General features: G+C 69.9%; 45 protein-coding genes (1 of these 45 cut by a window edge). 21 read left to right on the top strand and 24 right to left on the bottom strand.

Features of this window, described 5'->3' with window-relative positions; translation table 11 throughout:
* The 5 genes from IFU11_RS20775 to IFU11_RS11190 all read right to left on the bottom strand — a co-directional run.
* On the bottom strand, nt 1-4,327 hold a 4,327-nt coding region (locus IFU11_RS20775; protein ID WP_371742766.1), incomplete at its 3' end, for an Ig-like domain-containing protein.
* A gap of 203 nt (nt 4,328-4,530) precedes the next feature.
* A complete protein-coding gene (locus IFU11_RS11205; RefSeq protein WP_137242735.1) occupies nt 4,531-6,498 on the bottom strand; it encodes a glycoside hydrolase family 127 protein in 1,968 nt (655 codons plus the stop codon).
* Between the two features lie 2 nt (nt 6,499-6,500).
* Entirely contained in the window at nt 6,501-7,424 is a 924-nt protein-coding gene (locus IFU11_RS11200) for a carbohydrate ABC transporter permease (RefSeq protein ID WP_307783524.1), read from the bottom strand.
* 2 nt (nt 7,425-7,426) lie between these two features.
* The gene (locus IFU11_RS11195; protein WP_137242736.1) at nt 7,427-8,344 is read right to left on the bottom strand and encodes a carbohydrate ABC transporter permease; all 918 of its coding nucleotides are present in this window, start codon (nt 8,342-8,344) and stop codon (nt 7,427-7,429) included.
* Nucleotides 8,345-8,421: 77 nt separating this feature from the next.
* Nucleotides 8,422-9,717, bottom strand: a complete 1,296-nt coding sequence (locus tag IFU11_RS11190; RefSeq protein ID WP_137242737.1) for an ABC transporter substrate-binding protein — start codon at nt 9,715-9,717, stop codon at nt 8,422-8,424.
* 166 nt (nt 9,718-9,883) lie between these two features.
* Between IFU11_RS11190 and IFU11_RS11185 the strand changes: the two genes are divergently transcribed.
* Nucleotides 9,884-10,930, top strand: coding sequence for a LacI family DNA-binding transcriptional regulator (locus IFU11_RS11185; RefSeq protein WP_137242738.1), 1,047 nt, complete (start codon nt 9,884-9,886; stop codon nt 10,928-10,930).
* Nucleotides 10,931-11,000: 70 nt separating this feature from the next.
* A complete protein-coding gene (locus IFU11_RS11180) occupies nt 11,001-11,252 on the top strand; it encodes a hypothetical protein (RefSeq protein ID WP_161578577.1) in 252 nt (83 codons plus the stop codon).
* Between the two features lie 26 nt (nt 11,253-11,278).
* On the opposite strand, the gene IFU11_RS11175 is transcribed toward IFU11_RS11180, so the two are convergent.
* Nucleotides 11,279-11,896, bottom strand: coding sequence for a hypothetical protein (locus tag IFU11_RS11175; RefSeq protein ID WP_137242739.1), 618 nt, complete (start codon nt 11,894-11,896; stop codon nt 11,279-11,281).
* Nucleotides 11,897-11,969: 73 nt separating this feature from the next.
* On the opposite strand from IFU11_RS11175, the gene IFU11_RS11170 reads away from it, so the two are divergent.
* Complete coding sequence (locus IFU11_RS11170; protein WP_137242740.1) at nt 11,970-12,284, top strand: hypothetical protein; 315 nt, start codon at nt 11,970-11,972, stop codon at nt 12,282-12,284.
* Here IFU11_RS11170 and IFU11_RS11165 read toward each other — a convergent pair.
* Nucleotides 12,281-12,847: a TetR family transcriptional regulator gene (locus IFU11_RS11165; RefSeq protein WP_191940088.1), complete on the bottom strand. Its 567-nt coding sequence runs from the start codon at nt 12,845-12,847 to the stop codon at nt 12,281-12,283. The genes IFU11_RS11170 and IFU11_RS11165 overlap by 4 nt on opposite strands.
* 100 nt (nt 12,848-12,947) lie before the next feature.
* Between IFU11_RS11165 and IFU11_RS11160 the strand changes: the two genes are divergently transcribed.
* Nucleotides 12,948-14,063, top strand: coding sequence for a zinc-binding alcohol dehydrogenase family protein (locus IFU11_RS11160; RefSeq protein WP_192018994.1), 1,116 nt, complete (start codon nt 12,948-12,950; stop codon nt 14,061-14,063).
* 114 nt (nt 14,064-14,177) lie between these two features.
* Here IFU11_RS11160 and IFU11_RS11155 read toward each other — a convergent pair whose 3' ends face one another.
* Nucleotides 14,178-14,762, bottom strand: coding sequence for an NADPH-dependent FMN reductase (locus IFU11_RS11155; protein ID WP_192018993.1), 585 nt, complete (start codon nt 14,760-14,762; stop codon nt 14,178-14,180).
* A 174-nt stretch (nt 14,763-14,936) separates the two neighbouring features.
* Here IFU11_RS11155 and IFU11_RS11150 point away from each other — a divergent pair, with 174 nt between their 5' ends.
* The 3 genes from IFU11_RS11150 (at nt 14,937) to IFU11_RS20770 (ending at nt 16,769) form a co-directional block, all read left to right on the top strand.
* Nucleotides 14,937-15,284 (top strand): type II toxin-antitoxin system RelE/ParE family toxin, encoded by a 348-nt coding sequence (locus IFU11_RS11150; protein ID WP_371742765.1) that lies wholly within the window; start codon nt 14,937-14,939, stop codon nt 15,282-15,284.
* Nucleotides 15,285-15,289: 5 nt separating this feature from the next.
* Entirely contained in the window at nt 15,290-15,595 is a 306-nt protein-coding gene (locus IFU11_RS11145) for a helix-turn-helix domain-containing protein (RefSeq protein WP_071261530.1), read from the top strand.
* Nucleotides 15,596-15,680: 85 nt separating this feature from the next.
* On the top strand, nt 15,681-16,769 hold the full coding sequence (locus IFU11_RS20770; RefSeq protein ID WP_342672560.1) for a GrpB family protein: 1,089 nt from the start codon (nt 15,681-15,683) through the stop codon (nt 16,767-16,769).
* Between the two features lie 51 nt (nt 16,770-16,820).
* On the opposite strand, the gene IFU11_RS11135 is transcribed toward IFU11_RS20770, so the two are convergent.
* Both IFU11_RS11135 and IFU11_RS11130 read right to left on the bottom strand, forming a co-directional pair.
* Nucleotides 16,821-18,095, bottom strand: coding sequence for a threonine/serine ThrE exporter family protein (locus tag IFU11_RS11135; RefSeq protein WP_192018991.1), 1,275 nt, complete (start codon nt 18,093-18,095; stop codon nt 16,821-16,823).
* Between the two features lie 50 nt (nt 18,096-18,145).
* Nucleotides 18,146-18,352, bottom strand: coding sequence for a hypothetical protein (locus IFU11_RS11130; protein WP_192018990.1), 207 nt, complete (start codon nt 18,350-18,352; stop codon nt 18,146-18,148).
* A gap of 143 nt (nt 18,353-18,495) precedes the next feature.
* Here IFU11_RS11130 and IFU11_RS11125 point away from each other — a divergent pair, with 143 nt between their 5' ends.
* Complete coding sequence (locus IFU11_RS11125; RefSeq protein WP_064295385.1) at nt 18,496-18,708, top strand: DUF2945 domain-containing protein; 213 nt, start codon at nt 18,496-18,498, stop codon at nt 18,706-18,708.
* Between the two features lie 69 nt (nt 18,709-18,777).
* Nucleotides 18,778-19,686 (top strand): cation diffusion facilitator family transporter, encoded by a 909-nt coding sequence (locus IFU11_RS11120; RefSeq protein WP_137242748.1) that lies wholly within the window; start codon nt 18,778-18,780, stop codon nt 19,684-19,686.
* A gap of 69 nt (nt 19,687-19,755) precedes the next feature.
* Here IFU11_RS11120 and IFU11_RS11115 read toward each other — a convergent pair whose 3' ends face one another.
* Nucleotides 19,756-19,959, bottom strand: a complete 204-nt coding sequence (locus IFU11_RS11115) for a hypothetical protein (protein WP_124768057.1) — start codon at nt 19,957-19,959, stop codon at nt 19,756-19,758.
* Between the two features lie 160 nt (nt 19,960-20,119).
* Nucleotides 20,120-20,674, bottom strand: a complete 555-nt coding sequence (locus IFU11_RS11110; protein WP_192018989.1) for a GNAT family N-acetyltransferase — start codon at nt 20,672-20,674, stop codon at nt 20,120-20,122.
* Between the two features lie 53 nt (nt 20,675-20,727).
* Between IFU11_RS11110 and IFU11_RS11105 the strand changes: the two genes are divergently transcribed.
* From IFU11_RS11105 to IFU11_RS11065, 9 genes are all read left to right on the top strand, one after another.
* A complete protein-coding gene (locus IFU11_RS11105) occupies nt 20,728-21,015 on the top strand; it encodes a hypothetical protein (protein WP_192018988.1) in 288 nt (95 codons plus the stop codon).
* 62 nt (nt 21,016-21,077) lie between these two features.
* Nucleotides 21,078-21,806 carry an alpha/beta hydrolase gene (locus tag IFU11_RS11100; RefSeq protein ID WP_192018987.1) on the top strand — a complete coding sequence of 243 codons (729 nt, stop codon included), beginning with the start codon at nt 21,078-21,080 and terminating at the stop codon, nt 21,804-21,806.
* 354 nt (nt 21,807-22,160) lie between these two features.
* A complete protein-coding gene (locus IFU11_RS11095; RefSeq protein WP_192018986.1) occupies nt 22,161-23,513 on the top strand; it encodes a purine-cytosine permease family protein in 1,353 nt (450 codons plus the stop codon).
* Nucleotides 23,514-23,594: 81 nt separating this feature from the next.
* Entirely contained in the window at nt 23,595-25,148 is a 1,554-nt protein-coding gene (locus tag IFU11_RS11090; RefSeq protein ID WP_086472672.1) for a hydantoinase/oxoprolinase N-terminal domain-containing protein, read from the top strand.
* On the top strand, nt 25,145-26,248 hold the full coding sequence (locus IFU11_RS11085) for a DUF917 domain-containing protein (protein ID WP_192018985.1): 1,104 nt from the start codon (nt 25,145-25,147) through the stop codon (nt 26,246-26,248). The genes IFU11_RS11090 and IFU11_RS11085 overlap by 4 nt, the downstream gene beginning before the upstream one ends.
* The gene (locus tag IFU11_RS11080; RefSeq protein WP_192018984.1) at nt 26,245-27,405 is read left to right on the top strand and encodes a DUF917 domain-containing protein; all 1,161 of its coding nucleotides are present in this window, start codon (nt 26,245-26,247) and stop codon (nt 27,403-27,405) included. Before IFU11_RS11085 ends, IFU11_RS11080 begins: the two co-directional genes overlap by 4 nt.
* 17 nt (nt 27,406-27,422) lie before the next feature.
* Nucleotides 27,423-27,677, top strand: coding sequence for a DUF1016 N-terminal domain-containing protein (locus IFU11_RS11075; RefSeq protein WP_191941209.1), 255 nt, complete (start codon nt 27,423-27,425; stop codon nt 27,675-27,677).
* Between the two features lie 9 nt (nt 27,678-27,686).
* Nucleotides 27,687-28,742 (top strand): DUF917 domain-containing protein, encoded by a 1,056-nt coding sequence (locus IFU11_RS11070; protein ID WP_192018983.1) that lies wholly within the window; start codon nt 27,687-27,689, stop codon nt 28,740-28,742.
* Nucleotides 28,739-30,247, top strand: a complete 1,509-nt coding sequence (locus tag IFU11_RS11065; protein ID WP_192018982.1) for a PucR family transcriptional regulator — start codon at nt 28,739-28,741, stop codon at nt 30,245-30,247. The genes IFU11_RS11070 and IFU11_RS11065 overlap by 4 nt, the downstream gene beginning before the upstream one ends.
* A gap of 461 nt (nt 30,248-30,708) precedes the next feature.
* Here the strand turns inward: IFU11_RS11065 and pdxY are convergent, their stop codons facing one another.
* Nucleotides 30,709-31,557, bottom strand: a complete 849-nt coding sequence (pdxY, locus tag IFU11_RS11060) for a pyridoxal kinase PdxY (RefSeq protein WP_079704522.1) — start codon at nt 31,555-31,557, stop codon at nt 30,709-30,711.
* Between the two features lie 170 nt (nt 31,558-31,727).
* Here pdxY and IFU11_RS11055 point away from each other — a divergent pair, with 170 nt between their 5' ends.
* Nucleotides 31,728-32,738: a diacylglycerol/lipid kinase family protein gene (locus tag IFU11_RS11055; protein WP_192018981.1), complete on the top strand. Its 1,011-nt coding sequence runs from the start codon at nt 31,728-31,730 to the stop codon at nt 32,736-32,738.
* 11 nt (nt 32,739-32,749) lie between these two features.
* Here the strand turns inward: IFU11_RS11055 and IFU11_RS11050 are convergent, their stop codons facing one another.
* Nucleotides 32,750-34,078, bottom strand: a complete 1,329-nt coding sequence (locus IFU11_RS11050; protein ID WP_192018980.1) for an MFS transporter — start codon at nt 34,076-34,078, stop codon at nt 32,750-32,752.
* 10 nt (nt 34,079-34,088) lie between these two features.
* Nucleotides 34,089-34,367 carry a hypothetical protein gene (locus IFU11_RS11045; protein WP_138945899.1) on the bottom strand — a complete coding sequence of 93 codons (279 nt, stop codon included), beginning with the start codon at nt 34,365-34,367 and terminating at the stop codon, nt 34,089-34,091.
* Nucleotides 34,368-34,586: 219 nt separating this feature from the next.
* On the opposite strand from IFU11_RS11045, the gene IFU11_RS11040 reads away from it, so the two are divergent.
* Nucleotides 34,587-35,102 carry a GNAT family N-acetyltransferase gene (locus IFU11_RS11040; protein WP_192018979.1) on the top strand — a complete coding sequence of 172 codons (516 nt, stop codon included), beginning with the start codon at nt 34,587-34,589 and terminating at the stop codon, nt 35,100-35,102.
* 241 nt (nt 35,103-35,343) lie between these two features.
* Here the strand turns inward: IFU11_RS11040 and IFU11_RS11035 are convergent, their stop codons facing one another.
* The 8 genes from IFU11_RS11035 to IFU11_RS11000 form a co-directional block, all read right to left on the bottom strand.
* Entirely contained in the window at nt 35,344-37,281 is a 1,938-nt protein-coding gene (locus IFU11_RS11035; protein WP_192018978.1) for a hypothetical protein, read from the bottom strand.
* A gap of 10 nt (nt 37,282-37,291) precedes the next feature.
* Complete coding sequence (locus IFU11_RS11030) at nt 37,292-38,044, bottom strand: SDR family NAD(P)-dependent oxidoreductase (RefSeq protein ID WP_064295403.1); 753 nt, start codon at nt 38,042-38,044, stop codon at nt 37,292-37,294.
* 221 nt (nt 38,045-38,265) lie between these two features.
* Nucleotides 38,266-39,138 carry a phosphogluconate dehydrogenase C-terminal domain-containing protein gene (locus IFU11_RS11025; protein ID WP_079704514.1) on the bottom strand — a complete coding sequence of 291 codons (873 nt, stop codon included), beginning with the start codon at nt 39,136-39,138 and terminating at the stop codon, nt 38,266-38,268.
* Nucleotides 39,135-39,932 (bottom strand): sugar phosphate isomerase/epimerase family protein, encoded by a 798-nt coding sequence (locus tag IFU11_RS11020; RefSeq protein ID WP_192018977.1) that lies wholly within the window; start codon nt 39,930-39,932, stop codon nt 39,135-39,137. The genes IFU11_RS11025 and IFU11_RS11020 overlap by 4 nt, the downstream gene beginning before the upstream one ends.
* Nucleotides 39,929-40,714: a triose-phosphate isomerase family protein gene (locus tag IFU11_RS11015; protein ID WP_192018976.1), complete on the bottom strand. Its 786-nt coding sequence runs from the start codon at nt 40,712-40,714 to the stop codon at nt 39,929-39,931. The genes IFU11_RS11020 and IFU11_RS11015 overlap by 4 nt, the downstream gene beginning before the upstream one ends.
* Nucleotides 40,714-41,184, bottom strand: a complete 471-nt coding sequence (locus IFU11_RS11010; protein WP_064295405.1) for a ribose-5-phosphate isomerase — start codon at nt 41,182-41,184, stop codon at nt 40,714-40,716. Before IFU11_RS11010 ends, IFU11_RS11015 begins: the two co-directional genes overlap by 1 nt.
* A complete protein-coding gene (locus tag IFU11_RS11005) occupies nt 41,181-42,965 on the bottom strand; it encodes a dihydroxyacetone kinase family protein (protein WP_192018975.1) in 1,785 nt (594 codons plus the stop codon). The genes IFU11_RS11010 and IFU11_RS11005 overlap by 4 nt, the downstream gene beginning before the upstream one ends.
* The gene (locus IFU11_RS11000; RefSeq protein WP_229940051.1) at nt 42,962-44,341 is read right to left on the bottom strand and encodes an MFS transporter; all 1,380 of its coding nucleotides are present in this window, start codon (nt 44,339-44,341) and stop codon (nt 42,962-42,964) included. Before IFU11_RS11000 ends, IFU11_RS11005 begins: the two co-directional genes overlap by 4 nt.
* Before the next feature lie 227 nt (nt 44,342-44,568).
* Between IFU11_RS11000 and IFU11_RS10995 the strand changes: the two genes are divergently transcribed.
* A complete protein-coding gene (locus IFU11_RS10995; protein WP_064295407.1) occupies nt 44,569-45,306 on the top strand; it encodes a FadR/GntR family transcriptional regulator in 738 nt (245 codons plus the stop codon).
* Between the two features lie 266 nt (nt 45,307-45,572).
* Here the strand turns inward: IFU11_RS10995 and IFU11_RS10990 are convergent, their stop codons facing one another.
* Nucleotides 45,573-46,162: the 3' portion of an NAD(P)H-dependent oxidoreductase gene (locus tag IFU11_RS10990; RefSeq protein WP_192018974.1), read on the bottom strand. 10 nt of this gene lie beyond the right edge of the window; the window shows 590 of its 600 coding nt (coding positions 11-600); its start codon lies off the right edge, out of view; its stop codon occupies nt 45,573-45,575.

Raw genomic sequence — 46,162 nt, 5'->3', positions numbered from 1 at the left:
CGTCGGTCGCGGTGACCGAGACGGTCGCCGCTCCCGTGTACCAGCCCGATGCCGGGGCCGCCGGATCGACGGTGAGGGCGACCACCGGAGCGGTGTCGTCCTCCTCGCCGCCACCGGCGCCGACCGTCACGGTGGCGGTCGCCGTCTTCGCTCCCGGGAGGGCCGATTCGACCGTCCCCGTGACCTCGAAGACACCTTCGGCCGCATAGGACGCGGGATCGACGGTGGCCCACGTCACCGGCAGGTCCTCGCGGGACCCGTCGTTGTAGAGGACGCCGAGCGAGGCCGGCAGTGCGGGTGCGACCCCGGCTGCGGTGGTGACCGCGACCGGGTCGACGGCGTTGATCTGCCCGGGGGCGGTCGCCCGCACCCAGACGGTCGCCTTCGCCGGCACCGCGGAGCCGGTCACGAGACCGACGACGGAGAAGCTGCCCTCACCCGCGACCTGCTCGGGTGTGATCGACGCCCACGAGACCGGGAGGTCGGCGTGGCTGCCGTCCGCGAACGTCGCGTCGACCGTCGACGGCAGTGTCGGCACGACACCCGTGGTGGTGCGGACGTCGATGGGTTCGATCCCCGTCGGCGCGACCGCGAACACCTCCCACTCGCTGACCGCGACACCGGCGTACGGGTCGGCTCCGGTGCCGGGACCGGCCGCGCTCAGCACGAGGCGGAGCTTGGTGGTGGTCACGGCGTCGAAGTCGACGGCGTTCGGTGCGTCGCGCTCGACGCCGTAGGCGGAAGCGCCCGTGACGTCGGCCCAGGCGTCGCCGGTCCAGTACTGCGCCTTCCAGGACTTCGGCACGTTCACACCGGCGCCGGAGGAGGGGTCCGTCTGGTCGCCCCAGAACGACACCGTCGCGGCGTCGACCCGGACCGGAGTCGCCCAGTCGTACTGCAGCCAGCGGGTGGCCGGACGGCTCCCCGACCAGGTGCCCCAGACGTCGGCCTGAGATCCGCCGCTGTGGAGGACCGTGCCGTCGTTCACCGCGTTGACGCTGTTCCATCCCGCCGTGAACTCGCCAGTCGGCGTCGCCTCGCGGGCGACGTTCTGACCGCCCGCCGACGCCGCACCCTGGACCACGAGGTCCTTCGTGCTCGTGAGCTCGCCGTCGCTCGCCGTGAGGCGCAGCGTGTACGAACCCTCGGCGGTGAAGCTCGCCGTCGTGGACGCCGCGGTGGCGTCACCGAAGATGACGAGGCCGTCGTCCGGGGCGTCGACCACGGACCACGCCGAGGTCACGTCGCCGAGCGGCAGCCCGTCGTCCTTGACCTCGCCGACGAGCGCGAGCGTGCCGCCGGCCGAGTTCGCCTGGTCGACCCAGGCGTTCACCGACGGAGCCTGGTTGGTGGAGGCGGGTGCCGCAACGCCGGTCGCGAAGAGTTGGAGCTCCTTGACCCCCGTCTTGAACCCGGCGGCGTGGTTGACCGTCAGCCGCACGGCGTCGCCGGTGACCTCGGGGAACTGCACATGGTTGTAGTTGGCTCGGGGGTAGACCGGGCCACGCGCCTGGGCCGGGATCGCCGTCCAGGTGTCGCCGTTCCGGACCTCGAGCGAGTACGTCGCCGGCTCCGAGTACCCCTGCACGGTGGCGGTGGACGAGGAGTTGTAGAAGTACACCCTGGCGTCGTCGAAGGTCTTGGTGCCTCCGAGTTCGACCACGAGCGAGTCCTTCGCGTTGGGTGACCCCGCGGTTCCCCAGAAGGGCTCGTTGGCGGTCGTGCCGTCCACCGCCGCGGTGGCGGGACGGCTCGGCGCGGAGAAGCTCGCGCTGACCTCGGCACCCTCGGCGGCGTTCGCGGATCCGGCACTGGCCGGATCCACGTCGGCGCCCGCCTTGGCGAAGAGGTCCACGACCCGGTCGCCGGCGGCGAAGGAGACGTCCTGCGGCGCCTGCAGCGAGGCGGTCGTCGAGGACAGGACGGTGACGTCGTCCGCCACCTCGACCGTGCCCGTCGCGGGGTCGTAGACGACCTTGCTCAGGGAGTCGATGGTGAAGGCGAGCTTGCCGTCGAGGAACACCGAGTAGCCCTCCGGGATGCTGTCGCCGTAGTGGCGCTCACCGCCCGGAGCATCCCAGGTGATGGTGAGGTCCTGGTCGCGGAAGGCGATGTTGTTCGCCGTGAAGTGGTCCCAGTCGATGTCGATCGGGTCCAACTCGATCTTCGCGTCGCTCCGCGGACGGAGCCCCATGGTGTCCTCGATCATCGTGAAGTTCGTCGCGCCGAGGATCGTGTGGTGGATCCAGGAGCGGTAGCCGATGTCCTGCGGGTCGGCGTCGCCGTCGGACCAGAACTCGTTCTGGTCGGGCAGGCGGTTGTCGCCGCCGTTCTGGTAGTGCGACCACGCGTTCCAATACAGGAGCTTCTTGTACCACTCGGCGTCGATCGCCTTCGTCGGGTAGTCGCGGAGCACCTTCGCCAGCATGCGGAACGTCACGGTGGAGTTGATCACCGAGAAGTTGTTGCTGCCCGGTCCGCCGTAGTCCGCCTGGTCGGCCTGGTTCGCCGTGTAGAAGGGGAAGATCGGGTACTGGGCGTCGTCCGCGAAGAGGTCGAGCGCCTTGACGTAGTCGTCGGCGTAGTCCGCATCGCCCGGCTTCGGCATGAGACCGACGGTGAAGGGGTAGAAGTTGTTGATCTCCTTCCACTTCGCCAGCTTGCCGTCGGACGTGAACCGGTGCTTCAGGACCTTCGCGTCGGCGTCCCAGAGGAGCTCGACGACCTTGTCCTTGATGCCCTGCGCGAACTCGTCCATCTCGACGGCCTTCGCCTCGTTGCCGGCGGTCCGGTAGGCGGCGGCCGAGGCGAGCGCGTTGGAGTACAGGTACGCGTTCTCGGTGCGGTCCATGTACGCGTTCGGGCGCTCGTGGAACGACACCGCGTCGGCGTCGTTGCCCGTCATGGCACCCCAGTTGTAGTCGATGAGGCCGCTGTCGTCGGTGTCGTACGCGTCGAGCAGGCCCTTCACGTCGTCCTCGGCGTACTCCGCCAGGTTCTCGGCGATCGCCGTCGGTCCGCCGTGCAGCTGGTAGGAGCGCCACGCCGCCTCGGAGATGTACTGCGTGTAGCTGTTCGACCAGTTCGCCGGGTCACCGGGGTTGTCGACGAACTTGTAGCTCTTCGAGGTCTCCCCCGCCGACACCCAGGGGCCGTAGGAGTAGATCGGGTTGCGGAAGTACTTGAGGTCGTCGATGAACATGCCCGTGGTGAGCACGATGGCGTTGTTGTAGCCGAGCACGCCCTCCATCGAGGTGGGGAACTGGTAGTCGTTGCCGGGGATGTCGGCGTCGAGGAAGTTGAAGCGCATGAGCCACCAGCGGTAGTACAGCGTCTTGTCGATGTTGTCCTCGGGCGTGTCCAGGTAGGGCACGTTGTCGGCCCACCACTGGTTGTACGCGGTGACCTGCGCCGTGTACGAGGCGTCGGGCGCGAGTCCGCGGACGGCGTCGTACTGGGTGCGCGACTCCGCGATCTCGTCGGTGACGAACCCGAGCTGCACCTTGGTGGACACGGTGCCGCCGGCCGGGACGGCGAGGCTGGCCGTGATGCCGCCGCCGTCCGGCGTGAAGCCGTCGCCGGAGAGCCGCGGGAAGATCGTCGTGAGCTTGTTGGCCGCGGACACGACGCCGGTGAGCTCATCGCCCTCGACGGTCGTCGTGTAGGCCGAGCTGGCCGTGAGCTGCACGGTGTGCGCGCCGTTGGTACTGCGGACCTGCAGCCCGGTGACCGCGACGTTCCCGTCGGTGATGTACTTCGTCTGGACGACCTCGATCCCCGAGGCCGCGTGGCGGTGCACGCTGCGCCAGTAGCTCGGCGTCTGCACCCGGCTCGCCGTGTCCTCCGTGAGCGTCACGTCGGAGCCGTCGATCTTCGCCGCGACCGTGTACGCGGCCTTGCCGTCGATGGCCTCCCAGTAGGCGACCTGGCCGCCGAACCCGAGCTTCGACGGGTCGTGCTCCTTCATGAACACCGCACGGCCGCGGCTGAAGAGCCACTGGTTGTCGTCGCCGAAGCTGCCGGTCGTGCCGGTGCGCTGGAGCATCCGGTCCATCCAGAAGTCGGGCCCGCCGAGGGCTCCGGCTCCAGCGGCCACGTCCGCGTCGAAGATCGCCTGCAGCTGGTTGCCGGCCGTGTAGCCGGTGCCGGTGGCGGGGACCGGGGTGTCGCTGCCCGAGAACGTCGGGTAGCCGATGTCGGCGTTCGCGGCCTGCGCCGGCGCCGTGAGGAAGGTCGTGCCGATGACGGCGAGAGCGGCTGTCGCCGCGATCCCGCCACGCCATCCACGCGACCCCCGCTTGGGGGTGGATTGCTGTGTTCTGACCACGCTGTCTGATTCCCTCTCGTCAGTGAGTAGGACACTCCCGGGGAGGTTATCGGGAGATTCGCAGGATTCGCAAGGCTTTTCGGAAGTTTCGGCACACCGGGCGGAAATCGGATGACAGCACGACGAAAGCGCCCGACACCATACCGAAAGTCCAGCTGTTCCGGTGCGGTGTCGGGCGTTCAACGGCGCTCCGCGGGCGTCGGTCAGCTCCGCGTCGTGGGGATCCAGACGCGCATCGTCGACGGACCGCGCTCCGCCCAGGAGTGGTACGGGGCGATGCTCGCGGTGAACGGATCGGCGTCACCCGGGGCGTCGAACCCGTCCGCGTACGGCCAGGCGGCGTCCACGACCGGGCGGGTCCGGAGCACGACCGTCAGGCGCCCGTCGGACGCCTCCTCGATGTCCGCGTGCTCGTCGATCTCGACGCGGGCGAGCGACTCGTCGCCACCCGGAAGGTCGACCGACTCGACGCAGTAGACCTCGGGGCCGCGCTCGATCGCGACGGTGCCACGGATCGCGTCCACGCGCGGGTCGGGGTGCGTCACCCGAGGCCGGATGCTGAAGGACAGCTCGACGACGTCGCCGGCGGAGAACGCGCGGGTGACGTCCGCGTACCCGGTCGGGACCTCATGCTCGTCGCGGGAGCCCGAGGCCGTCTGCACCACGAGCCGGGCGTCGTCCGCCCAGGACGGGACGCGCAGCGACACCGTGAGTGCCTGGGTGGGAGCCTCGACGATCCGAAGCGAGACCACCCCGGTGCGCGGGTACTCCGTCACCAGCTCGGCCCGGAACCGGCCGCCGTGCTCACCGCCGACGACGGTGTCGATCGTGGCGGAGGCGAACTGATGGATCTGCACGCCGTGGTCGTCGGTCGTCGCGATGAAGGCCGCGAGGCTCGCGAGCGTGCGGGCGACGTTCGGCGGGCAGCAGGAGACGTCGAACCAGGGCGCGCGCTCCGACGACGACGCCCGGGGCGACACCTCGTCGTCCGGGCTCGACTCCCCGGGCGTCCGCTGGTGCAGCGTGTTGGCGTAGAAGAACGCGGTGCCGGCGGCTGACGGCGACGTCGCCACGACGTTGTACAGCACTCGCTCGATGTGGTCCGCGTACCGGACGTCGCGGTCCTCAAGGAGGAGCCGCCAGCTGAACATGATGGAGGCGATGCCGGCGCAGGTCTCGGAGTACGCGCGATCGGACGGCAACTCGAAGTCCTCACCGAAGGCCTCGTCCTGGTGGTGCGACCCCTGGCCACCGGTCAGGTAGGTGCGCCGGGCGATCGTGCGGTCCCACTGGCCGCGGAGCGCGTCGAGCAGCCCGGTGTCCCCGTGTTCGACCGCGATGTCGGTCGCACCGGCGGCGAGGTAGTTCGCCCGGACAGCGTGTCCCCGCAGCGCCTCGGCGTCGCGGATCGGGAGGTCGTCCTGGAAATAGGCGCGCCCCCACTCGATGTCCTGGAGGACCCCGTGGCCACGACGTTCCACGAACAGCGACGCGAGGTCGAGGTACCGCGACTCCCCCGTCACGCGGGAGAGCTCGGCCAGACCGACCTCGACCTCGGCGTGCCCGCACACGGACTGGATGCCGTCTGCGCCGAACACCTCGCAGATGAGGTCGGCGGCACGCGTCGCGATGCCGAGCAGGCCGTCGTCGGCACCGGGACTCGTGCGCGCTCGCGCCACCGCCGCCTGGAACAGGTGACCGAGGCAGTAGAGCTCGTGGCCCCACTCGAGGTCCGACCAGCGCGCGCCCTGGCCGGGCCGGCCGAAGCGGGTGTTGAGGTACCCGTCGGACTCCTGTGCGGCGGCGACGCGGTCCACGACGCTGCGGAACCGGGATTCGAGCGCGTCGTCACCGCCCCGTCGCCCGATCTCCCAGGCCACGGCCTCGAGGTACTTGTAGACCTCGGAGTCGGCGAACTCGCGACCCCGGCGACCCTCCGGCAGGGTGCCGGCGGCGGCCAGGTCGAAGTTGCGGATCCAGCCCTCCCGCTCCAGCCAGTGCTCGACGTGCGCGAGGGTCGCGGTGCCGTTCACGCGCTGGCGGTCCGCCCAGAACCCCTCGGTGATGCCGACCTCGTCGAGCCCGAGCGGGGTGAGCGCACCGGTGGTGGGGACGACCGGGGCCATGCTGGTCCCAGTGCCCGTTGCTGTGGTCCTGATGGTGGTGCTCATGGTTACCCCTTGAATGCGCCGGACATGAAGCCGCGCACGTAGTGACGTTGGAGGATGAGGAAGAGGAGGATGCACGGCAACGCGAGGACGACGACGCCGGCCTCGGTCGCGCCGTAGTCCACGACGCCCTGGACCTGGCCGCGCAGGTTGGAGACGGCGAGCGGCAGGGTCATCTTCGCGGAGTCGTTGATGAGGATCAGCGGCGCCATGAAGTCGTTCCAGGCGGCGAGGAACGCGAACAGTCCCACGGTGATGAGGCCGGGCTTGACCGCCGGGACGAGCACCTTCCAGAGCACGGTCCAGGAGTTGCAGCCGTCGACCATCGCCGCCTCGTCGAGCTCCTTCGGGATCGACTCGAAGGCGATCCGCATCATGAAGGTCGAGAACGGCAGCTGGAACATGGTGAGCACGAGCGCCACCCCGACGAGCGAGTTGGAGAGACCGACCAGGTTGAGGAGCACGTAGAGCGGGATGAGCAGCGTCGCGTACGGGACCATGAGGATCGCGATGGTGGCGAGGAACAGGGCGTTCTTGCCGCGGAACTGGAACCTCGCGAAGGCGTACCCGCCGAAGAGCGAGATGACGAGCGTGAGGATCACGGTCAGCAGCGAGACGAACACCGAGTTGCCGATGTATTGCAGGATGCCGTCCTGGTACCCGGCGAGGGTGATGTAGTTGCCGAGCCCCCACCCCTCGGTCTGGTTCGTACCGGCAAGCGGAGACACCGAGCGGACGGCGGTCCAGACGAGCGGGTAGAGGAAGATCACGGCGAGCGCCGCGGTGAAGATCCAGAACGGCATCCGGATGGCGATACCGAAGAAGTTCGTCGGCTTCCCGTCCCGTCCGCGGCCGCGAGTGCGTCCGTGACCACGGACGTCGGGCATCGTCGAGGTGACGGTGGCCGGTTCCTTTCGGGTGATGGTCATGCTCAGTCCTCGACCTTCTTGCTGAACGCGCGGATCTGCACGATGTTGATGACGATGAGCGCGGCGAGCACGATGACCGACAGCGCGCCGGCGACGCCGAGGTTGTTCGGGCCCTGGAACGCCACGTTGTAGATGAGCTGGACGATGGTGATGGTGCTGTTGTCGGGACCGCCCTTGGTGAGGATGTAGAACTGCTCGAACGCGAGGAGCGAGCCGGTGACGCACATCACCGTGGTGAGGGCGAGGGTCGGCTTCAGCAGCGGGACGGTGATGTCGCGGAAGGTCTGCCAACGCGACGCGCCGTCGATGCGGGCGGCCTCGTAGACCTCCTCCGGGATGCCCTGCAGCCCGACGAGCATGAGCAGCATGTAGAAGCCGGCGAAACGCCAGACGATGAGGAAGACCGTCGACCAGAGCGCCGCGTCCGGGGTCCCGAGGAAGGTGAAGCCCATCGCCTTGGTGAGGTCCGCGAACGGGCCGGCGATCGGCGAGTACAGCACGTAGAACAGGAGCGACGCCGAGGCGAGGCCGAGCGCGCTCGGGATGAGGAAGGCGGTGCGGAGGAAGCCCTTCCATCGGCTGGACTCCTGGACGAGGAGCGCGAGGCCGAGCCCCAGGCCGATGAGGAGGACCGTCGCGATGACGGTGTACTTCAGCGTGAAGACGACCGAGTCGAGGAAGAAGCGGTTGTCGATCGCCTTCGGGAAGTTCTCGGGGAAGTTCACACCCTGGTTGCCGCCGAGGAGCGGCCAGTCGGACCCCGCCATCTGGAAGACGAGCCCGAGCGGGACGAGGAAGAGGAGGATGACGAAGACGGCGGTCGGGAGCGCGAACAGCCAGCCGGTACGGGCCTGCGCGGCGCGGCGCTTCCTGGCACCGACCGAGTCCGTCGGGCCTCGTCTGGCGAGGGTGGTACTCATGGGTGGGACCTTTCGAACGGGTGGGTGCCGATGCGCCGTCGCGATGGGGGGATCACGGCGGCGCACCGGCGGTCGGACTACTGCGAGAGCACGTCCGTGATGGCGTCGTTGTCGGCGTCGACGGAGTCGGTGCCCTCGAGTACCGCGTTGCGCACGAGCGTCAGCCAGGGGCTGGTCGGCGAGTTGAAGGCCTCCTGGAAGTTCAACGAGTACGGGGTGTCACCCTTCGATGCGACCTCGTTGATCGTGACCAGGCGCGGGTCCTTGCTCGAGTACTCGTTCTCCGCGAGGTCGGAGCGGGAGACCACGTCGTTGTCCTTTGCGAGAACACCGACCTGGGCGTCCTCGGACATCAGCCAGCTGAGGAAGTTCCACGACTGCGCGGCCTTCTTGCTGTCCTTGGAGACACCGATGCCGTCGCCACCGACGAAGGTCGAGTCGCCGCCCTTCGGCCCCGGGATGCCGGACACGCCGACGTCGAACGGGGTCGAGGAGAGGAGCGTCGCCGGGTAGGGCATGACGCCGACCTTGCCCTCGGTGAAGCCGGCGGTCCAGGTGGGTCCGGCCTCGTCCTTCGAGGAGGGGAGCACGGCGCCCGACTTCCACAGATCGGCCCACGTGCTGTAGACCTCCTTCGCGCCGTCCTCGGCGAGGAGCGACTCGGTGCCGTCCTCGTTCATGACCTGCTCACCGTCGGCCCACACACTGGGGAACCAGGTGAAGACGAGGCAGCCGCCGCAGTTGAGGCCCGTGGCGGTGCCGTAGGTGTCCGGCTTGTTGAGCGCCTGCACGGCTTTGGCGTCCTCGGCGAACTCGGCGAGGGTCGTCGGACCCTGCTCGGGGTCGAGGCCCGCCTCCTTGTAGAGTTCCTTGTTCCAGAAGAGCATCGAGAGGTCGAGGACGAAGGGGAGGACGTGTTCCTTACCGTCCGCGGTGCCGGCGGCGAGGTGGCCCTGGTTGATCTCGTCCTTGAAGTCGAGCCCGTCGATGTTCGCGGTGAGGTCCTGGAAGAGGCCCTGTTCGACCCAGTTCGGGACGTACACGATGTCGGCGGCGAACAGGTCGGGGAGGCTGTCGGAGCCGGCCGCCGCACCGACCTTCGCGACGTAGTCGTCGTTCGGGACGACGGTGAGCTTCACCTGGTTCTCGTGCGAGGCGTTGTAGGCCTCCACGAGGAGCTTCGCCTGCTTCTCGAGTGGGGCGCGGGTCCAGAGCGTGAGCTCCGAGCCGTCGTCGACGCCCTCGGGTCCGGCGCTGGCGAGCGGGGCGCTCCCACCGCCGCTGGACGAACAGGCGGCGAGGCCGAGGAGCAGGGCGCTGGCCGCCAACACCCCTCCGACCCGCTGCTTGCGTGTGATGTGCGTGCTGCGCATGTGTGACTCCTCTGACTCTTCGTTGAGCGGACCGGTCGGGTCCGGCGGTGCTTCGGGAGAGGTTTCGAAACTGTCGAAAGCCCTTTCGGTAAAGCTAGCCTGGGATCAGAGTAGCGTCAAGAGGAATATCCGGTAACGTTTCCGAAAGATGAAGAGGGGGCGTTTCATGCCAGACAACGATGTTTCGGCGACGACCGGGATCGCTGCCGGTCGGGCGGCGACCCTCGGTGACGTCGCGCGCATCGCGGGCGTCTCGATCGCCACGGCGTCGAAGGCGATCAACGGGCGGAGCGAGGTCGCGCCGAAGACCCGACAGCGCGTGCTCGATGCCGCGAAGTCCGTCTCGTTCACCCCGAACGAACTCGCCCGGAGCCTCATCAACGGCCGGACGGGCACCGTCGGCCTCCTCACGAGCGACCTCGAAGGCCGGTTCGTGATCCCCATCCTCATGGGCGCCGAGGACGCGTTCGGCGCAGGCCAGGTGAACGTGTTCCTCTGCGACGCCCGCGGCGACGCGATCCGCGAGCAGCACCACCTCAACGCGCTGCTCACCCGGCGCGTCGACGGCATCATCGTCGTGGGTCGCAGCACCGACCCACGGCCCTCGCTCGGCCACAAGCTGCCCGTCCCCGTCGTCTACGCGTACGCACCGTCCGACGATCCGACGGACGTGTCCATCACCCCCGACAACCGCGACGGCGGGCGCCTCGCCGTCGAGCACCTGATCGCCTGCGGGCGCTCCCGCATCGCGATGATCACGGGTGAGCCGCAGTACGCGGCTGCCAGGGACCGCGTGACGGGCGTGCAGAACGCCCTCGCGGCGGCGGGACTGGAGCTCGTCGGCTCGCCGATGTTCTCGGAGTGGACCGAGCACTGGGGTCGCGATGCGGCGGCGATGCTGCTCGCACAGCACCCGGAGATCGACGGCATCGTCGCCGGTTCCGACCAGATCGCCCGCGGCGTGCTCGACACCGTCCGCGACCTCGGGCGCGACGTCCCGAGCGACGTCGCGGTCGTCAGCTTCGACAATTGGGAGATCCTGGCCACCAACTCGCGCCCGGAGCTGTCGTCGATCGACGCCAACCTGCAACAGCTCGGCCGGCTCGCCGCCACCCGCATCTTCGAGGCGATCGAGGGCACGGAGGTCGCGCAGGGGGTCGAATACCTGCCGGGCCGCCTCGTCCTCCGCGGTTCCACGATCCCGAGGCGCTGAAGTCCGGTCGGACGCCGATACTCGCCGCGCGGGTAATGCGACAGCCGTCGGACATCGCTACGGTCGAGCCATGGACAGCTCAACCGTCATCATGATCGTGGTCCTCGCCGCCGTCGCGGTCATCGTCTTCACGATCACCGTGCAGGCCAGACGACGTAGCGGCGGGTCGAAGCATCGCGGTGGTACGACCTCGGACTCCGGCATGCCGTTCATCGTCGATGGCGACGGTCACCATGGAGGCGGCCACCACGGCGGAAGCGACTCCGGCGGTTGGGACGGTGGCGGCGGCGGAGACGGGGGCGGTGGGGGCGGCGGCGACTGACCGGTCCGCCCGGGCCGCGTGAGCCGTCAGCGACGTCGCTGCTGCTTCGGGCGACGCTTCGGTTTCGGACGCGGCTTCCGCTTCGGTGGCGGGACCACCGCGCCAGAGCCGACCGAGTCGCCTTCTCTACCCCTCAAGCGCCTGCGCGAGACGTCGATTCCCCCGGCCGGCCCGCCGATCCACATCGGGACATCGCCCTGCCAGCCGGCGACGAAGAACAACACCCCACCGACGACCAGTCCGCCCACCCCGCTTGCCTGCCAGATCGCCTCGTCATAGATCACGGGTCCCACAGCCTGACCGTCGAAGAGCAGATGGAACCCGTTGTTCACGACGACGACGAGCAGCGTCAGCCACCCGACACCGAACACCGTGCCGGCCACCCACCCCCATGAGGCGATCGCCAACCCGCCCAAGACGGCGGCCGCAGCGACGGGTACGCCGAACGCCACGAACAGGACGATCGCGACCCAGGACTCGGCACTGTCGCCGCCGATGGCGGCCAAGACGATCGCGACGACGACGAGCAGCACCACGGAGGCGATGAGCGCGCCAGTCCACGTCGTGATGCGCCGTCGACTCATCCGGTACGGGTTGGTGGTGGGATCGCGGTGCTCCTGCGAGCCCGACTGCTGCTTCGACATGCCCTCATCCTCGACCATCGGACGCCGCTCCATCGATCGACCTCGTGGCACGGCGTCGCGATAGCCTCGCTGCATGGGGGAATCGCGAGGCACACGAGCGCGCCCGGGCGCGACCCAGGCCCGAGGCTGGCTGACCCTGTCCTGGTGCGCATCAGTCTTGGCCGCGGCGTTCCTGGGGGCAGGCGTCGTGAGCATCTCGACCTACGCGTCGTTCCTCGACTTCCCGCAGGACGATCCCGGCTGGATCAGCCACCACGACTGGCTCGCCTCCACCGGCACGGCTGCACTGATCATCGGCGCCGCGCTCGCGGTCTGCAGCGCGGTGGCGTTCATCCTGTGGCAGGTCGGGCTCCCCGAGCAGCAGACGCGGAGCCGGGATCGGCCCTAGCGACCCGCGAGGTCGCCGAGTCGGGCGCGCATCGCGCGGAGCACGTCGACGAGGAGCACGTCGTCCGGTCCGGCGAGCCACTGCTCGAGGGAGGCGTCGAAGAGTGCCGAACCGATGGACGCTGCGAGCGCCGCGTCGGCTGACGTGACACCACTCTCCATGAGGGCATCGCGCATCGCGTCGGTGAGGACCGCCGACTTCAACCGTTCCCGCTCGCGCAGCTGCGGTTCCGACCGGATGACAGCGCGGCGGGCGGCGATGTCGTCCCGCCAGCACTGCAGCTCACCGGCGGCCACGGTCTCGAGGCCGGACATCACCAGGGCGAGCGGGTCGAGCCCTGCTGGCGCCGCGGCGACCAGCCGTCCCACCACCGTCGGGAGCTCGCGCTCGCGGAGGAAGAGCACGTCGCGCTTGTCGGCGAAGTGACGGAAGAACGTGCGGGTGGTGAGCCCGGCGGCTTCGGCGATCTCCGGGACCGTCGTCGCCGCGAAGCCCCGGTCGGCGAACAGCGCCATCGCAGCGCTCTCCAGTCGGAGAGCGGCGTCGGGTGCCCAGCGTGCCATACGATCAGGATAACCGATGACACGTCGTGTCGTCAGGTGTACAGTGATGACACACCGTGTCATCATCGCCACGCCAATCCGCAACACCCTTGGAGACCTCATGCCGACGAACACCGCAGCCTGGCTGCCAGCACCCCGAGCGGACTTCGTCGTCGGTCCGGCCGCGATGCACGAACCCGGCCCTGGCGAACTCCTCATCCGGAACCGAGCGGTCGCGGTGAACCCGCTCGACGACGTCAAGCAACAGACCGGGAACCTCATGTACCGGTGGCTGCCTGTGCCCGCCGTGCTCGGGGAGGACGTCGCGGGCGAGGTCGTGGCCGTCGGGCCGGACGTCCGTCGCTTCGCCGTGGGCGACCGCGTCGTGGCCTACGCGGTCGGCATGGAGCGCGGGCGGCGCCATGTCGCCGAGGGCGGGTTCCAGCAGTTCACCGTCGTGCGGGCAGACCTCGCTGCACCGATCCCAGACGGTCTGCGAGACGAGGACGCCGTCGTCCTGCCGCTCGGGATCTCCACGGCCGCGACCGCCCTCTTCCAGCGAGACCACCTTGCACTCCCCCACCCCTCGGCGCACCCCACCCCCACCGGGACGACCGTCGTCGTCTGGGGCGGCGCCACGAGCGTCGGCAGCAACGCCATCCAGCTCGCGGTCGCCTCCGGCCACCGGGTCGCGACCACCGCCTCGCCGCACAACCACGACCGGATGCGCGAGCTCGGTGCCGACATCGTGCTCGACTACCGCAGCCCGACCGTCGTGGCGGATCTGGTCAACGCCCTCCGTGGTTCCTCGGTCGTCGGCGTCCTCGCCGTCGGGACCGGCTCCGCAGAACCAGCCGTCGCCGTCGCCGCCGCCACCGGGGCACGCCGCGTCGCACTCGCGAGCCCGTCGGTGTCGTTCGGGTCACTGCCGCGTCGGGCCGGCCCGAGTCTGACGTTCGTCCGCACCATGACCCGGCTCATGGCGGCCAACGTCGCGCTCCAGATCCGTGCCCGTCGGGCGGGGATCTCGGCGCGGTACGTGTGGGGCAGCTCCCTCATGACCAACGAGGTCGGGCCGATGCTGTGGGAGGACTACCTGCCGGGCGCGCTCGCAGGCGGACGACACGTCTGCGCGCCAGCCCCCGAGGTGGTCGGCGAAGGCCTCGAAGCGATCCAGCCGGCCCTCGACCGACTCCACGGCGGCGTCTCAGCCCGCAAGCTCGTCGTGCGGTTGTGAGGCGCGGGACCGTGGCGCTCAGCCCTCACACCTCCCAGACCGAGCGGTAGCTCCGCTCGGCGAGGAGCCCCGACAGCTCCGCGTGCACGCTCATCGTCTTGGCGAGACCGCGTCTCACACCTCCCAGACCGAGCGGTAGCTCCGCTCGGCGAGGAGCGCCGACAGCTCCGCATGCACGCTCATCGTCTTCGCGAGACGTTCGGCGCGGTCCGCCTTCAGCGCCTCGGGACGCTCCCAGTCCCGCTCCGACAGGTAGGCCGTGTACGGGTTGATGACGCACTTGAAGTCCAGCATGAGCGACTGCCCGAGCGTGGCGGTGGCCATGTAGCTGTGCGGCAGGCCGGCGGCGCAGACGAAGGTCACGACCTTGTCGAACCAGGCGGCGACCCTGCCGTCCTCACCGGTTGCGCCGGTCGCCTCGATGAGCGACTTCACCGTTGCGGCCGGTGCCCAGTTGTAGACCGGGAAGGCGAGGACGACGCCGTCCGCAGCAGTGATCAACGCATGCAGCCGACGGAACGCAGGGCTCTCGAAGACCCGGTCGTTGTCGAACGGCGGCAGTTCCATCTCGGCCAGATCGATGACGGAGGAGTCATGACCTTGCTCGCGCAGCAGCTCGCTGCTCGCCGAAGCGAGGGTCCGGCTCCGACTCGCCGGATCAAGGCTGCAGGAGATCACGGGCAGGTTCAAGGCGGCCATCCCTCTACGCTAACCCGCCTGCCCATGCTCCGACCGCGGCGGGTGTGCGAGGGTGGAGCAGGCTCTCGCCGCAGTCACTCAGTGAAGCCGACCGCCGTCTGGTCCGTCACGCCGCCAGGCGCGGCATGCATTGCACGCAGACCTCGCAGGGTCTAGACTCAACCCTTGTGGAGCGTGGACCTCGAACCGATCCAACGTTGGTTGACGTCTCTCGACTCGGATTCCTACGAGCAGGTCATCGCCGCGATCGAGCTACTTGAGGAGCGCGGCCCGCAACTGGGTCGTCCGATCGTAGACACGGTGAAGGCCTCCAGACACAAGAACATGAAAGAGCTGCGGCCAGGCTCGTCAGGGCGATCCGAACTGAGGATACTGTTCGCCTTCGATCCCAGTCGGCAGGCGATTCTGCTCGTGGCCGGCGACAAAGCCGGCAACTGGAAGACCTGGTACACGAAGAACATTCCTGTCGCAGACGACTTGTTCGACGCCCACGTACAACGAATGAAGTCCCAAGGAGAGTGAGCATCATGGCTCTGACACGTGAGCAGCTTCTCGCGGAGCGCCCTGTCGACCGCGAACGCGTGGATGCCCACAAAACCCGGATGCTTGGTGAAATCCGAGCGCATCAGCTGCGGGAGCTGCGTGAAGCAATGGGTCTGACGCAGATTCAGCTTGCCGAGCGCATCGGTGTCGGACAGCGCCAGGTCTCCAAGATCGAGCATGGAGACCTCGACAACGCGAAGATCGGCACGATCCGGAAGTACCTCGAGGCCGTCGGCGGCGGCTTGGTCATCGAGTACGTCTCTGGCGACCAGCGCGTCCAGGTCGCCTAACGGAGGAGGCCCCAGCGCTTCGCCTCCCAATCGCCGTAACCGGCGACACCCCACGGTGGGCCCGGCGGGTCTGCAAGGGTGGAGCATGCTCTCGACGCAGTCCCTCAGTGAAGCCGACCGCCGTCTCGTCGCCTCGTGGGCCGCCAATTGCGCCGAACGGGTACTGCCGCTGTTCGAAGCCGAGGCCCCGGACGACGATCGTCCACGCGACGCGATCGCCCGTGCGCGGGCGTTCGCAGCCGGTGACCTCGACACCGCCGGGGAGATCCGCCGACGCTTCGTCGCCAACCGAGCGTCGCAGGTGGTGTCCTCACCCGCAGCCAAAGCCGCCGCGTGGTCGGCCGGGCAGGCAGCAGGTGTCGCGCACATGGGAGCCCACGCGCTCGGCGCCGCCGCCTACGCGGCGAAAGCCGCCGAGCTGCATCAGGCCGGAGCCGGCGCGGCCGAGATCGCCTGGCAGCTCGACCACCTGAGCGACGCGGTCCGGTCGGCACTCCGCCTCCTGCCGGCACTCGGCACCGATCCGTCAGGGCCGCTCGGCAGCGGACTGCTGGCATCGGGAGCGCTCGGCGACAACATCCGCGCCATCCAGAGCGGTTTGCGCCGGCGCCCCCGCCGCCCGGACGTCACGACGCTCGAGCTGGTCGGAGGCCCCGAGCCGGTCCGGATCGAGCTGCACGACGCCGACCCGGAGTGGCCCGAACGGTACCGGGAGCACCGGCAGCGGATCATCGACGCCCTCGGAACGAGCGCGGGCGGGTCCAGTGCCGTCGCGATCGAGCACATCGGCTCGACCTCGGTGCCCGGACTCGCGGCGAAGCCGATCGTCGACATCGTGGTCGCCGTGGAGGACATCACGGCGGAGGAGGACTACCTCGACCCCCTGCTCACCGCCGGCTACGTGCTGCGCGTCCGTGAGCCCCGCCATCGGATGGTGCGGACGCCGGAGCGCGACGTCCACGTGCACCTCTACGAGCAGGGCGCACCGGAGATCGACGAGTACCTCCTCCTCCGCGACCACCTGCGTTCCGACGCCGACGACCGCGCGCTGTACGAGCGCACCAAGCGGGAGCTGCTCGGGAGGTCCTGGGACGACATGAACGACTACGCCGACGCGAAGACCGAGGTTATCCTCGCGATCAAGGCGCGGGCGCGGGCAGCACTGAACCGCTGAGTCGCCTGAATCTGCACGAATTCGGCGCGGTTTCGGACCATTCCGGGCGACTCAGGGACGGGCGGTCGCACGCACCGGCGGGATGACGACCCCCGTCAGGACCGCCGCCGTCTTGACGCCGACGCAGAGGCTGATGAAGACCGTCAGCGCCGCCGTGACCGCTGAGCCTTCGAGCGTCGCGAGCGACACCAGTCCCACGGTGCCCGGCACGAGCATGAGCAAGGCCGGCTGGAACGTGACATTGGACGGCACCGCCGCCGAGTACCGCTCGACGATGCGAGCGACGACGAACACGAGCCCGGCGGTGAGCCCAGTCGCGACCGCGTTCCCCACGAGTGGGGCGAACAGGACGATGCCCGCGTAGGTCAGCGCCATCACACAGATGGTCAGCAGCGTCAGGGAGCGGCCCGAGCCGAACGCGATCCCGATCCCGGCCGCGAGCATCACGACGCCGATCCACGTGAACCACAGCGGCGGGACCGACTCCCACCCGACGAGGTCCGAGCTCCCGCGGACCACCTGACCGACGAGCGCCGTCGAGTCGGGGTCGATCGACAGGCCGGTGAGCAGCGCCCCGGCCGAGATCCCGGCCGCCATGAAGGCGAGCACGATGAGCCCGTACATCAGGCGCGCCGAGCCCGTCACGATGTCCGTCGCCGTCAACTCCAGCAGGGCGTTGGTGATGAGCGCGCCGGGCACGAGGATCGCGATCGGCGCGCAGACGGCGAACAGCGGCACGGGACCGAGATCCATCGCCGATGCGAGCGTCCCGACGAGCGTCGTCGAGACGAACGCCGTCACGAACGGGGCGATCGCGACCGCTCCCCGCCACCGCGCCAGCAGGGTGATGACGAGGCCGACGAAGGCACCGACGAGCATGGATGCGACGATCGCCCACCATGGGCAGCGGAACAGCAGTGCGAGCCCTCCCGCGAGCAGCAGGTTCCCGACCACCCAGTGCATCGACGCATGCGGGCGCGGCGTCTCCCGGATCGACTGGATACGGGCCGGCAGATCACCGACCGGCCAGTGTCCGAGCTCGAGTTCGCGCATGAGCCGGTTCGCCCGCGCCGCGCCCCGGAACGACAGCTCGCCGTGCGTGTTGCCGGCCGCGAGCACCGCGCCGGTGCGCACGTCGTTCACGATGATGAGCTGCGGCAGCACCGAGAAGGCCAGGCCCTCGTCGCCCGATGCGACCGTGGCGCGCTCCAGGGAGTCGCGGACGTCGGTGACGGAGGTGCCGGCATCGAGGAGCAGGCAGCCGAGCGCACTGTAGGCGTGCGCAGCGGTTCTGCGGTGCTCCTCGGTCGCGGTGTCGTCACTCATCCCGCCAACGGTACGCGAGATTCCGGGGGCGCCTGCGGCCGCCGCGGGCCTCAGCGGCGGTTGCGGAGCCCGACGGCTCCGGCCACACCGAAGTACAGGCCGGCGAGGATCGGGACGATGACGATCCACCAGAAATGGAAGCCGAAGTCGCCGTGGGCGTTCGCGATGGCGACCGGGATGAGCGCCACCCCGAGTACGACTCCCACGATGCCGATGCCGAGCGCGAGTCGGGGTCTTCCCGGAGTGAACGAGGCCATGAGGACACGCTATGCCCGCGGAGCCCCTGGGCCTCGGGGGATATCCCCTGCGCTCGCGCGGCGCAAGCGCTTGTCCGGCCGCCGACACGCTGGCATCGTCGCTGTCACGTCGCGCGCGCGGCGTTGAGCGCCGAGGAGGCAGCATGGCAGACGTACGAGTGGGTGACCGCGTGTCGTGGGGCACCTCGCAGGGGCGGACGCAGGGGAAGGTCGTCGAGCGGAAGACCGCGGACTTCCAGTTCGACGGCCAGCACTTCACGGCGTCGAAGGACGAGCCCGCGTTCATCGTGGAGTCCGAGAAGACCGGCGCGAAGGCCGCACATAAGGGCTCCGCGCTACGCGTCCTGAAATCCTGACGCCCTGACCGCGGTCGTCCGGATGTCCGGGCGTACGCGGCGCACTCCGGCTGGGCGTAGCGTTGGCGCATGACCGTCGTGATCGCCTTCCTGGCCAACGTCATCGTCGCCATCGCCAAGTCCATCGTCGCCGCGCTCACCGGGTCGGCGTCGATGCTGGCTGAGGCCGCGCACTCGTGGGCCGACGCGGGGAACGAGATCTTCCTCCTCATCGCCGACAAACGGGCCGACAAGCAACGCGACGCCGCACATCCGCTCGGCTATGGCCGTGACGCGTACATCTTCTCGCTGTTCGCCGCCTTCGGGATCTTCACCGTCGGTGCGGTCGTCTCGATCCAGCACGGTATCCAGAGCCTCACCGCACCGGAGGCAATGGAGAACTACGCCCTCAGCTACCTCGTGTTGGGCGTCGCCTTCCTCCTGGAGGGGTTCTCCTTCACCCAGTCGATCCTCGAGGGTCGGCGCACGGCGAAGAAGTACGGCCGCGGCTTCTTCGACTACATCGTGAACGGCTCCAACACGACGCTCCGCTCGGTGTTCTTCGAGGACTCCGCAGCACTGCTCGGCCTCATCATCGCCGGGGCCGGCATCGGCCTCCACCAGGTGACCGGCGACCCGGTGTGGGATGCGATCGGCTCGATCGCGATCGGCGTCCTGCTCGGCGGGGTCGCGCTGCTGCTCATCAACCGCAACCGGCGCTATCTCCTCGGGGCCTCGCCGAGCCCCGCCTACCGCGCGCAGACGATCACCGCGCTCCTGACGCACCCGGAGATCGAGCGGGTCACGGCGCTGTACCTCGAGTTCAGCGGGCCGGAACGCCTCTTCCTCGTCGCGTCGGTCGACCTCGTCGGCGACGACCGCGAGAACGACGTCGCGCGTCAGCTCCGCCGACTCGAAGGCGACCTCGAGCAGGACGACCTCATCGGCAAGGCCGTGCTCACGCTCTCGGTGAGCGACGAGCCGTCGATCACCGTCTGACCCTTGACTTGCCCAAAACTGCTCGAAATTCTTGGATTTCCGTGCAGTGTCGGGCGACTCAGTGCCGGCTCACGCCATGCAGGGTGCCCACTCCTGGTTGGACAGTTCCCGCTGCTCGTTCTCGGTCTGCAGGAGCCAACCGGTCTTCGTCGCGCCTCGGTACTGTCCGCTCACGAGGTCGGCACACCAGGAGCGACCGTCGAAGGCCCACCGGACGAAACTCGCCTCGCTCCCCTTGCGCAGGAGCGGGCGTTCGCGTTCTACCTGACTCATGTGTTCCATCTCGACCGTGGCTGACATATCTTCCAACCGTATCGAGGAACGTCTCCGGTGAACAGACTGCTTGCGTTTCGCGGCCGGTTGACCGAAAATACCCGGTCGCGCCCGGAAGCGGCGTCCTTCGAGACGCTCGGAGATCGGGTGCAGCGGTGGTTCAGCCCACGAACACGCGGAGCGCCTCGTCGCTGAGCGCCCGGTCGGCGAACACGAGGCGCACGGCATCGGGATCCGGGTTGCCCGCGTCGGGGCCACGCCAGACGACCTCCAACCCCGCGCGTTCGGCAGCCCGTCGTGATCCCTCGTTGTGCTCCAGGAGGAACGCCACCACGGGCAGATCCGGTGCCGACGCCGATGCGGCGGCTCGCGCGGCCGCGATGAGCTCCTGCGCGTATCCGCGCCCCCACGCCGCGGGCGCCAGGCGGTAGTAGAGGTTCCAGGCGACCCCGCCACGCAGGCTCGGGCCACCGATGCCGACCAACGCACCCGTCGAGGTGTCGCGCGCCACCCACACGTCGAGACGGTTCGCCTCCCAGCCGGCCTGGTACCGCTCGATGAGCTCACGGGTCTCGGCGAGCGCCGTGTGTCGGGCGGACGGCAGGTGCGTCCAGACCGCGGGGTCGGCATGGAGCTCGTGGAGCTCCGGCAGATCGCGCTCGGTGGGACGCGTGAGCGTCAGTCGTTCCGTCAGGGTCGGCGGCGCGTCGGTCATGCCTTCCATTCTGCTCTCTGGTCGGCGGCTGCCCCACTCGATACCCTGAGCCCATGGCTGCGAAGAACGAACCGATCTCGGCGCGCGCGTGCGCGATCCTCAGTATCGCCATCGCCGCGTTCTCCATCTACCTCGTCGCCGCGACGTCGAGAGACGGCGGGTCATGGACGTTCTCGGTGCTCGCCTGCTTCGTGCCGCTGCTGTTCGCCGCCCAGGGCATCAGGATGAGTCGCCAACCCGGCGCCCGCTGGCCCACCTTCAGCCTCATCGGGTCGATCGTCGGCGCAGCACTCGGACTCGTGTCGTTCGCCGCGTTCGCCTGGTTGCTCGTGCGCTCCTGAGTGCAGCGACGCAGCGCGGCCTCGCCGCGTAGAGTCGTCCCCAGCACCGACGGAGGAGGGCCATGCGACTGCACGTCGAGGAACGCGGGCACGGCCCGATCCGAATCGCCCTCATCCACGGGTTCCTGGCCGACGGAGCCGCCTGGACCGACGTCGTCGCAGCGTCCGACCCGGAGCGGTACACGTTCCTGCTCGTCGACCTGCGCGGTCACGGCTCCAGCCCACGCGCCGATCGGACCCGGGGCGAGCGCTACGACATCGCCTCACTCGCGGCCGACCTCGTCGACACGCTGCCGACCGGCCTCGACGCGATCGTGGGCCACTCCCTCGGCGGGCGGCTCCTCATCGACATCGTGGGGCCGCTCCACCCGGCGCACGCGATCTACCTCGATCCCGGGTTCGGGCTGAAACTCCCCGGTCGCGGTCTCGGAGCCCGCCTGTTCTGGGCGATCCCAGGACTGCCGCGGCTCTTGGCCTGGCTGTACGACCGCACGGACCCCGCGACGGGGCCCGCGAACGTCGCGCTCGCCGAGGCCGCGCATGCCGCGTGGGACCGGTCGATGATCGCGGAGGTGCTGCAGGACGTCGCAGCGAACCCGGTCACGCCGTCGGCACCGATCGTCCCCTCGACGCTGGTGCTGTCGGACGACGCGAAGCTCGTCCTTCCGAGAGCCGACGTCGAGCGCTACGAACGGTTCGGCTGGACCGTCACGCGGTTCCCGGGGATCCGCCACGACATGGCGGCGCTCGACGGGGCACGGACCTTCGAGGTGATCCAGGCCTCGCTCTGAGCCGGCCCAGGGACCGAAACCAACCAAGCCGCCTTCCTCGGAAACTGAGCCGCCTTCCTCGGTCACTGAGCTTGTCGAAGTGCACACGGAGGACACCCCCTTCGACAGGCTCAGGGACCGGGTGGGTCGCTCAGGGACCGGGTGGGTCGCTCAGGGACCGGGTGGGTCGCTCAGGGACCGGGTGGGTCACTCAGCGACCGGGTGGGTCACTCAGCGACCTGGTGAGACGGGGTGCCTGTGCAGAGTGCTGATATCGCGCGCGGATTCCTGCATCATGCACATTCTGCTGCGGGCGGGCCGTCAGTAACGTTGCCGCCACCCGCACCGCTCCCTCCCCCACTTCTGGAGACCAGCATGGCTCGCATGGCACACGCAGACGACTTCGCCCTGTCCCGCGTCCGTCCCGACGCACAGAAGCCCTGGTTCGGCATCGCCGTCCAACGCTTCGGACAGGTGTCGGCCCTGTCCCAGTTCCTCCTCGGCGCCACCCTCGGCTACAGCATGACCTTCGGCGAGGCGTTCCTCGCCCTGCTCCTCGGCTCGATCATCCTCGAGGTGATCATGTGCATCGTCGGCATCATCGGCCAGAAGGAGGGCCTCAACACCGCGCTCCTCGCCCGCTGGACCGGCTTCGGCGAGATCGGCGCGTCCCTGGTCGGACTCGCGATCGGCATCAGCCTCATCGGCTGGTTCGGCATCCAGAGCGCGATCTCCGCCGAGTCGCTCGACGCCCTCCTGCCCGGCTTCATGCCGGTGTGGGCCTGGAGCCTCATCTTCGGCCTCGCCGTCACCGCCATCGTCGCCTACGGGTTCAAGGGCATGCAGTGGCTCGCGAACATCACCGTCCCGCTGTTCCTCATCCTCGTCGGCTGGTCGATCATCAGCGAGCTCACCCAGCACGACTTCATGGAACTCGTCACCGGCCCGGCACCCGGCCCCACCATGAGCGTCTGGGCCGGCACCGGCATCGTCGCGGGCGGCCTCATCGTCGGCGCCATCATCACCGCCGACATGACCCGCTTCAACCGGTCCCGCGCCGACGTCATCAAGCAGACCGTCGTCGGCGTCTCGCTCGGTGAGTTCGTCATCGGCCTCTCCGGGGTCCTGCTCGCCCACGCCGCAGCCTCGGGCAACGTCGTCGCGATCGTCACGTCGTCGGGCGGCCTCATCGGCCTCATCATCGTCATCACCGGGACGCTCAAGATCAACGACTGGAACCTGTACTCGTCGACGCTCGGGCTGGTCAACTTCATCTCGACCGCGTTCGGCAAGAACCTCAACCGCGTGACCACCACCATCGTGCTCGGCGTGGTCGGCTCCATCCTCGCGGCGGTCGGCATCCTCGGGCAGTTCTCCGGCTTCCTCATCATCCTCGGCGTCGCCTTCCCGCCCATCGCCGGCATCATGGTCGCCGAGTACTTCATCGTGAAGCGCTGGCGCGGCGAGCTCGACGAGACCCGCGCCTCGGGCCGCCTGCCCACGACCGCCCCGCGCATCGTCCCAGCGACCATCATCATCTGGGCCGTGTCCGCGATCACCGGCTACTTCGTCACCTGGGGCATCCCCGCCGTCCTGTCGCTCATCCTCTCGATGGTGCTGTACATCGCCGCCGGCAAGCTCGGCCTGGTCCGCGGTGTCGGCGTCGCCCACACCTCGCAGATCGAGGCGGACGTGACGACGGACAGCCCCGCCACCGCCTCGAGCTGACCCGCGGGACGCCCGTTCCATCCCGTCAGACCGTTCCATCGCACACCGCTCCACCGCACCAACAGAAAGCGAACCCCTCATATGCACATCGGTATCGATGTCGGCGGCACCAACACCGACGCCGTGCTCATGGACGGCACCACCACCCTGGCGGCCGTCAAGCACGCGACCACCCCGGACGTGACCGACGGGATCGTCCAGGCGATCGGCGAACTGCGGAGCGGACACCACTTCGACGGTGAGCAGATCACCGCGGTGATGATCGGCACGACGCACTTCATCAACGCCCTCGTGCAGGCCAAGCGGCTCGCACCCACCGCGGCGCTGCGGCTCGGGCTCCCGGCGACCCGCGCACTGCCGCCGCTCGTCGACTGGCCGGCGGAGCTCGTCGAGGCGATCAGCGCACGCAGCTACCTCGCGCACGGCGGCTACGAGTTCGACGGACGCCCCATCTCGCCGATCGACCCCGACGAGCTGCGGGCACACGCCGAGGACATGCGCGCGAACGGCATCCGCTCGGTCGCGATCTCCTCCGTCTTCAGCCCCGTCAACCACGACCTCGAGGTCGAGGCGGCGCGGATCGTCGGCGAGGTCCTCGGCCCGGACGTCGCCATCTCGCTCTCGCACGAGATCGGGCGCATCGGCCTTCTGGAGCGCGAGAACGCGACGATCATCAACGCAGCCCTGCGCGAGCTCGCGTCGGAGATCGTCGACGGCCTGACCGCCGCCGTCCGGAAGCAGGGCATCGAGGCGCCCATCTTCCTCAGCCAGAACGACGGCACGCTCATGGACGAGGACTACGTGCGCCTCTACCCCGTCGCGACGTTCGCGTCCGGCCCCACCAACTCGATGCGCGGGGCGGCACTCACGAGCGGACTCGCGACGTGCGCGGTCGTCGACATCGGCGGCACCACGGCGGACATCGGCCTGCTCATCAACGGCTTCCCCCGCGAGACGGCGAACGAGGTCAAGGTCGCCGGCATCCGTACCAACTTCCGCATGCCCGACGTCCTGTCGATCGGCATCGGCGGCGGCAGCATCGTCGACGAGGAGACCGCCGAGGTCGGCCCGGCATCCGTCGGGTACAAGCTCATGACCGAGGCCCTCGTCTTCGGCGGCAGCACCCTCACGGCGACGGACATCGCCGTGGCCGCCGGTCGCGCGTCGATCGGTGACGCCTCGAAGGTCGCCCACCTCGACCCGGTCTTCGTGGAGCGCGTCCTCGAGCGGATCGGCGAACGCATCGCCGAGGCCGTCGACCGCATGCGCACCTCTCCAGAGCCGATCCCCGTGGTGGCGGTCGGCGGCGGGTCGATCCTGCTCTCAGACGAACTCCCCATCTTCGGCGCCGTCCACCGGCCCGACAACTACGCCGTGGCGAACGCCATCGGTGCTTCCATCGCGCAGGTCGGGGGCGAGATCGACAAGGTCTACGCCATCGAACCCGGCCGACGTGAGGAGGCGATCGCCGAGGTCCGTGCCGAGGCGATCGACAAGGCGATCGCGGCCGGCGCCTCCCCCGCGTCGGTCGCGATCGTCGATTTCGACGAGGTCCCGATCCCCTATCTCCCCGGGAACGCCACGCGCATCCGGGTGAAGGCCGTCGGCGACCTCGACATGGGAGGCCTCCGATGAGCTGGACCATCTCGGCCGAGCTCATTCCCGGCCTCGCCCGCGGTGCGGCCGTCCTCGGGACCGGCGGCGGCGGCGACCCGTACATCGGCGCGCTCCTCGCCGCGCAGGCACTCCGCGAGCACGGCGACGTCACCGTCGTCACCCTCGACGAGGTCCCCGACGACGCGCTCGTCCTCACCGTCGCGATGATGGGCGCCCCGACCGTCATGGTTGAGAAGCTGCCGAGCCTCACCGAGGTCGTCGCACCGGTCCACGCCCTCAGTGCTTCTCTCGGTCGCCCGGTCACGCACATCGCGTGCGCCGAGGTCGGCGGTGTGAACTCGACCATCCCGATCGCCGCAGCCGCAGCGCTTGGACTCCCCCTCATCGACGCCGACGGGATGGGGCGGGCCTTCCCCGAGCTGCAGATGGTGCTCCCGACCCTGTACGGCATCGACGCCTCCCCGCTCGCGTTCAGCGACGAGAAGGGCAACACCGGCGTCCTCACGACCGTCGACAACAGCTGGACCGAACGCATCGCCCGCGTGGCCTGTGTCGAGATGGGCTGCTCGGTCATGATCTCCGGCTTCCCGATGTCCGGCGCGCAGGCCCGCGAGGCGCTCGTCGCCGACTCGCTGTCGCTGTGCCGCGAGATCGGCGACGGCATCGAGGCGGCCCGAGCCGAGAAGGCCGACCCCGTGGAGCGGACCGTGCAGCTGCTCGGCGGTCGCGAACTGTTCTCCGGTAAGGTCGTCGACGTCGAGCGCGCGACCACCACCGGGTTCGCCCGCGGTCGCGCCCGGATCGACGGCGTCGACGCGAGCCTCGAGCTGTCGTTCCAGAACGAGCACCTCATGGCCGCGCTCGACGGCGTCACCCTCGTGACCACGCCCGACCTCATCATGGTGCTCGAGCACGACTCCGGCGAGCCCATCACCACCGAGGGGCTCCGCTACGGACAGCGTGTCCGCGTGATCTCGGCACCGAGCGACGACCGCTGGCACAGTCCTGAGGCGCTGGCGATGGTCGGGCCGGGGTACTTCGGGTACGAGGTGCACTCGCACCGCTTCGACGGCACGGCCGAGACGCCTGCGCCGGACGGGCCGGAGGTCGCCGCATGAGCTGGACGCTGACCGCGGACGACCTGCCCGACCTCGCTCGAGGCGCCACCCTCCTCGGGACCGGCGGCGGAGGTGACCCGTACATCGGCATGATGCTCGTGAAGCAGGTGCTCGGCGACCGCTCCATCACGATCCTCGACCCCGACGACCTCGCCGACGACCTCTTCGTCATCCCCACCGCGCAGATGGGCGCTCCAACGGTCATGGTCGAGAAGATCCCGGCCGGGTTCGAACCGACACTCGCCCTGCGGACACTGGAGGAGCACCTCGGGCGCACCGCCGACGCGACCATGCCGATCGAGTGCGGTGGCATCAACTCGATGATCCCGCTCATCGTGGCCGCCGAGACCGGGCTGCCGGTCGTCGACGCCGACGGCATGGGCCGGGCCTTCCCGGAGCTCTCCATGGAGACCTTCGCGGTGTACGGCGTGCACGGTTCGCCGCTCGCCATCGCCGGGGAACGCGGCGAGCGCGTGATCATCGACACCGGCGACGACGACCGACAGATGGAGTGGTTGGCGCGCGGCATCGCGATCCGCCTCGGCGGCGTCGCGCACATCGCCGAGTACGCGATGAGCGGGGCGGACGTGCATCGCACCGCGGTGCCGCGGACGATCTCGATGGCGCTGGCCCTCGGCCGGGCGATCCGGGTCGCGCGCGAGGAGCACCGTTCACCGTTCGCCGCCATCACCGACACGCTCTCCACGACGCTTTACTCCCACGTGCGGGAGCTGTTCGTCGGGAAGGTGGCCGACGTGGAGCGTCGCACCACCGAGGGCTTCGCCAAGGGCACGGCCGTCATCTGGTCGGCCGACCCGTCGAGCTCCGAACGCCTCGAGATCTCGTTCCAGAACGAGAACCTCATCGCCCGGTGGAACGGCGAGGTCGTCGCGATCGTGCCGGACCTCATCTGCATCGTCGACCACGAGACCGCCGAGCCGATCACCACGGAGGGCCTCCGCTACGGCCAACGCGTGCGGGTCCTCGGGATCTCGACGCCGGCACTCATGCGCACGCCGGACGCACTGCGCGCCTTCGGGCCGACCGCGTTCGGGCTGACGGAGCCGTTCGTCCCGGTGGAGGGCGAGGCAGCGGCTGCGGAAGCCGCGGATGCGTTCGCCAGGGCGACGAAGGACGCTGTCAGGAACAACGGTTGATCGGCAGCAGCCGCTACATGCGTCCCTACTTTGAGGCATGGCCAGACCCGTCGGCAATTCGCCAACGGCCCGTTGGCGCATTGCCCTGGGGCCATGTGATCGAAATCCTCGGCAAACTCGACGACCCGGCGAAGCACGACTGGTGCGCGGCCACAGACGTGCATGACCACTACGGCCGATCCGTGCTGGCAGACCAGATCACGAAGCGTCTCCACGAGCGGGAGACGGCAGCTCCGACCAGCTTCTCAAGCACCAGGGACTCCCGAGCCTAGGCTGAGGGCATGCCGACCCTCCTCGAGCGCGATCGCCTCCCCGCCCTGGCGACGGGGTTCGCGATCCTGGGCTCGGGAGGTGGCGGCGCGACGACGATGCTCGAGCTGGCGCTCCGGGACGAGCGCGCCTGGCCGTTCGACCTCCACAGCGTCGACGACCTCGACCCGGAGACCCCGTGTCTCGCCGTCGGCTTCGTCGGTTCCACGATGCTGCTCAGCGAGCGCCTGCCCGGCACGGATCCGTTCGGGCGGCTGATCGGGGCCGCGGAGCGCTGGCTCGGACACCGCATCCCGGCCATCTGTTCGTTGGAGGGTGGCGGGGTCAACGGGCTGACCCCCTTCGCGTTCGCCGCGGGGCGGACCATCGTCGACGCTGATCTGACCGGACGTGCCGTCCCCTCGCTCGACCAGATGTCGATCCTCGTGGACGAGGTCCCAGGCATCGTCGTCACCTGCGACACCGGTGCCGGCGGGGTCGCCCTCGTCGAGACCGAGCGTGCTCTCGACATCGAACGCGTCGTCCGCGCGGCGATCGTGCAGGCCGGCGGCAGCGGCGGCATGGTGTTCGCTGGCTTCACCGTCGGCGACCTCCGCGCGCACGCCATCGTCGGGAACGCCGCCCGGGCACTCGAGCTGGGCGGGGCGTTCCTCGCACGGATCGACGGCCCGCTGACCGCCCTGGCCGAGTCGCTGGGTGGACGGCTCCTCGCGGAGGGACGGGTCAACAGCATCGAGCCGGACTCCCGGGACCCGCACGTGCTCACCTTCGGGATCGACGGGAGCAGTGGTGCGCTGCACCGTCTCGTCGCCCGCTCCGAGACGCTCGCGTTCATGACCGACGGACGACTCGAAGCCGCCGCGCCGGACCTCATCGTCGTGGTCGACGCCGTCTCGCGGGACATCCTCGAGGTCACGGCGATCTCGATGGCGAGACACGTCGCCGTCATCCGGGTCGACGGTCCGGACTGGTGGTCCGGCTCCCCGGAACGACTCCGCCATGTGCTCCCGTCCGCCTACGGCCTGGACGAGCTCGACGAGATCCGGACCGACGAGGTCACGGCATGAGCGATCGCCTGCAGTTGGGCGCGCTCCTCGCGCACCCCGACAACGGCGGCGTGCGGCTCGTCGCCGGCCCGGCCGACGCCAACTGGGCCGGCGTGGTGGTCGAGACGAACGAGGCGGCTCTCCCCGAGGAGGGGGCCGGCCGACTCGCCGTGGTGACCGGAGCCCCACCCACGAGGCCATGGCAGCAGGACGCACTCGTCCGCCGCACCCGGGATCGCGGCTTCCTCGCCCTGGCGATCCCGGAGGCCGACGGCTTCGGCGCGGGGACGCGCGCGCTCGCCGACCGACTCGGCTTCTCGCTCCTGCACGTCGACCGACCGATGCTGCTCGCGAAGGCGTGCTGGCAGCTCGTCGAGGCCCGCGATTCCCTGACCCTCGGGTACGTCCGCAAGGTCGCGCAGTCCATCGAGTACCACGCCGAGGGACTGGCCGACCTCCTCCGCCACCTCTCGACGAGCATCGGCCACGGGATCGCCCTCATCGACAGTGAGGGCGTCCTGCTCGAGGCCGGCGGGCGGTTGCCGTCCGAGGTGCACGCGGCGATCGACTTCGGCCCCTGGGTCGACCTGACGAAGGCCGGGCGCGGCGCGGCGGCATCGGTCCGGGTGGACAGCCCGAGCCGGGAGGGCCTCCGGGTCGCGTTCTTCGGGGACGGCCTCGACGACCGACAACTGAGTGCGCTCGCAGTCGCCGCCGAGGTCGCCATGCCCGCCGTCGCGGCGCGGATCCTCATCGACGAGGTCGCCGAGGTCAGTGACGCGTCCGTGTCGTCCGGCGTCCTGCGGGACTTCGTGGACCTCCGAGGCCGCCCCGATCCCGACGTCGAACGCCGCATGCTCGAGCGGGGCTGGCGGACGACCGGCTACCACCTCGCGTTCCGCATCGTCGGCCGGAGCCGGGTGGACGCCCTGCAACTCCTCCGCTTCGTGACCGGCGCACTCGGGCGGATCGCCGTGGACTCCCACGCGACGACGAGCGGGCGCGGGGTGAGCGGTTGGCTGACGTTCGCCGAACCGCCGGAGCCACCGCAGGTCGAGCGGTACATCGCCGCCCTCCGCGACCTGCACGTCGAGGCGCGACGCTCGTTCAACGTCGCGACGGCCGTCGGATCGCTGGCGAGCGGATCGGCGGGCCTGACGTCGTCACTCGGGGAGGCGTCCGACGCGGTGCGCATCGCCGCGAACCGGTCCACGACGGGCTGGTTCGTGCGGGTGGACGGCCTCGGCCTGGAACAGCTCCTGCTCGCCTGGACCGACAACGACACCTTCGTCCCGGCGGCGCGGTCGCTCCTCGCACCGTTGCAGACCGGCAACGGTGAACTGCTGACGACACTGTCCGCCTACCTCGACCACGAGTCCGCGGTCGCACCGACGGCCGCCGCGCTCGGGTTGCACCGCAACACCGTCGCGACGCGGATCACCCGCGCGCAGGAGCTCCTCGGCGTCGACATGACCGATCCCGAGGTGCGCCTCGCGCTCCATCTCGCCTGCCGCGCCGTGCGGTGAGCGTGGGTCGCTGAGTCGCCCTGGTCACTGAGCTTGTCGAAGTGCCGCCCTTCGACAAGCTGAGGGACCGAAAACCGTTCGACACACCTTCCCCGGTCACTGAGCCGCCCCCGGTCACTGAGCCTGTCGAAGTGCACACGGACAACCCCGCCCTTCGACAAGCTCAGGGACCGGAAAGGGAGCTCAGGGACCGAAACCCGTTCGAGACACCTTCCCCGGTCACTGAGCCTGTCGAAGTGCACACGGACAACCCAGCCCTTCGACAAGCTCAGGGACCGGAAAGGGAGCTGAGGGACCGAAAACCGTTCGAGACACCTTCCCCGGTCACTGAGCCTGTCGAAGTGCACACGGACAACCCCGCCCTTCGACAAGCTCAGGGACCGGAAAGGAAACTCAGGGACCGGAAAGGAAACTCAGGGACCGGAAAGGGAGCTCAGGGACCGGAAGGGGACCTCAGCGGCTCAGACCGCCGTCGCGGTGAACTGCATCCGCGGGTTCGCGTAGAACTCCTGCGCCTCGACGAGCTGCAGCTCCCGCTGGCCCGAGCGGTACGTGAGCTCGACGAGGTCGAACACACTCGACGCCGTGCGCTCCAGGGCGAGCTTCGCGTCGCGGGTCTCGCCGTAGTGTGCGGCGAACAGGGCGGCCGTGACGTCGCCGGAACCGTTCGCCTTGAACGGCAGCAACGGCGTCTGGACGATCCACCGACCGGCGTCGTCCACGACGAGCATCTCGATCGTCTCGGGGTCGCGGTCGGGACGCTCGACGCTCGTCACCAGGACGACCGACGGGCCCATCGCGCGCGCCAGTTCGACCGACGCCAACGTGGACTCGAGCGAAGCGGGCTCGGTGCCCGTGAGGAAGCCCAGCTCGAACTGGTTCGGCGTGATGATGTCGGCGTTCGGCACGACGCGGTCGCGCAGCAGGTCGGGGATCTCCGGGGCGACGAAGCACCCGGACTTCGCGTTGCCCATGACCGGATCGCACGCGTACAGCGCGTCGGGGTTCGCCGCCTTGACCCGCTGCACCGCGTCCACGATGACGTCGCCGATGCCGACGCCGCCCTGGTAGCCCGAGAGCACGACGTCGATCTGCGGGAACGCACCGCGCTCCTCGACACCGGTGATGACCTCGCCGACCTGCTCGGGCGAGATGAGCGGCCCGCGCCACGCGCCGTACCCGGTGTGGTTCGAGAAGTTCACCGTGTTGACCGGGATCACCTCGACGCCGATGCGCTGGAGGGGGAACACGGCCGCGGAGTTGCCGACGTGCCCGTAGGCCACGGCTGACTGGATGGAGAGGATCTTCACGATGTCGCAATCACGATGGGGAGGCCGCCGCGGACACTGCGTTCGTGGCGGGCATGGACGGTGCCTGCAAGGACTCAACGATACTCTTCCGCCGCCTACAGAACCCACGTGCCGCGTCAACCCGTGAGCGGGATCCCCCTCGTCCGCGTCTCCGCTCCTATGCTGATCGGATGACGACTCCTGAGAGCACGACCACGCCGAGCGACACCACGGCGACCAAGACCGCCGCCGTCATCTACAACCCCGTGAAGGTCGACCTCGACGCACTCCGGGAGTCGGTCGACCGCTCCGCCGCCGATGCTGGCTGGGGCGAGTCGCTCTGGTTCGAGACGAGCATCGACGACGTCGGCCAGGGCGTCACCGCCGAGGCGATCGCTGCGAAGGTCGACCTCGTCATCGCGGCCGGCGGCGACGGCACGGTCCGCGCTGTCTCAGAGGCCTTGCGGGGCAGCGGGATCCCCCTCGCGCTCCTCCCCTCCGGCACCGGCAACCTGCTCGCCCGCAACCTGAGTCTCACCCTGAACGACCTCCCGGGCTCCGTCGTCACGGCGTTCACCGGCGACGACAAGCCCATCGACCTCGGCGTCATCGATATCGAGCGCGCCGACCACTCGCGCGACCGCCACGTGTTCGTCGTCATGGCCGGCATGGGCATCGACGCGAAGATGATCAAGAACACCGACGACGACCTCAAGGCGAAGGCCGGTTGGGCCGCCTACGTCGACGCGATCGTGAAGTCGCTGCGCGACCCCGACGAACTGCACCTGCGGTTCCGCATCGACGACGAGCCGCAGACCCGCGCGACCGTCCACACCGTCATCATCGGCAACTGCGGTTCGCTGCCGGCCAACATCCTGCTGCTGCCGGACGCGGTCGTCGACGACGGCCTGTTCGACCTCATGTTCATGCGCCCCGGCGGGATCCTCGGGTGGATCCGCATCTGGGCGAAGGTCGCCTGGGTGAACGGCGTCCTCCGTCGCACGAAGGCGGGCAAGGCCCTCGCCGGCAAGCAGAAGGACGACGGCGACCTCCGGTACGGCACCGCGAAGCGCTTCGTCGCCCGGATGTCGAAGCCGGAGGAGATCGAACTCGACGGCGACGGCTTCGGCAAGGCCATTGCGATCAACACCTGGATCGAGCCGGGTGCCCTCACCGTCCGCGTTCCGGCTGCGGCGGAGTAGCTCGGGCGCCCTCAGCTCACCGATGTGCGTGGGGTGACCCGGCGGGCCCAGAGCAGCACGGGGATCAGCAGGAGGGCGAGCACGCCGCCCGCGATCGACAGCGCACCGTAACCGACCCCCGCCATCACGACGCCGGACATGACACCGGCTCCGGCACCGGCGAGCGCGATGAGGACGTCGAGCGTGCCCTGGGTGCGTGCCCGGTTGGCGGGCACGGTGTGGTCGACGACCAGCGCGGTGCCCGCGATGAGCCCGAAGTTCCAGCCGAGTCCGAGGAGGGCGAGCGCCAGGATGAGCAGGCCGAGCGAGTCCGCCGGTGCGAGTGCTCCCGTGACACCGGCGAGCAGGAGGGTCACGCCGGCGGCGATCGCCATCGGCGTGCGGCCGATGCGGTCGACCAGGACGCCGGTCACGAGCGAGGGGAGGTACATCGCGGCGATGTGGATCCCGATCACGAGCCCGACCTCGCCGAGGCCGTGGTGGTGGGCGCGCATGTGCACCGGGGTCATGGTCATCACCGCCACCATGGCGATCTGCGTGACCACCATGACCGCGGCGCCGACGTAGGCGCCGACGCCGGGACGCGGGCGTGCGGCGGTCGTCGGCGATGTCTGCTTCGACCCCACCTGCTCCGCAGCGGTCCGCTCCACCTCCAGCTGCGCGAGCTCGGCGTCGAGACGGCGGGCGAGGAGGAACGGGTCGGGTCGGAGCAGCACGAGGAACGCCGTCCCGGCCGCGAGGTAGGCGACCGCGGCGAGGAGGAACGGCCCGGCGAGCGACGGCAGCCCGAGGCCGGTCGCGAACGATCCCAGCGGCTCGACGAGGTTGGGTCCGGCGACAGCGCCGAGCGTGGTCGACACCATCGCGACGCTGATCGCCGAACCACGTCGGGCCGGGGTCGCGAGATCGGTGCCGGCGTAGCGCGCCTGGAGGTTCGTGGCCGTGCCAGCGCCGTAGACGAACAGCGACAGGAAGAGGAGCGGCACCAGGGCGGTGGTGGCGGCCACGACCACACCGATCGCGCCGACGCCACCCGCCGCGAATCCGAGTCCGAGCCCGATGCGCCGGCCGAGCCGCTGGGTGACGCGCCCGACGAGGAAGGCGGTGAGCGCGGAGCCGAGGGTCAGGAGCGCGGCTGCGACGCCCGCGAGGCTCATGCTGCCGAGGACGTCCTGCACGAGGAGCGCCCCGACCGTCACCCCGGCGGCGAGACCGGCGCCGCCGAGGACCTGGCTGATGACGACGACCGTGAGCGTCCGCCGCTGCACGCGGGCGCGCTCGGCGGCGATCACAGCTCTGGCGTCGGTCTCCCGGGAATCGCTCTCGCCGCGCGCGCTCATGCTCCGACCGTCAGCGTCGCGTGGAGATGCGACCGTAGGCGTCGACCGTCACGATGAGCGACTCGACCTTGCGGTTCACGACGCGGATGATCACGACGATGAGCCAGAGCCCGCCGGTGATGAGCGTCAGGATCAGGTTCCAGAACCAGCCGATGCGCTTCTGTCGCTGCAGCACGGCCTGCTGGCCCTGCACCGACGACACCGTCCAACCGCGCGCGGCGTAGCGGGCGACTTCGGCGTTCAGGACGGCGGTGAGCTGCTCCATCGGGAGCGGAGTGGAGGAGGACATGCCTCGAATCTACCCGTCGCGGGCACCGGGCCACTGAGCCCAACACCGTCGGTCCCTGAGCCGCACACCATCGGTCCCTGAGCCGCACACCATCGGTCCCTGAGCCTGTCGAAGGGCGCCCCGGCTCCCTACGGCCGACCCCTGAGCCCAACACCGTCGGTCCCTGAGCCCGACACCACCGGTCCCTGAGCTTGTCGAAGGGCGCTCTACGATCGATGTATGCGCATCCGTCTCGCCGAACCTGCCGACCTGCCTGGCGTCCTCGCCATCCACACCGACGCCGTCGCGAACGGTGTCGCGATCTGGACCGAGGTCACACCCGACCTCGCCGAGCGCGAGGCATGGCTCGCCCGCCACCAGGAGCCGGGCCGGGTCGCGCTCGTCGCCATCGCCGACGGCCCCGACGACGCGCTCCCCGAGGGTGAGGTCCTCGCCTACGGCAGCTACGGCCCGTACGCCGCGAAGGACGGGTACCGCCACACCGTCGAGAACTCCGTGTACGTGCACCCGGACGCACAGGGGCGCGGCCTCGGCAAGGCGCTCATGGTCGAGCTGCTGGAACGCGCCACGGCCGACGGCCACCACGTCATGCTCGCCCTCATCGAGGCCGAGAACACCGCATCGATCGCCCTGCACACGAAGCTCGGGTTCGAGCAGGTCGGCCTGCTGCCGGAAGTCGGGACGAAGTTCGGCCGCTGGCTCGACCTCGCCATCCTGCGCCGCACGCTCGCCTGAGCCCTCCCGCCGGTTCACAACTCCTGCTCGCGTCGGTCGCACGTTCGCAGATCGGCTCAGCCCCGGCGTGCCGCTGCGCTCCCGCGACGAACTGCAGGAGTTGTGAACCGGCGGGACGCTCGGCGAGGCGTCCTGCCGGCTGAGGAGCTCGGACCGGATGCTCTGCGCACAACTCCTGCTGGTCGGTCAGAACACCGCCCAGGAGCATCCCGGCCCCGGGTACGCGCCCGGGATGCAGGAGTTACGAGCCGGAGACGGGACCCGAGACGACCACCCGGGCGACCGCACCCGCACCGAGGTCCACGGTGTGCGGCTCGGACGCGCCGGTCAGGACGACCCGGACCGGTGTCTCGCCGAGGTTCCCGAGGATCACGACGGTCTCGCCGGCGCCATCGACGGCGGCGATCGCGGTCACACCCGCCGGCGAGACGGGCGACCCGGCGCCGGGCGACACCCCGCCGATCTCGACCGCGACGCGCTGCCGTCCGCTGAGCTCGGCGATCCACCCGAGCGCCCGGCCCGCAGCCGTCAGCGGCCCGTCGGCCGCGACGAGCCCACGCGGTCCGGTCGCCTCGAAGTACGACAGCGACTCGACACCGGAGACGGCCAGGGCCGCGACACTGCCGACGACCCAGGCGCCGAGCGCCTCAGCCGACTGCCGCTCGTCCGTCGCGCCGGGCACGTGCTCCGCGCCGAAGCCCGCGCGGAGTTCCGCGTCACGGGAGTCACCCGCGCTCGCCCGCGTGGTGGCGACCGCGTTGTAGCGGGCGCCGAGTGTGACCGGCCCGACGTGCAGCGGGCGGCCGTCGGCGATCCTGACAGCGTCCGCCACGACGACGGCCTGCATGCCGAGCGACTCGACGAGCTGGTGCCCGCCGCGGTCGTGCATGAACGGCGTGATGCTGAACGCCACGGGGCCCGCCCAGCGCTCGAGACGCGCGTGGTTGCGGTTGAGCTCCGTGAAGTGCGCGCGCGTGCCGCCGACGAGCTCGGGATGCGGCGTCGGGCTCTCGCCCCACAGGGCCTGCAGGACGTCGCCGAGCGCGGTCAGCAGCGTGACCTCGGAGAGGTGGGTACGGCGATGGAACGCCCCGACGCGCACGACGGGCACGGCCGCCTCGCGGAGCCGTCGCAGCACCGGCTCGGCCTCCTCACCCGTCCCGAGCACGAGTCGGAGGTCGAGGGGCCTGGTGCCGGCCTGGCGCACGGCGCGGTCGAGGATGGCCGGCCAGTCCGGGTTCGTCGGGTCGATCTCCACGAAGATCCCGGCGATCGGGTCCGGGACCACCGCACCAGCGCGTCCACCGTCGGGGTCGCTCGACACCGAGGTCGAGATCGTGGGGACGACGCTGTCGAGTGGCGCGCCGATCCGCCCGTCGACAGACTCCAGGACCGGGTCTTCTCCGTGCACCGCGACCTCCGTCTCGGGCACGACGGTCACGGCGAGCGGCGTCGCCAGTGGGGCCTCGGCGCGCTCGGCAGCGTCGACCCGCGCACAGGAGACCTCGACGGACTGCTCCACGACGTCACCGACCGTCAGCGCCACGGGGAACGGCAACGAGAGCGGCGTCGAGTAGGTCTTGAACGAGGCGTCGGTCCAGTTGCGCTGGTCCTCCATCTCGAAGACGTCACCGCTGAAGCGGGCCGTGGTCGCGATGCGGTCGCCGGTCCAGGCGAGGGACTCGATGCGGATCGCCGGCTGATGCGGAGCGACGTGCTCCGGAAGGAGGGTCGTCGTCGTGGACCCCTCCGGGTGGCCGACGACGAGCTCGGTGCCGGCGAGGGCCGGTGACTGCAGCACGATGAGGCCGATGCGCGCGCGACGGAACGCGGCGGTCACCTCGGCCCGGACGGCGACCCGCAGCGTCGACGCTCCGAGGTCGACCGACAGCGACCAGGCGACGGTCTCGCCGTCGTCGCCGACCCGGCCGCGCAGGGCCAGGCCGCTCGTCGTGTGGTCGACCGCGTCGACGATGACGGGCAGCGTCTTCCAGTCCTGGTCGCGGACGACGAAGCGGATGCTGCGCAGCACGAGCTCGCCGTCGAAGGCGATGTCGTCCAGCTCGGAGCCGCGGAGCGAGGCCGACCAGGGCCCCCGTCCGACGGCGAGGGCGTCGCGCTCGCGGTCGAGCAGCAGGTCGGATGCGACGCGGAAGGTGGTTCCCGAACGCGAGGTCATGATCGTCGGCTCAGAGGCTCGTCATGCCGCCGTCGACCCGGAAGGTCGCTCCGGTGGCGAAGCTCGACTCGTCGCTGGCGAGGTACACCATGATGCCCTCGACGTCCGAGGCCTGGCCGGGACGACCGAGCGGGATGCGCCCGACGATCGCGGCGCGGGACTCGGGGTCGCCGGAGATCGCGGTGACGAGCGGGGTCTCCGTGTAGCCGGGGACGACGGTGTTCACGCGGATCCCCTGATCGGCGTAGGCCGCGGCGACGGTCCGGCCGAGGCCGTGGATCCCGGCCTTCGTGGAGCTGTACGCCGTGAAGTCGGCGCCCTCGCCGTTGAGACCGGTCGGGCTGCCCGTGAGGATGATCGAGCCGCCCCGGCCGAGCATGGCGCGGACGGCGTGCTTCGTCGTGAGGAAGGTGCCGGTGAGGTTGATGTCGACCGTGCGCTGCCAGACCTCGAGGTCGAGGTCGGCGATCTTCGCGTCCTGGCCGAAGAGCTGTACGCCGGCGTTCGCGACGACGACGTCCGGGGTCTTGCCTGCTGCGTCCATGACCGCGAAGGCGGCCTCGACGCTCGCTTCGTCGGCGATGTCGAGTCGCACGGCGATGGCGGTCGGGAAGGGTGCCGCCGCATCGCGGGCGGCCTGGATGTCGCGGTCGGAGAAGACGACGGCGGCGTCCTCTCGCGCGAACCGTTCGGCGACCGAGCGTCCGATCCCCGATCCGGCACCCGTCACGAGCGCGGTCTTTCCTGCAAGTCGTCCAGTCATCGTCGCCTGTCTCTCGTGCGGTGTTGCGGGGGTGGTGTCGCGGGTGTCGCAGTGGCTGTCGCGGGTGGTGCATCGGATCGTCTGCAGCCTATCCGGCACAACCGGTTGACCGCATGTGGCGTTCGCAATTCAGGACGGCCGCGGCGCGCTGACCCGGATCGGGGGTGGAGCGGGCCGACGCGCCGGGCACGTCCTGAACTGCGAACAGTTCGGGAAGTGGGTTACCGCTCGATCTTGTCGAGGTGGAGCATGGCGGCGAGGTTCTTGTCGAGCTCGTCGTCCTGGAAGACCTTCTTCCAGTCGTCCTTGATGATCGCGCTGCGTCCGTAGTCCATCGCGATGAGGCACGCGTCGGAGAACGGGTTGTCGCCCTTGAGCGAGTTCGCGAGGGCGACCTGCGTGTGGCCGAGGAGGATCGCACGAGCGGCCGGCTCCGGCACGCCCATCGTGTTGACGGCCTCGTCGAGCGACTCCTTGAGGAGCGCACCGATCATGCAGGCGATCGTCTCCACGAGGGTCGGCTCGAGCTGCGCGAGCTGCTTGACCGTGACCCAGTGGACCTCGCCGACCGGGGCGAAGATCGCCCGGACGACGGCCTCGACCTGCGCCTGCTTCTCAGCGTCGTCGGACTCGATCGCCGCGATGGCGTCCTGGAGGGCGGCGATGCCACCGAAGGTGTCCGCGTACTCCTCGGGCGTGTGGCGCTCGACGAAGACGGAGGGGTGGCAGGGGTGCGTGACGGCCTGGATGACGTCGTCGCGACGCGTCAGCAGACCCGCGTACGCGGCGGCCGGGTCGAGCGTGAGGAGCACGGCGCCCGACTTCATGAGCGGGACGACGCCGGCGGACACGGCCTTCAGGGCGAGGTCCGGGACGGCGAGGATGACGACGTCGGCGTCGGTGACGGCCGCGTCGGTCTCGGTGAGCTCGCGACCGGCCTCGGTCACGCGCTCCTGGCCGGCGGGCGAGACCTCGCTGTAGAAGACGGTGTGGCTGGTCTTCACGAGGTTGTTGGAGACGCGCATGCCCATCTTGCCGCCTGCGCCGATGACGGCGATGGTGAGCTGGTCCGCGACGGTGGTGGTGTCGGTCATGATCTTCCTTCTCTCAGGTACTGCAGGTTGTGTGCGGTCCACGTGCGCTCGAGCTCGATCGTCTCCGTGATGGAGTCGCCGAGCGGGAGCCAGTGTTCGATGATCTGGTTGACACCGCGCTCGTCCGGTCGGACGACGGCGGTGAGGGCGGGGTAGTCGAGCAGGCCGGTGCCGAGCGGGGCGCCCTCGAGGGTGAAGCCGACCCAGCCGCCCCGGCGGGTGAACGCGAAGTCCTTGACGTGGATGTTCCGGACGTACGGAGCGGTGCGCTCGATGACGTCACTCGGGTGCTCGAGCCGGGCCACGGTGTTGGCGGGGTCGAGGCAGATGCCGAGGTTCGCGTGGTCGACGGCGGTCACGAGGTCGACGAGCTCCTGCGTTGACAGCTGCTCGTAGGTCTCGAGCGCGATCGTCACGCCGGCCGCTTCGAACGCCGGGAGCACCGCGCGGAGTCGATCGACGGCGTCCGCGTGGGACGGCCGGTCGTCGCCGGACGTGACCATGCTGCGGAGGAGCTTCGCGCCCAGCACGGTGGCGATGTGGAGGAAGCGTTCGAGGTGCGCGACCGCGATCCCCTTCGTCCCGAGTTCGAGGGTGACCCCGCGCTCGCGGGCGACCTCGGCGATCTGGCGCAGCTCATCGTCGGACATCGACTCGATGCGGGCGTCGTCGCAGATCTGGAAGAGCTCGACGCCGGCCTCGGCCGTGCGCTCGATCATGCCGATGACGCTCAAGCGCTCGGGTGCGAGCTCGGAGCCCTCCCAGAAGAAGGTGTAGGTGCCGAAGCCGATCATGCGCGGGCCGCCTCGTCGAGCACGGCCTCGAGCGCCGCGACGTCGTGGGCGAAGCGTCCGAGGAACACGCCGTCGACGTCGTCACCGAGGGCGGTCAGCAGACCGGGACCCGCACTGCCGCCGTAGATCACGGAGCTGCCGACCCGGTCGGGCCGCTCTGCGATCGATTGCTTCAGGATCGCGCCGACGGCTCGCACGTACTCGGCAGACGCGGGTTCAGCCGCACCGATCGCCCACACGGGCTCGTAGGCGACGATGACCGGTCCCGCCACGGCATCCGCGAGCGCAGAGTCCAGCTGGCGCACGCACTCCGTCGCAGCCGCCTCGGGCGTCGTGCGCTCGACCTCGCCGATGCAGAGGACCGGCGAGAGGCCGTTGCGGAGGGCCGCGGCGGTCTTCTCGGCGACGACCTCGTCGGTCTCGCCGAAGAGGGAGCGGCGCTCCGCGTGGCCGACCTCGACCACGGCGACGCCGACCTCGGCGAGCTCGGGGCCGCCGACCTCACCGGTGAACGCACCACGGTCCGCGCTCGCGAGGTCCTGTGCTCCGACCAGCACGCCCGTCCCGGCGAGGGCCGCCACCGAGGGCACGACCGCGAGGTAGCCGGGGATGACGAACAGTCGCACGCGACCATCGACCACGGCCTCGTGCCGACGGGCCAAGGCGCCCACCTGCTCGATCCACTCGAGGGTCTGCGCGTGGCCGAAGTACATCTTCAGGCTCACGCCGACCACGCGGGGCGCGGTAGACGCAGGCACGGCCGACGGGGACGGGGTGGTCATCAGCAGGAGCCCGTCGCCTCGTACTCACCGATGACGGCGACCTTCTCGGCGCTCGCGCTGGTCTCGTCGAAGCGGTAGGTGAGCCACTCGCGGACGAGGCGGCGGGCGAGCTCGATGCCGATGACGCGCTGGCCCATCGTCAGGACCTGCGCGTTGTTGCTGAGGACACCGCGCTCGACGGAGAAGCTGTCGTGTGCCGTGACGGCGCGGATACCGGCGACCTTGTTGGCGGCGATCGCGACGCCCAGACCGGTGCCGCAGAAGAGGAGCGCGCGGTCGGCCTGGCCGGACGCGACGAGCTCCGCGGCGGCGATCGCGACCCGCGGGTAGGCGGTGTGGCCATCGGCGTCCACGCCCACGTCGACGAGCGAGGCGACGCCGTCGTGCTGCTCGAGGTCGCGCTTGACGATCTCCTTGTAGTCGAACCCGGCGTCATCCGAGCCGATGACGATGCGCAGCTGATCGGTCATGCGTGTACTCCTTCGTTGGTGGTGGTGCTGGTGGAGCCGTCCGGTGCAGTGGTGCCGCCGGCGCGCTCGAGGACGGGGACGATCGCCGTGACGATCAGGCCGAACGAGTAGGCACCGGCGTCGACGGTACCGAGACTCTTCTCGGCGTGCGGTCGGGCGCGGCCCATCTTCGGCAGGAGGTCCGCGGTCTCAGCGGCAGCGGTGGAGGCAGCCGCAGCGGCGGTCGTCCAGGCGGTGACGAGGTCGGAACCGTCGGCGACGGCTGCACTCAGGGTGGTGGTGAACGGCACGAGCGCGTCGACCATCGTCTTCTGTCCGACCTCGGCCTTGCCGAACGACATGATGCCGTCGACCGCGGCCTGCACGCCGGTCGCGACGTCGGTGCGGCCTGGTGCGACCTCGTCGCCGAGGGCGGTTCCGACCGAGCGGAGCGCGAGGCCCCACAGGGCGCCGGAGGTGCCGCCAGCGCGGTCCGCCCAGGCGTCGCCGGCCAGGTGCAGGACGGTGTGGGCACCGGCCCCGGCATCGGCGGCGGCGTGCGCGGCGGTGACGGCGGCACGAGCACCGCGCTGCATGCCGATGCCGTGGTCGCCGTCACCCGCGACGGCGTCGATCCGTCCGAGCTCCTCGACGTTCGTGTCGATGACCTGGACGAGCGCGTCGAGGGCCTCGACCACGACCGCGGCGGCGGCCCGGGACGCGTCGGTGGACTCGGGGATCTCGGCAGCCGTCTCGGCGACGAGCTCCGAGGGGTCGAGCTGCTCGGCCGCTGCGACGACGCCCTTGCGGTAGGCGGGGGTGTCGGCACCGGCAGCCCAGAAGCCCTCGAGCTCCTCGTCCAACCAGAAGAGCGTGAGCGAGACGCCGGCCATGTCGAAGCTCGTGACGAGCTCGCCGACCTCGGGATCGACGATCTCCACCCCTGCGGCCTCGAGCTGCGCCGCGACCGCACGGTAGACGACGAACAGTTCCTCGTACTTCACGGAGCCGAGCCCGTTGAGGATGACGCCGACGCGAGCGCCCGTGGCTTCGGAGACACCCTCGGGCAGTTCCGCGAGCAGCGAGGAGACGAGCAGGGTGGCGAGTTCATCGGCCGTCGGCACGTCGGTCTCGTCGATGCCGGGCTCGCCGTGGATGCCCATGCCGACCGCCATGCGACCCTCGGGCACGGTGAACAGCGGCTCGGTCGCGCCCGGCAGGGTGCAGCCACTGAACGCGACGCCGAAGGATCGGGTGCGCTCGTTCGCGTGGGTGGCGACGCGGACGACCTCGTCGAGGTCGTAGCCCGCCTCGGCCGCGGCGGCAGCGGACTTGAAGACGGTGAGGTCGCCCGCGATACCGCGACGCTTGTGCTTCTCGGCGAGGGGCGCGCTCGAGATGTCGTCGGTGACGGCGACGCTGCGGGTGGGGATGCCCGCCGCGTTCAGCGCGTCCTGCGCCTGGGTGAAGTGGAGCACGTCGCCCGCGTAGTTGCCGTAGCTCAGGAGGACGCCGCCGCCACGCTGCGCCGCCTTCGCGACCGACTCGACCTGGTGGGCGGACGGCGACGCGAACAGGTTGCCCATCGCCGCGCCATGAGCGAGGCCCTGGCCGACGATGCCGCCGAACGCCGGGTAGTGGCCGGAGCCTCCGCCGATGACGAGCGCGACCGTGCCCTCGGGCGTCCGGGTGCTCCGGACGACGCCACCGGTCACGCGCCGGACCTGGTTGCGGTTCGCGGCGACGAAGCCGTCGATCATCTCGTCGGCGAAGTCCGCCGGATCGTTGAAGAGGCGTGTCATCGGGTCTTACCCGTGAGGTCGTCGTGCGAGACGCGCAGCTCGCGAGAGCTCCGCTGCTTCGAGAGGATCACCATGAGCGTCGCGGAGATCATCATGAAGCCACCGACGATGAACATCGGGACGACGTACTGCGGGGTGTCGCCGACCTTGGTGAGGTCCGCGACGGCACCGGTGATGTACGGCGCCGAGAACCCGGCGAGGTTGCCGACCGTGTTGATGAGCGCGATGCCGGCAGCCGCTGCCGCACCGGTGAGGAACTGCGTGGGCAGCGTCCAGAAGTTGGGCAGCGCGGCGAAGATCGCCATGGCGGTGACCGCGATGATCGCGATGGTGAGGGCGGGCGAGTTGGCGAAGAGCGCGAGCGGGATGCTCACGGCGCCGACGATCGCGGGGATCACGATGTGCCAGGTCTTCAGGCCACGACGCGTCGCGTCACGAGACCAGAAGTACAGGGCGATGGCGGCCGGCACGTACGGGATCGCCGTGATGAGGCCCTTCTGCATGACGTTGAACTCGGTCCCGAACGTCTCCTGGAAGCCCTCGATGATCGTGGGGAGGAAGAAGCCGAGCGCGTAGAGGCCGTAGATGAAGCCGAAGTAGATGAACGCGAGCATCCAGACGCGACCGCTCGTGAACGCGTGCTTGAGGCTGACGTGGCCCTGCTTCTGCTCGGTGGTGGCCTTCTCGTGCGCGAGGGCCGCCGTGAGCCAGACCTGCTCCTCGGTGGTGAGCCACTTGGCGTCCGCGGGGCGGTCCTTCAGGTAGAACCAGGCGATGACGCCGATGAGGATGGCCGGGAGCCCGACGCCGAGGAACATGAACCGCCAGCCCTCGAGGCCGAAGAACACGCCGTGCTGGCCGATGAGCCATCCGGCGAGGGGTGCGCCGATGACGGTGGTGAGCGGCTGCGCCAGGTAGAAGAGGGCGAGGATCTTGCTGCGGTGCTTGGCCGGGACCCAGAGGCTCAGGAAGAGGATCGCGCCGGGGAAGAAGCCGGCTTCGGCCACACCGAGCACGAAGCGGAGGATCGCGAGCTGCTCGAAGTTGGCGACCCAGGTGAACAGGACCGCGACGATGCCCCAGGTGACCATGATGCGGGCGAGCCAGCGGCGGGCACCGAACTTGTTGAGCGCGAGGTTGCTGGGCACCTCGAGCAGGATGTAGCCGATGAAGAAGACGCCGGACGCGAAGCCGAACTGGGCGGCGGAGAGCGCGAGGTCCTCGTTCATGCCGTTGGGGGCGGCGAACCCGATCGCGGTGCGGTCCAGGTAGTTGATGAAGAACATCAGCGCCACGAACGGCACGAGACGGATCGAGACCTTCCGGATGGCTGATCGCTCGACAGCCGGATTGGCCGCGGGGGCGGTGGTGTCCACTATGACTCCTCGGGTGGGCGGCATCGATGCCGCGGGCAGGGCGTGGTCCGGGCCGGACCGGAATGAACGATACATCAACCGGTTGACCAATTCAAGCATCGCTGGTCCCCCGAGCACCCCTCCCGGTCCCTGAAGCACCCCACCCGGTCCCTGAAGCACCCCACCCGGTCCCTGAAGCACCCCTCCCGGTCCCTGAGCTTGTCGAAGGGCCGCGATACAGTGAACCCATGCCTGCGTTCCCGGATCGGCCGACCGACGACATCTCGTCCAGCCTCGGACCGGTCGCCGTGGGATCCGCCGTCTCCGCCGTCGCGAAGCGCTTGCTCGACCACTTCACGAGCGGTGAGATCGCCCCGGGGACCCGCCTCCCACCGGAACGTCAGCTCGCCGCGTCCCTCGGCATCGGGCGCTCAGCCGTCCGAGAGGCACTCGCGGCGCTCGAGATCCTCGGCGTCGTCGACGTCCGCCCGGGCAGCGGCACCTACCTCCGCGGCAGTGTCTCCGAGCTCCTCCCCGAGACACTCAGCTGGGGCCTCATGCTCGGCGAACCACGGACCCGCGAACTCATCGAGGTGCGCGGGCAGCTCGAGGTCTTCGCCGCCGGCCTCGCCGCGACGCGCATGGACGACATGGCACGCAACCGGCTCCGCAACCACCTCACCGCGATGAGCGAGGCGGGTGCCAACCGCACCAAGTTCATCGAAGCCGACCTCAAGTTCCACTTGGAGCTCGCCTCGGCCACCGGGAACCGCGTGCTGTCCGACCTCCTGCAGAGCATCCGCTCGCTCCTCCGCATCTGGGTGGAGCGCGGCATCCACGAGGACGTCGACGCACAGCGCGCCTTCGAGGAGCACGAGGCCGTTTACGAGGCGATCATGTCGGGCGACCCCGCCGCGGCCACGGCAGCGATGCAGCACCACATGGACACCGCGACCGAGCGCCTCAACCGCACCCTCACGGCGTAGCACTTCGACAGGCTCAGTGACCGGGGTTCGGCTCAGTGACCGGGGTTCGGCTCAGTGACCGGGGTTCGGTTCAGTGACCGGGGTTCGGCTCAGTGACCGGGGTTCGGTTCAGTGACCGGGGTTCGGCTCAGTGACCGGGGTTCGGCTCAGAGACTGGATCCCGTCCGGGGCCGCACTTCGACAAGCTCAGTGACCGGAGGGGGCTACTCAGTGACCGGGGTTCGGCTCAGTGACCGGGTCCGGTCCCTGAGCTTGTCGAAGGGCGCTCAGGCGCGGATCGCTCCGACGACCGCGTCCACCGCGGCCTCCACCGCCCGCGTCCGCGCATCGGCGTCCTCGCCCTCCGAGTCGTGGACGAAGGTCGTCACGCCGCGGCGAGCGCCGCAGAAGTCGACGATGCCGTGTTCGAGCTGCGTCCGCATCGCCTGCTCGTAGCCGTGGCGGTCGTACACCCCGGCGTCGTCACCAGCGATCGGCACGAGGTGCACGCGCAGGCGGTCGAGCTTCCGGACGATCCCGCCGTCCGCTTCGAGGCCGAACGCCCAGCCGTTGACGAACACGCGGTCGAACCAACCCTTGAGGAGTGCGGGCGCCGACCACCAGTACACCGGGAAGACGAGCACGAGGTCGGTGGCCCGGTCGAGCCGCTCCTGCTCGGCGGCCACGTCCGGGGTGAAGTCACCGCCGACGCGGTAGGTGTGACGGTCGGCGAGCGTGTACCGCGGGTCGAAGCCCTCCGCAGCCAGGTCCGCGACCTCGACGCTGGTCGAGTCCGAGGTCGATCGCAGCTCCTGGGCAAGCCGCTGGGCGAGGTGATGGGTGAGGGAGTCGGGGTCGGGATGGGTGGTCACGATGA

Origin of the sequence: Plantibacter sp. CFBP 8804 (genome assembly GCF_014841225.1) — a bacterium.
GTDB classification, from domain to species: Bacteria; Actinomycetota; Actinomycetes; order Actinomycetales; family Microbacteriaceae; genus Plantibacter; species Plantibacter auratus.
Note: the sequence above shows the minus strand (reverse complement) of the source record. Positions and strands in the feature narration are given on the sequence as shown.

Bases quoted from the DNA above. Each gene is read 5' to 3' on its own strand.
- IFU11_RS11185 (WP_137242738.1), top strand. From the start codon at position 9,884: ATGCCAGACAACGATGTTTCGGCGACGACCGGGATCGCTGCCGGTCGG.
- IFU11_RS11175 (WP_137242739.1), bottom strand. From the start codon at position 11,896: ATGTCGAAGCAGCAGTCGGGCTCGCAGGAGCACCGCGATCCCACCACC.
- IFU11_RS20770 (WP_342672560.1), top strand. From the start codon at position 15,681: ATGCTCTCGACGCAGTCCCTCAGTGAAGCCGACCGCCGTCTCGTCGCC.
- IFU11_RS11010 (WP_064295405.1), bottom strand. From the start codon at position 41,184: ATGACCGATCAGCTGCGCATCGTCATCGGCTCGGATGACGCCGGGTTC.
- IFU11_RS11165 (WP_191940088.1), bottom strand. From the start codon at position 12,847: ATGGCACGCTGGGCACCCGACGCCGCTCTCCGACTGGAGAGCGCTGCG.
- IFU11_RS11095 (WP_192018986.1), top strand. From the start codon at position 22,161: ATGGCTCGCATGGCACACGCAGACGACTTCGCCCTGTCCCGCGTCCGT.
- IFU11_RS11205 (WP_137242735.1), bottom strand. From the start codon at position 6,498: ATGAGCACCACCATCAGGACCACAGCAACGGGCACTGGGACCAGCATG.
- IFU11_RS11075 (WP_191941209.1), top strand. From the start codon at position 27,423: ATGCGTCCCTACTTTGAGGCATGGCCAGACCCGTCGGCAATTCGCCAA.
- IFU11_RS11015 (WP_192018976.1), bottom strand. From the start codon at position 40,714: ATGACCACCCCGTCCCCGTCGGCCGTGCCTGCGTCTACCGCGCCCCGC.
- IFU11_RS11145 (WP_071261530.1), top strand. From the start codon at position 15,290: ATGGCTCTGACACGTGAGCAGCTTCTCGCGGAGCGCCCTGTCGACCGC.
- IFU11_RS10995 (WP_064295407.1), top strand. From the start codon at position 44,569: ATGCCTGCGTTCCCGGATCGGCCGACCGACGACATCTCGTCCAGCCTC.
- IFU11_RS11110 (WP_192018989.1), bottom strand. From the start codon at position 20,674: ATGACCGACGCGCCGCCGACCCTGACGGAACGACTGACGCTCACGCGT.
- IFU11_RS11155 (WP_192018993.1), bottom strand. From the start codon at position 14,762: ATGGCCGCCTTGAACCTGCCCGTGATCTCCTGCAGCCTTGATCCGGCG.
- IFU11_RS11090 (WP_086472672.1), top strand. From the start codon at position 23,595: ATGCACATCGGTATCGATGTCGGCGGCACCAACACCGACGCCGTGCTC.
- IFU11_RS11105 (WP_192018988.1), top strand. From the start codon at position 20,728: ATGGCTGCGAAGAACGAACCGATCTCGGCGCGCGCGTGCGCGATCCTC.
- IFU11_RS11135 (WP_192018991.1), bottom strand. From the start codon at position 18,095: ATGAGTGACGACACCGCGACCGAGGAGCACCGCAGAACCGCTGCGCAC.
- IFU11_RS11030 (WP_064295403.1), bottom strand. From the start codon at position 38,044: ATGACTGGACGACTTGCAGGAAAGACCGCGCTCGTGACGGGTGCCGGA.
- IFU11_RS11070 (WP_192018983.1), top strand. From the start codon at position 27,687: ATGCCGACCCTCCTCGAGCGCGATCGCCTCCCCGCCCTGGCGACGGGG.
- IFU11_RS11065 (WP_192018982.1), top strand. From the start codon at position 28,739: ATGAGCGATCGCCTGCAGTTGGGCGCGCTCCTCGCGCACCCCGACAAC.
- IFU11_RS11080 (WP_192018984.1), top strand. From the start codon at position 26,245: ATGAGCTGGACGCTGACCGCGGACGACCTGCCCGACCTCGCTCGAGGC.
- IFU11_RS11190 (WP_137242737.1), bottom strand. From the start codon at position 9,717: ATGCGCAGCACGCACATCACACGCAAGCAGCGGGTCGGAGGGGTGTTG.
- IFU11_RS11200 (WP_307783524.1), bottom strand. From the start codon at position 7,424: ATGACCATCACCCGAAAGGAACCGGCCACCGTCACCTCGACGATGCCC.
- IFU11_RS11180 (WP_161578577.1), top strand. From the start codon at position 11,001: ATGGACAGCTCAACCGTCATCATGATCGTGGTCCTCGCCGCCGTCGCG.
- IFU11_RS11115 (WP_124768057.1), bottom strand. From the start codon at position 19,959: ATGAGTCAGGTAGAACGCGAACGCCCGCTCCTGCGCAAGGGGAGCGAG.
- IFU11_RS11125 (WP_064295385.1), top strand. From the start codon at position 18,496: ATGGCAGACGTACGAGTGGGTGACCGCGTGTCGTGGGGCACCTCGCAG.
- IFU11_RS11025 (WP_079704514.1), bottom strand. From the start codon at position 39,138: ATGACCGACACCACCACCGTCGCGGACCAGCTCACCATCGCCGTCATC.
- IFU11_RS11120 (WP_137242748.1), top strand. From the start codon at position 18,778: ATGACCGTCGTGATCGCCTTCCTGGCCAACGTCATCGTCGCCATCGCC.
- IFU11_RS11195 (WP_137242736.1), bottom strand. From the start codon at position 8,344: ATGAGTACCACCCTCGCCAGACGAGGCCCGACGGACTCGGTCGGTGCC.
- IFU11_RS11100 (WP_192018987.1), top strand. From the start codon at position 21,078: ATGCGACTGCACGTCGAGGAACGCGGGCACGGCCCGATCCGAATCGCC.
- IFU11_RS11005 (WP_192018975.1), bottom strand. From the start codon at position 42,965: ATGACACGCCTCTTCAACGATCCGGCGGACTTCGCCGACGAGATGATC.
- IFU11_RS11170 (WP_137242740.1), top strand. From the start codon at position 11,970: ATGGGGGAATCGCGAGGCACACGAGCGCGCCCGGGCGCGACCCAGGCC.
- IFU11_RS11035 (WP_192018978.1), bottom strand. From the start codon at position 37,281: ATGACCTCGCGTTCGGGAACCACCTTCCGCGTCGCATCCGACCTGCTG.
- IFU11_RS11130 (WP_192018990.1), bottom strand. From the start codon at position 18,352: ATGGCCTCGTTCACTCCGGGAAGACCCCGACTCGCGCTCGGCATCGGC.
- IFU11_RS11045 (WP_138945899.1), bottom strand. From the start codon at position 34,367: ATGTCCTCCTCCACTCCGCTCCCGATGGAGCAGCTCACCGCCGTCCTG.
- IFU11_RS11055 (WP_192018981.1), top strand. From the start codon at position 31,728: ATGACGACTCCTGAGAGCACGACCACGCCGAGCGACACCACGGCGACC.
- IFU11_RS11040 (WP_192018979.1), top strand. From the start codon at position 34,587: ATGCGCATCCGTCTCGCCGAACCTGCCGACCTGCCTGGCGTCCTCGCC.
- IFU11_RS11050 (WP_192018980.1), bottom strand. From the start codon at position 34,078: ATGAGCGCGCGCGGCGAGAGCGATTCCCGGGAGACCGACGCCAGAGCT.
- IFU11_RS11160 (WP_192018994.1), top strand. From the start codon at position 12,948: ATGCCGACGAACACCGCAGCCTGGCTGCCAGCACCCCGAGCGGACTTC.
- IFU11_RS11085 (WP_192018985.1), top strand. From the start codon at position 25,145: ATGAGCTGGACCATCTCGGCCGAGCTCATTCCCGGCCTCGCCCGCGGT.
- IFU11_RS11020 (WP_192018977.1), bottom strand. From the start codon at position 39,932: ATGATCGGCTTCGGCACCTACACCTTCTTCTGGGAGGGCTCCGAGCTC.